The organism is Xanthomonas fragariae, assembly GCF_900183975.1.
Taxonomy (GTDB): Bacteria; Pseudomonadota; Gammaproteobacteria; order Xanthomonadales; family Xanthomonadaceae; genus Xanthomonas; species Xanthomonas fragariae.
On record NZ_LT853882.1, the window covers coordinates 2,406,627 to 2,464,297 of the forward strand.

Annotated in this window: 38 protein-coding genes, 1 tRNA gene, 1 other RNA gene and 9 pseudogenes (2 of these 49 cut by a window edge); 21 read left to right on the forward strand and 28 right to left on the reverse strand. The window is 61.7% G+C overall.

The features are described 5' to 3' along the window. The 8 genes and pseudogenes from PD885_RS11155 to PD885_RS20750 form a co-directional block, all read right to left on the reverse strand. A protein-coding gene (locus PD885_RS11155) for a murein L,D-transpeptidase catalytic domain family protein (protein ID WP_040762982.1) crosses the window boundary here: on the reverse strand, nt 1–396 show its 5' portion. Its footprint begins 351 nt before the window's first position; the window shows 396 of its 747 coding nt (coding positions 1–396); its start codon is at nt 394–396; the stop codon falls past the left edge of the window. 101 nt (nt 397–497) lie between these two features. Further along, nucleotides 498–1,805, reverse strand: a complete 1,308-nt coding sequence (gene thrC / locus PD885_RS11160) for a threonine synthase (protein WP_002813576.1) — start codon at nt 1,803–1,805, stop codon at nt 498–500. An 860-nt stretch (nt 1,806–2,665) separates the two neighbouring features. After that, nucleotides 2,666–3,850, reverse strand: a pseudogene (locus PD885_RS11175) (tannase/feruloyl esterase family alpha/beta hydrolase); the annotation flags it as partial. A gap of 28 nt (nt 3,851–3,878) precedes the next feature. Further along, nucleotides 3,879–5,237 carry an IS5 family transposase gene (locus tag PD885_RS11180; RefSeq protein ID WP_088056873.1) on the reverse strand — a complete coding sequence of 453 codons (1,359 nt, stop codon included), beginning with the start codon at nt 5,235–5,237 and terminating at the stop codon, nt 3,879–3,881. A gap of 156 nt (nt 5,238–5,393) precedes the next feature. Then, nucleotides 5,394–6,353: a homoserine kinase gene (locus PD885_RS11185; protein ID WP_002813582.1), complete on the reverse strand. Its 960-nt coding sequence runs from the start codon at nt 6,351–6,353 to the stop codon at nt 5,394–5,396. Beyond that, nucleotides 6,350–8,857 carry a bifunctional aspartate kinase/homoserine dehydrogenase I gene (gene thrA, locus PD885_RS11190; RefSeq protein WP_002813584.1) on the reverse strand — a complete coding sequence of 836 codons (2,508 nt, stop codon included), beginning with the start codon at nt 8,855–8,857 and terminating at the stop codon, nt 6,350–6,352. Before thrA ends, PD885_RS11185 begins: the two co-directional genes overlap by 4 nt. 574 nt (nt 8,858–9,431) lie before the next feature. Further along, nucleotides 9,432–9,768 (reverse strand): annotated as a pseudogene (locus tag PD885_RS11195) (TspO/MBR family protein). Nucleotides 9,769–9,812: 44 nt separating this feature from the next. Beyond that, nucleotides 9,813–9,962, reverse strand: a pseudogene (locus tag PD885_RS20750) (IS3 family transposase); the annotation flags it as partial. A 66-nt stretch (nt 9,963–10,028) separates the two neighbouring features. Between PD885_RS20750 and PD885_RS11200 the strand changes: the two are divergent. From PD885_RS11200 to PD885_RS11205, 3 genes and pseudogenes are all read left to right on the forward strand, one after another. Then, nucleotides 10,029–11,154 (forward strand): annotated as a pseudogene (locus tag PD885_RS11200) (IS3 family transposase). 31 nt (nt 11,155–11,185) lie between these two features. Beyond that, nucleotides 11,186–11,290: pseudogene (locus tag PD885_RS20755) on the forward strand (IS5/IS1182 family transposase); the annotation flags it as partial. Nucleotides 11,291–11,436: 146 nt separating this feature from the next. Continuing rightward, nucleotides 11,437–12,435 (forward strand): IS5 family transposase, encoded by a 999-nt coding sequence (locus PD885_RS11205; RefSeq protein WP_088056874.1) that lies wholly within the window; start codon nt 11,437–11,439, stop codon nt 12,433–12,435. A 125-nt stretch (nt 12,436–12,560) separates the two neighbouring features. Here the strand turns inward: PD885_RS11205 and PD885_RS22055 are convergent, their stop codons facing one another. Beyond that, nucleotides 12,561–12,908: a terminase gpA endonuclease subunit gene (locus PD885_RS22055; protein ID WP_231892658.1), complete on the reverse strand. Its 348-nt coding sequence runs from the start codon at nt 12,906–12,908 to the stop codon at nt 12,561–12,563. 584 nt (nt 12,909–13,492) lie between these two features. Continuing rightward, a tRNA-Arg gene (locus PD885_RS11215) sits at nt 13,493–13,569 on the reverse strand. A gap of 29 nt (nt 13,570–13,598) precedes the next feature. Here PD885_RS11215 and PD885_RS11220 point away from each other — a divergent pair. Continuing rightward, nucleotides 13,599–15,009: pseudogene (locus PD885_RS11220) on the forward strand (site-specific integrase). Between the two features lie 387 nt (nt 15,010–15,396). Here the strand turns inward: PD885_RS11220 and PD885_RS11225 are convergent. Together PD885_RS11225 and PD885_RS11235 are read right to left on the reverse strand one after the other, a co-directional pair. After that, nucleotides 15,397–20,997, reverse strand: a complete 5,601-nt coding sequence (locus PD885_RS11225; RefSeq protein ID WP_088056875.1) for a DUF3320 domain-containing protein — start codon at nt 20,995–20,997, stop codon at nt 15,397–15,399. 387 nt (nt 20,998–21,384) lie between these two features. Next, nucleotides 21,385–22,554, reverse strand: a pseudogene (locus PD885_RS11235) (IS3 family transposase). Between the two features lie 435 nt (nt 22,555–22,989). Between PD885_RS11235 and amaB the strand changes: the two are divergent. The 7 genes and pseudogenes from amaB to PD885_RS11270 form a co-directional block, all read left to right on the forward strand. Continuing rightward, on the forward strand, nt 22,990–24,522 hold the full coding sequence (gene amaB, locus PD885_RS11240; RefSeq protein ID WP_002813670.1) for an L-piperidine-6-carboxylate dehydrogenase: 1,533 nt from the start codon (nt 22,990–22,992) through the stop codon (nt 24,520–24,522). Between the two features lie 333 nt (nt 24,523–24,855). After that, complete coding sequence (locus tag PD885_RS11245; RefSeq protein ID WP_002813672.1) at nt 24,856–25,140, forward strand: DUF4190 domain-containing protein; 285 nt, start codon at nt 24,856–24,858, stop codon at nt 25,138–25,140. A gap of 2 nt (nt 25,141–25,142) precedes the next feature. Then, complete coding sequence (locus tag PD885_RS11250; RefSeq protein ID WP_040762990.1) at nt 25,143–25,910, forward strand: class I SAM-dependent methyltransferase; 768 nt, start codon at nt 25,143–25,145, stop codon at nt 25,908–25,910. 5 nt (nt 25,911–25,915) lie between these two features. After that, the gene (locus tag PD885_RS11255) at nt 25,916–26,971 is read left to right on the forward strand and encodes a quinone-dependent dihydroorotate dehydrogenase (protein ID WP_002813676.1); all 1,056 of its coding nucleotides are present in this window, start codon (nt 25,916–25,918) and stop codon (nt 26,969–26,971) included. Continuing rightward, nucleotides 26,968–28,020, forward strand: coding sequence for a UDP-N-acetylmuramate dehydrogenase (gene murB, locus PD885_RS11260; protein ID WP_002813679.1), 1,053 nt, complete (start codon nt 26,968–26,970; stop codon nt 28,018–28,020). The genes PD885_RS11255 and murB overlap by 4 nt, the downstream gene beginning before the upstream one ends. Continuing rightward, nucleotides 28,014–28,925, forward strand: a complete 912-nt coding sequence (locus PD885_RS11265) for a DMT family transporter (protein ID WP_088056876.1) — start codon at nt 28,014–28,016, stop codon at nt 28,923–28,925. The genes murB and PD885_RS11265 overlap by 7 nt, the downstream gene beginning before the upstream one ends. A gap of 31 nt (nt 28,926–28,956) precedes the next feature. Beyond that, nucleotides 28,957–29,577 (forward strand): annotated as a pseudogene (locus PD885_RS11270) (MFS transporter); the annotation flags it as partial. Between the two features lie 33 nt (nt 29,578–29,610). Here the strand turns inward: PD885_RS11270 and PD885_RS11275 are convergent. Together PD885_RS11275 and ispG are read right to left on the reverse strand one after the other, a co-directional pair. After that, nucleotides 29,611–30,342: a phosphatase PAP2 family protein gene (locus tag PD885_RS11275; RefSeq protein ID WP_088056878.1), complete on the reverse strand. Its 732-nt coding sequence runs from the start codon at nt 30,340–30,342 to the stop codon at nt 29,611–29,613. Continuing rightward, on the reverse strand, nt 30,323–31,588 hold the full coding sequence (ispG, locus tag PD885_RS11280) for a flavodoxin-dependent (E)-4-hydroxy-3-methylbut-2-enyl-diphosphate synthase (protein ID WP_088056879.1): 1,266 nt from the start codon (nt 31,586–31,588) through the stop codon (nt 30,323–30,325). The genes PD885_RS11275 and ispG overlap by 20 nt, the downstream gene beginning before the upstream one ends. Nucleotides 31,589–31,708: 120 nt before the next feature. Here ispG and PD885_RS11285 point away from each other — a divergent pair, with 120 nt between their 5' ends. From PD885_RS11285 to PD885_RS11300, 4 genes are all read left to right on the forward strand, one after another. Further along, entirely contained in the window at nt 31,709–32,935 is a 1,227-nt protein-coding gene (locus PD885_RS11285; RefSeq protein ID WP_002813695.1) for an ATP-binding protein, read from the forward strand. Further along, nucleotides 32,932–33,510 (forward strand): response regulator transcription factor, encoded by a 579-nt coding sequence (locus tag PD885_RS11290; protein WP_088056880.1) that lies wholly within the window; start codon nt 32,932–32,934, stop codon nt 33,508–33,510. Before PD885_RS11285 ends, PD885_RS11290 begins: the two co-directional genes overlap by 4 nt. Before the next feature lie 72 nt (nt 33,511–33,582). Further along, nucleotides 33,583–33,658: non-coding RNA, sX9 sRNA (locus PD885_RS11295), on the forward strand. Between the two features lie 316 nt (nt 33,659–33,974). Continuing rightward, nucleotides 33,975–35,831, forward strand: a complete 1,857-nt coding sequence (locus PD885_RS11300) for a putative bifunctional diguanylate cyclase/phosphodiesterase (protein WP_040762992.1) — start codon at nt 33,975–33,977, stop codon at nt 35,829–35,831. A 103-nt stretch (nt 35,832–35,934) separates the two neighbouring features. Here the strand turns inward: PD885_RS11300 and PD885_RS11305 are convergent, their stop codons facing one another. The 9 genes and pseudogenes from PD885_RS11305 to PD885_RS11345 form a co-directional block, all read right to left on the reverse strand. Then, nucleotides 35,935–36,441 (reverse strand): hypothetical protein, encoded by a 507-nt coding sequence (locus PD885_RS11305; RefSeq protein ID WP_231895743.1) that lies wholly within the window; start codon nt 36,439–36,441, stop codon nt 35,935–35,937. 20 nt (nt 36,442–36,461) lie between these two features. After that, the gene (locus PD885_RS22525; RefSeq protein ID WP_324995250.1) at nt 36,462–36,920 is read right to left on the reverse strand and encodes an XVIPCD domain-containing protein; all 459 of its coding nucleotides are present in this window, start codon (nt 36,918–36,920) and stop codon (nt 36,462–36,464) included. A 78-nt stretch (nt 36,921–36,998) separates the two neighbouring features. Continuing rightward, a pseudogene (locus PD885_RS22530) lies at nt 36,999–37,992 on the reverse strand (XVIPCD domain-containing protein); the annotation flags it as partial. Nucleotides 37,993–38,124: 132 nt separating this feature from the next. Continuing rightward, complete coding sequence (locus tag PD885_RS11320) at nt 38,125–39,093, reverse strand: IS5 family transposase (protein ID WP_088056883.1); 969 nt, start codon at nt 39,091–39,093, stop codon at nt 38,125–38,127. Nucleotides 39,094–39,155: 62 nt separating this feature from the next. Further along, nucleotides 39,156–39,599 (reverse strand): hypothetical protein, encoded by a 444-nt coding sequence (locus PD885_RS11325; protein WP_002813701.1) that lies wholly within the window; start codon nt 39,597–39,599, stop codon nt 39,156–39,158. Between the two features lie 27 nt (nt 39,600–39,626). Further along, a complete protein-coding gene (locus tag PD885_RS22060) occupies nt 39,627–39,836 on the reverse strand; it encodes a hypothetical protein (protein WP_002813703.1) in 210 nt (69 codons plus the stop codon). A 342-nt stretch (nt 39,837–40,178) separates the two neighbouring features. Continuing rightward, complete coding sequence (locus tag PD885_RS11335; RefSeq protein WP_002813707.1) at nt 40,179–40,457, reverse strand: hypothetical protein; 279 nt, start codon at nt 40,455–40,457, stop codon at nt 40,179–40,181. A 205-nt stretch (nt 40,458–40,662) separates the two neighbouring features. Continuing rightward, a complete protein-coding gene (locus PD885_RS11340; protein WP_002813709.1) occupies nt 40,663–42,225 on the reverse strand; it encodes a sodium/sugar symporter in 1,563 nt (520 codons plus the stop codon). 257 nt (nt 42,226–42,482) lie between these two features. Further along, nucleotides 42,483–45,095: a glycoside hydrolase family 3 protein gene (locus tag PD885_RS11345; protein WP_088056884.1), complete on the reverse strand. Its 2,613-nt coding sequence runs from the start codon at nt 45,093–45,095 to the stop codon at nt 42,483–42,485. 434 nt (nt 45,096–45,529) lie between these two features. Between PD885_RS11345 and PD885_RS11350 the strand changes: the two genes are divergently transcribed. The 6 genes from PD885_RS11350 to PD885_RS11365 all read left to right on the forward strand — a co-directional run bounded on the left by PD885_RS11350 (nt 45,530) and on the right by PD885_RS11365 (nt 53,645). Further along, on the forward strand, nt 45,530–47,485 hold the full coding sequence (locus tag PD885_RS11350; protein ID WP_002813714.1) for a PhoX family protein: 1,956 nt from the start codon (nt 45,530–45,532) through the stop codon (nt 47,483–47,485). Between the two features lie 422 nt (nt 47,486–47,907). Continuing rightward, the gene (locus PD885_RS11355) at nt 47,908–49,626 is read left to right on the forward strand and encodes a type IV secretory system conjugative DNA transfer family protein (RefSeq protein ID WP_231892660.1); all 1,719 of its coding nucleotides are present in this window, start codon (nt 47,908–47,910) and stop codon (nt 49,624–49,626) included. 61 nt (nt 49,627–49,687) lie between these two features. Continuing rightward, nucleotides 49,688–49,978, forward strand: a complete 291-nt coding sequence (locus PD885_RS20765) for a hypothetical protein (protein WP_145954102.1) — start codon at nt 49,688–49,690, stop codon at nt 49,976–49,978. Next, entirely contained in the window at nt 49,975–50,544 is a 570-nt protein-coding gene (locus PD885_RS20770) for a hypothetical protein (protein WP_145954103.1), read from the forward strand. The genes PD885_RS20765 and PD885_RS20770 overlap by 4 nt, the downstream gene beginning before the upstream one ends. Before the next feature lie 3 nt (nt 50,545–50,547). After that, a complete protein-coding gene (locus PD885_RS11360; RefSeq protein WP_088056885.1) occupies nt 50,548–52,740 on the forward strand; it encodes a peptidoglycan-binding domain-containing protein in 2,193 nt (730 codons plus the stop codon). Between the two features lie 50 nt (nt 52,741–52,790). Then, on the forward strand, nt 52,791–53,645 hold the full coding sequence (locus tag PD885_RS11365) for a hypothetical protein (protein ID WP_002813720.1): 855 nt from the start codon (nt 52,791–52,793) through the stop codon (nt 53,643–53,645). Nucleotides 53,646–53,762: 117 nt separating this feature from the next. On the opposite strand, the gene pgi is transcribed toward PD885_RS11365, so the two are convergent. From pgi to folK, 5 genes are all read right to left on the reverse strand, one after another. Then, nucleotides 53,763–55,277, reverse strand: a complete 1,515-nt coding sequence (gene pgi / locus PD885_RS11370) for a glucose-6-phosphate isomerase (protein ID WP_088056886.1) — start codon at nt 55,275–55,277, stop codon at nt 53,763–53,765. After that, nucleotides 55,274–55,654, reverse strand: a complete 381-nt coding sequence (gene panD / locus PD885_RS11375; protein ID WP_002813724.1) for an aspartate 1-decarboxylase — start codon at nt 55,652–55,654, stop codon at nt 55,274–55,276. Before panD ends, pgi begins: the two co-directional genes overlap by 4 nt. 86 nt (nt 55,655–55,740) lie before the next feature. Continuing rightward, nucleotides 55,741–56,607, reverse strand: coding sequence for a pantoate--beta-alanine ligase (panC, locus tag PD885_RS11380; RefSeq protein ID WP_002813726.1), 867 nt, complete (start codon nt 56,605–56,607; stop codon nt 55,741–55,743). After that, nucleotides 56,604–57,419 carry a 3-methyl-2-oxobutanoate hydroxymethyltransferase gene (panB, locus tag PD885_RS11385; protein ID WP_002813728.1) on the reverse strand — a complete coding sequence of 272 codons (816 nt, stop codon included), beginning with the start codon at nt 57,417–57,419 and terminating at the stop codon, nt 56,604–56,606. The genes panC and panB overlap by 4 nt, the downstream gene beginning before the upstream one ends. Before the next feature lie 34 nt (nt 57,420–57,453). After that, nucleotides 57,454–57,671: the 3' end of a 2-amino-4-hydroxy-6-hydroxymethyldihydropteridine diphosphokinase gene (folK, locus tag PD885_RS11390; protein ID WP_002813729.1), read on the reverse strand. Its footprint extends 268 nt past the window's final position; 218 of the gene's 486 nt are visible here — the last part of the coding sequence; its start codon lies beyond the right edge, outside the window; it ends in the stop codon at nt 57,454–57,456.

Consider the following 57,671-nt stretch of genomic DNA (forward strand, 5'->3'; position numbering starts at 1 on the left):
TTGAAAACTGCCGTCGTCGTTGGAGAACTTCGCCGCAAGGTTGTTGCCGGTGTTGCGCCCGTGCGCCACCCATTCCTGGAACAACAATCGCTGCCGCGCCAGATCGAACACCCACAAGCGGCGCTCGGTCGACGGCCGACTGTAGTCGATCACGCTGAGCACGCGCTCTTGGCCCACCTGTTGGTGCTGACGGGCGCATTGCAGCGCCTCGGCGGCCAGCGCCAGCACCTGGCGGTCCAGCGAAGGCGCCTGGCGCGCCAACGCATCGACCAAACCCACGCGCGGCGCGCTTCGCGGCGACACGGTGGAGGCGGAAATGGCATCAGCCGCACCGGCCGGCGCTGCCGCTGCCATCCCGCAGAGCGCGGCGGCAACGGCGATCACTCGATAAGACATGCAACAACCCACATCGAACGCGGCGCCACAGCGGGGCCGCACGGCCTAGAAATAACCGCATGCGCCGCACTTTCCAACCCCTGACGACTGAACATGTTCGGTCAGGCCGCATCCGCAAGCAGACGCTGCCGGAAAATGGCGTAGTCCGGCGCAAGCGTTTCGGCATGTGCGGGACGCTGCAGCAGTGCGGCCAGCGCGGGCGGCACTTGCACCTCACGCCCGATCAACGGCTCCACTACGCCCTCGAACTTGGCTGGATGGGCGGTAGCTGCCACCGCCCAGTCGCCCGTCCCGCCCTCGCCCCCTTCTGCGCGCAGTTGTTCGAGCACATGCACGGCGGTGGCGGTGTGTGGGCAATGCACTTCGCCATAGCGCGCACAGCGTTGACGCACGGTATGGCGGATCGCCGCATCGTCCACCGACAAGACACGGAATGCTTCGCGTAGCGCGGCATCGTCGCCTTCGTATAGCCAGCGCAGCCGTTCGAAGTTGCTGGGTGCGCCCACGTCCATCGCATTGGCCAGCGTGGCTACGCTGGGCTGCGGCGTGTATTCGTTGCCGGCGAAGTAATCCGGCAACACATGATTGGCGTTGGAGGCCAGCGCGATACGACCCAACGGCACGCCTAGCGCGCGCGCCAGGATCGCCGCTAGCCCGTTGCCCAGGTTGCCGGTGGGCACCACCAGATTGAGCACGTCACCGGACGCAGCATGGTGCTGCAGGGCCGCATGCGCGTAGTAGCTCATCTGCGGCAGCAAGCGCCCCAGGCTGATGCTGTTGGCCGAACTCAGCGGCACTTGCGTCTGCAACGCGGCATCGTTCAAGGCCTGCTTGACCATTGCTTGGCAATCGTCGAACGAGCCGGCCACACGCAAGGCCTGGATGTTGTCGCCGAAGCAGCCCAACTGATGCGCCTGTCGCGGTGACACGCGGCCATCGGGATAGAGCACAACCACACGCAAGCCGGGTTGACGGTGAAACGCAGCTGCCACGGCAGCGCCGGTATCGCCTGAGGTGGCAACCAGAATGGTCAGCGGCCGGTCCTCGGCACGGCGCAAGCGGGTCAGGCAGGCGACCAAAAAGCGGGCGCCGAAATCTTTAAACGCAGCCGTCGGCCCATGAAATAGCTCCAGCGCATAGTCCCCGGGTGTGGACAGCGATACCAATGGCGCGGGAAAGTCGAAGGCCTCGGCGCAGATCGCCGGCAACTCCGCCGACAGCGCGTCGCCGTCGAAGAACGGCTGCAGTAACGTGGCGGCGGTCTTGGCCAGACAGGCGCCGGCCTCCAGCGTGCGTGCTGGCGGCAGCATCTGCGGCACATACAGGCCGCCGTCCGGCGCCAAGCCGGTGGCGATGGCCTGGCTCAGGCTGGCGGCGGGCGCACGGCCACGGGTGGAGATAAAAATCATGCAGACTCCAGACAGATCGAAAACAGGCAAATGCCCAACAAGTATGAGAACACGGCGTTCAGCGGCCCGCCATCCCCCCCCCTCGCTGAGCACTCGACCACCGGCTGTGGTGCCACGCGCACTTTCCAGTGGAGTCGGCCATTGATCAAGGTCGGCGTAATGCAGCTGAGCCTAGATAGCGCCCGATTCGATCACACCCAGTATCGCGGCGACACGCATGTGCCACTTCCCGCGATGTGCAATATTTTCTGAGACTCGCAGGAAGCATTCAATATCCCTGCCTACCGCGTGTACCGTAACTTCAGGCCGTCATTGCCAATTGCACTGCTCTGACGCCGGTGGTGTAGATCACCGGAGTTGCGGCCGGCTGAGCGCCGGATGCCGCGCGGCACGGCATGCACGCAACCAGACAACAGATGGTATGACACCGCCGGCATACGCTCGCGCACGAGAGCAAGCTGGTGCCCGCGCGGGCAATCAGGGCCAGCCGCTGCGGCTGATCCAAATCGCAATGAAAAAAGAAGGCCGGCCACGTGCGATTGGCCGCACGGTCAATGGCGCCTGGACCACTGTCAAGTCGGCAACACAACACAACGCACACATCAGCAAACAGGATGGCAAGGAGATCGCGACCAAGATCGCCGATGGCGGAGATCGCTGCGCCACGCGGCGGCAAGCTACGGCGTAGGAGCATGTATCGGAAACACGCCAGCATCGCCCGCCCGTACGCGCCGGATCCAGAACACTCCAGGCGAACGTTCGCCTGGAGTGCTAGGTAGAGAGCCAGCGGACGCACGCCCAATCAGACGCACGACCGCTGACATCAAACCGCTGACATCAATAGATCTGCACGTGCATGCTCAGCGCAACCGTGCAGGCTCCACACCGCCGGGATAAGCACCACGCGGACCATCAATACACTCGAAGTTCTGTGCATCGTCCGAATTGCCCTTGCCCGTCCATTTCGCCGATTGCGGATACGAGCAAAGCGGTCGCGTGCGGACGACACCTTGAGCCGGGTCGTCTTTGACATATTTTGCTGCGACGATGCGGTCTGGCGCGATGCTTTGCTCAACCCATGCCTCCATAGCAGACAGCACATCGTGCGGGCGATCGTTAGCCAAGCCGGGCGCGCCGTAGAGCGCGCCGAAGGCCGAGGTGCCGGGCCCGCCGGTAAAATGGCCCATACCGGGAATCACAAACAGGCGAAAAAAGTCTTGCGTCTTCCGCAGCGCGTCCGCATCGGTAGTGCTTTGCGCACTGCCCGCCTGCTGCTTGGCAACAACTGATTCGTAGTAGTGGATCGCGCCGCGCGGCGGAACGACGGGGTCTTCCCAGCCGACGTACACAATCACCTTGCCGTGCCTTGCCTGGAAACGTTGCATATCCGGACCACTGGCGTCGATCACGTCGGCCGGGGGACGGCCGGCAACCGGCGTGTTTTCCGTACGGGCGACATCGCTGTTGAAGTTGATCTTCGTAATGTCGAACGAGGCGCTGTCGGTGTTGAATACCATATTGGCGAAGAACTGCTTGGTGAGCAGCGAATGGGCACCACGCGGTACCGCGGCGTTGCCGGTAACCCATTGATCCCAAAAAGTCGGTGTGGCCGCCGCAAAAGGCTCGAAACCATAATGAATGCGACCCCCGGTTTGAAGGTTGACCGGGCCGTTCACAATCTCTGCGAGCGTAAAGATCTGCTTCTGGGTGAGACAGCTGTCGGTTTCGGCAGCGCTGCACAACAGGACGGTAGGATCGAAGTGGCACAACCGCGGATCGTTGATGACGCCGTCCGCATTAAAATTTGTCGCACTGCATTGGGCTAATGCGGCTGCCTGAATGGCCGGCAGCTTGGCTGCGGAGATGGTCGCAGCCGGGTTGCTGAACTGGAAATGCGCAGTCCACAGCCAGGAAAACGCATTGTGAACCCAGTCGCTGGCTGGCGCGTCGGCGATCACACTATCAAAGGCTTCCGGATAGCGCTGCGCAGCCATCAGCGCATAGCGGCCTCCGTTGGAAGCGCCAAAGAAATACGAACGGAGTGGCTCCTTAGTCGCCCCTGAAAAATCCCCTTCAAGCGCCAAGTGCCGTCGGTGACAGCGGCACGGCGCTCAAGGATGACCATCCCATCGCCCGCATCCAGGCACGCAAAAACGCGATCCAGCGCAGCAGCCAGCGCAGGTTGTAGCCGGCCGCGCAGCCGAGCACGTGCAGCGCATCGCCTTGGGCACCTTTCAGCCTACAGCGACGCAACCGGCAGTGGTCTTTCAGATGTCCGATCACCGGCTCCACCGCCTGCCGTCGCTTGATCCAGCGCCATTGCCGTCGCGTCAGCGTCTTGGCCTTGCCGCGATGCAGGACCTGCACGCCATCGACCTCGCGCCCGCGATCGCCCAGGTCCACGATCGCCACCGTCGGTTCTACGCTCACATCCTGCAGCAACCCGCGTGTCTGCTCCAGCTGCTCGGCCAAGGTATCGCCGTCGTACGGGTTGCCCGGGAAGCTGCGCGCACCCACGACCAATCCCTTGCAGGCGGTGACCGCAATGCCGACCTTGACGCCGAATTCGTACGCTTGACGCGCCTTGCCCTTGCCGATGCATTCCACCTCCGGGGCATGCAATGCGTACAGTTTTTGTTTGTCCTTCGGACGCTGCGTGTACAGCCGTTGCGCACGTTCCAGCCAGACAGCGATGCGCTCGCGCACGCCGGTGTTTACCTGATCGAGTTTGCGTTGGATGTCGCGCAACACCCGCCCCAATACCGTGCGTTGACGTCGCAGGACGCGCTGCATGCGCTTGAACTGGCGCGCATGCGCATACCGACCTGCCTTGCGGCTCAGGGCCGGGCCTTGCCGCGCGTAGCTCTGCCGCAATCCGATGCCGTGCCGCTTGGCCAGTAACACCAGCTTCTTGCGTGCCACCTCCAGCAAACGGCTGTCGGTCGGATAGGCGATCGCCTTTTCCTGCACCGTGGTGCCCACGATCACCCGCGACAACTCGCGTGCGTCCACCGCCTGCATCGCATGCGCGGCGTTGATGGTGTGCGCCAGCAGCTCTTCCATCCCGGCCTCACCCAGGCGCTGCCGCCAGCGCGTCAGCGAGCTGGCATCGCACGGCAAACGCGTCTGGAACACGACCTCGCCAGTGAAGAACTGCCAGTACGGATTCTCCAGCCAACGCTCGCACACCGTTTCATCGGACAGGTCGTAGGCGTGTTTGAGGTAGAGCAAACCGGCAATCAGCCGCACCGGCAATGCCGGCCGACCGCCACCGGCCTGGGTGGCCGGCAAGCGCGATGAAAGTGCTTGCTCCAACGCCGTCCACGGCATCTGTTGGCTCAGCCGCGCCAGCGGATGACGCAGGTTCTCCAGCCGCGAACGAAACAACTCGTCGGCAGGCATGTGCTCGGCAGCAGGACGGCGTGTACGCATGACTGAAAATTGCAAGAAACCAGCCTTCAGCGTAGCGAACACCGGTAGTTTTGGCACGCCGGTGCAGACATCAAGGCCTTGCGGTCGTTGGGTGGTTGGGGTTTTTCAGGGGCGACTCCTTAAAATCGGAGAACCCAGAGCAGGACTCTGCGGAATTCATTGCAGCAGTCTGGCACCCGGGCAGTTCAATGCCGACACCCAACTCTGGCTGTCGAAGCCGGCATCGGCGAATGCCGCCTGCAGCGCCGGAGCGGCTGACTCCGCCGCTGCACGCGTGGCGAACCACGCGAACACGCTGGGGCCGGCGCCGGAAATACTTGCCCCCATCGCTCCTGCTGCCAGTGCCGCAGCTTTGACTGCAGCGAAGCCGACGATCAGCGGCGCACGCCGCGGCTCGATCAGCACATCGCGCAAGCCCGAGCGCACCAGCGCCTCGTCCCCGGCGTGGCATCCTGCCAGAACCAGGCCAAGGTTGGCGCTTTGCGCGACAAAGTCGGCGAGCCTGTAGTCGCCAGCCAGCGCGGCGCGCGCGCGGCGCGTCTCCAACACCGCATCCGGATGCACCAGCAAGCTGTGCCAGGTCTCCGGCACCGGTACCGGCACCATCCGCTCCAGCGTGGACAGCACCAACCCGCCCAGCAACATCGGACCGAGGTTGTCGCCGTGACGGCTGCCACTGGCGACTGCCTCGCCTTCTAACGCATACAGATATAGCTGATCGCGCGACAACGGGGTGTCCAGCAGCGCATTGGCTGCCACCAACGCCGCGACGCATGAAGCCGCCGAACCGCCCATGCCGGAACTGAGCGGGATGCCTTTGTCGATCTCCAACTCGAAGCCGAACGGCAACCCCAATGCTGTGCGCAATGCGATCAGCGCCGTGCCAGCGGTATTGCGCTCGGCCTCCAGCGGCAACTCCACGGTCGTACCGCGGATCGCAGCGATACGCACCAGCGGCGCATCGAGACGGCGCACGGTCACGGTGTCGCCAACGCCTTCCAACGCATAACCGAGCAAATCGAAGCCCACCGCCACATTGGCCACCGACGCCGGTGCGAACGCGCGCGCTTGGCGCACCGCACCGCTTGGCGCTAGCACTACCTGCGCCTGGCTCACAGCCGAGCTCCCTCGCCCGCCGCCACCCGCAGCAGATCGGCAAACACACCCGCCGCAGTGACCTCGGGCCCTGCACCTGGGCCTTGCACAACCAGTGGGTTTTCGCAGTAACGGCGCGTAGTGAACTGCACTACGTTGTCGGTCAAGCGCAAATTAGCGAACGCATGATCGGCAGGCAGTTCGACAAGACCGACACTGGGCGCGCAATCAGGCGGCAACTGCGCGACATAACGCAACACGTTGCCGCGCGCATGTGCATCTGCCAGGCGCTGCGCCAATGCCGGATCCACTTCGTGCAGGCGCGCCATAAAATCGTCCACGCTGGCCTGACGCAGCGTTTCGGGCACCAAGCTTTCCACCCGCACATCTTCCAGACTGATCGCTCGCCCGGCTTCGCGTGCCAGGATCACCAACTTGCGCGCAACGTCCACACCGGACAGATCATCGCGCGGATCTGGCTCGGTATAGCCCATGCCACGTGCCTGCGTGACCAGTTGGGCGAACGGCACGCTGCCGTCGTACTTATTGAACAGCCAGGCTAGGGTGCCGGAGAAAATGCCTTCGATCGAAGTCACCGTGTCACCAGTGTCGACCAGATCGCGCAGCGTAGTGATCACCGGCAGCCCCGCGCCTACCGTGGCCTCATAGCGAAAGCGTGCGCCGCTGGCATCGGCTGCAGCACGGATCGCCTGGTAGCGTTCCAACGGGCCGGAGCCGGCCTGCTTGTTCGGCGTTACCACATGAATGCCAGCCGCCAGCCAACCCGCATAACGGTCGGCCACCTCGGCGCTGCCGCTGCAATCGATGATCACCGTATGCGGCAGATGCGCGGACAGAAGATGGGCGGTGAAGCGCTCCAGATCGGTGGCAGTGGCTGAGGAGGCGAACGCATCGCGCCAGTTGCCGACCAAGCCACGCTCATCGAGCAACATGCGGCTGCGCGACACCATCGCACGCAAGCGCAGATCCAGGTTGGCTTTGCTCAACAATTGCGGTTGCGCAATGCGCAGCTGATCCAATAACGCAGCGCCCACGTTGCCCGGCCCGATCACGCCCACCGAAAACGTCTGCGGCGACAACCAGAAGCCCGCATGCGCCGCGCGCAACGCCTTGGTCGCATGTGCCGTATCGATCGCCACCGAGATATTGCGCTCCGACGAGCCCTGCGCGATCGCCAGAATATTAACCTGCGCGCGCCCCAACGACTCGAACAAGCGCGCCGCCACGCCGGGCTGCCCGGCCATGCCATCGCCGACCGCGGCCAGCACGCTGACGCCGCTGGTCAGCTGCACACGCTGCACCTGACCGACCGCGAGTTCATGCGCAAACGTTTGCAACAACGCATTGCGCGCACGCTCGGATTCGTGCTGTTTGACCACGCAGCAGATTGAATGCTCGGACGACCCCTGCGAGATCATCACCACCGATACCTGCGCCGTGCGCAAGGCGGCAAACACGCGCTCGGCCGTGCCCGGCACACCGATCAGACCGGTACCTTCCAGATTCAGTACCGCCAGATCCGGGCTCAAGGTCAGCCCCTTGATCGGCCCGCTCACCGCGCTGCGCGCGGTGATGCGCGTGCCCGGATGTTCTGGCTGAAACGTGTTGCGGATGATGATCGGCAAACCGCGTTCGATCGCCGGCGACATGGTTTGCGGGTGCACCACCTTTGCGCCGAAATACGCCAGCTCGCAGGCCTCGTCGTAGCTCAGTGTTTCCAGCTGCACCGCTTCGGGCACCACGCGCGGATCGGCCGACAGCACACCATCCACATCGGTCCAGATATGCAGTTCATCGGCATCGAACAAGGCCGCGAAGATTGCACCGGAATAATCGCTGCCGTTTCGCCCCAACGTGGTCATGCGGTCGGCGCGATCGCGCGCCACAAAGCCGGTGACCACCACGCGCGTCTGCGGATGCGCCTGGCGCCAGGTTGCCAGACGCTGCGCACTCACTTCCCAATCCACATCCACGCCCAACTCGCCGCGATTGACCACCAGCACATCGCGCGCGTCCAGCACCGCGCAATCCTCGCCAATCGCGCGAAAGTGATCGCCGAGCAATTGCGCCGAATACACCTCGCCCAGGCCCTGCACGCGATCAAGCACCTCGCGCGGCAGCTCGCTGATTACTGCCAGCGCGCCGAGGATCTGCGATAGATGCTCGAAGTGCTCGTCCAACCATTCCACCGTCGGCCCGGACTGCTCGCCCAGCAAGGCCACCGCTGCACCCCGATGGCGTGCACGCGTTTCGTGCCAGCGCTCGCGCCACTCGGGGCGGTTTTGCGCCGCCAGTTCGGCCAGTTCGATCAACGCATCGGTCACGCCCTTCATCGCCGACACCACGGTGACCTGCACCGTTTCGTCGCGGGCCAGCAACAATTGCGCTACGTGCCGATAGCACTCGGCATCGGCCACCGAGGTGCCGCCAAACTTGTGTACGACAGCGCGCGTAGAGGACGCCAAAACAGCAGCGGGTTCGAACGAAACAGCAGGCGATGACATCGACAGACCTCATTGGGGAGGCCCCGTCCGCTTCAGGTGAGAGAGGGAGACCTCCGCATCCTGATCCGGGTGCGGGGCCGTTGTTTTCGGAAGTTACGCGAAGACGACGGACCGCACCGGGCGAATGGTGGCGGTGGTAATGGTGGTGCTAATGCCGGCAACGTGCGCACCCTGCCGCAGATGCGGCAGGTAAAGAAGCGAAGCGATGGCGAAGGCGTTACGCATATGTGCAAAAGACATCACAGGGCCGAAGGCTGTCAAGCACCGCGTGAATGGGCGGGTTTTCGCGCTTAACACACGGAACAGAAAACCTTGCCGCTCAGGGATTTAAGCGACGCGCTCGCAAGCAATTGATTGCCATGGAAACTTTTAACCCGACACCGACAGACCGACGTGCGCAGGTTTCCAACATTGGTCGTAGCCTTCGTGCGACTCAACTGATGCGACTAATGCGACGCAGCTGACGGATCGTTGGTGCGCGATGCATCGCACGCTGCTGGCGTCGCTTCGCATCAGGCCACAGATCGTCGCCATTGCCGGGGCGGTCGATGCGAGTCACAAGGTCAGCAGCAGATCAGCCGAGCACCTGAGGATTGAGTTGCCACACCGAAAAGTTGAGCGCGGCAGCAAAGCTCACCCATGCCAGATACGGCACCAATAACCACGCCGCCAGAGCCTGCCGCACCAGCCCATCCCCCGCGGCGCCACACCAACCACACCGACACCGCCATCATCCCGTACAACACCGTCCACACCGGCCCGAACAACCACCCCGGCGGCGCCCACGCTGGCCTAGCGAGCTCGGCGTAGAAGCTGGCCGCCTGGATGGATGCCATTGCGCCCAAAGCCGCCACTAGATAGCACAGCACCAGCCAACCCGGCAGTCCAAACCATTGCGGTTTCTTTGCCATCGACATGAACCGCCCCGGGAAGTTGGGAGGCTGTTTGGTTTGAGTCACGCCGCTTTGGCGTAACCGGCCTGTTGTCGATCGTAAGCCTCTTCGGCTTCTGCTGGCGGCATGTTCCCGATCGACCCCAGCAAGCGTTTGTGGTTGTACCAGTCCACCCAATCCAGCGTGGCCAGTTCCACATCCTGGCGGTTGCGACGTCCCCCCAATTTTGAGTAGCGCCTCAGTTTGGAGTCCAATTCCCTACCCCGAGGAGATTGGACGTGAAGAAGCGCTTTACCGAAGAGCAGATCATTGGCTTCCTGCGTGAGGCCGAAGCAGGCGTGGCGATCAAAGACCTGTGCCGGCGCCATGGCTTCAGTGAGGCCTCGTACTCCCTGTGGCGCAGCAAGTTCGGCGGGATGAGCGTGCCCGATGCCAAGCGACTCAAGGACCTTGAGTCCGAAAACGCGCGGCTGAAGAAGTTGCTGGCCGAGCAGCTGTTCGAAAACGACCTGATCAAGGATGCGCTGCGAAAAAAGTGGTGAGCGCACCGGCGCGTCGTGCGCTGGTGCGCGAGTGGATCGGGTGCGGTGCCAGCGAGCGTCGCGCCTTGGCGGCGATCGGCATGAGCGCCAGTGCGCTGCGCTACTGCCCGCGCGAAGACCGCAACGTTGAGCTACGCGAGCGCATTCTTGCGCTGGCGCATCGCCATCGCCGCTATGGCGTGGGGATGATCTATCTCAAACTGCGACAGGAAGGGCGCATCGTGAACTACAAGCGCGTGGAGCGGTTGTATCGCGAGCAGCAGCTGCAGGTCCGGCGCCGCAGGCGCAAGAAGGTGCCGGTGGGCGAGCGTCAACCGCTGCTGCGGCCATCGCAGGCCAACCAGGTGTGGTCGATGGACTTCGTGTTCGACCGCACTGCCGAAGGCCGGGTGATCAAGTGTCTGGTGATCGTGGACGACGCAACCCACGAAGCGGTCGCCATCGAGGTGGAACGCGCGATCTCCGGCCACGGCGTGACGCGGGTGCTGGATCGGCTGGCGGACAGTCGCGGTTTGCCGCAAGTCATCCGTACCGAGCGCGAAGCCTGCCCTCGGGGCACAACGGCAAGGAGTTTTGCGGCAGGGCGATGGTCGCCTGGGCGCATGCCCGTGGCGTGCAGTTGCGGCTGATCCAACCCGGCAAGCCAAATCAAAACGCCTACGTTGAATCCTTCAACGGCCGGCTGCGCGACGAATGCCTCAACGAACACTGGTTCCCGACGTTGCTGCATGCACGCACCGAGATCGAACGTTGGCGACGCGAATACAACGAGGACCGACCCAAGAAAGCAATCGGCGGCATGACGCCGGCCGCTTATGCCCAACATCTGGCAAACACCGATATCATCAGGCCCGGACTCTAAACCCGGCCGCTACTCAGGGCGGGGGGCGTCGGGCAAACTGCGCATCCGCTTTGAACGCCGCATCGATCTCCACTTGGCGTTGCTCTGGCTTGCTTGCTCCATCATCTGCTTACGGCTTCTTCCTGGGTTTTGTTAGCCGCTCTTATGCCGATGTCTCGCTGCATTGCAGATATGATGCGCTCGCGAAGCTGATCCGCTGGTTTCTTTTTTTTTGCACTAGGGAACCTCTGAACAACGCACTTCAAATGCGCGACACTACACACCTACGTTGAGGAGTCATCCATGCAACTGACGTTCGGTGACGCTGAAGGTTTGGGCAAGCGCAAGCAGACTCGCTGCGAGATCTTCCTGGCCGAGATGGAGCAGGTGGTTCCGTGGAGGCATTTGCTCGGACTGATCGCGCCGCACTATCCGGTGTCGGGGCGGCCTGGTCGACAGCCGTACGCACTGGCGACGATGTTGCGGATTCATTTGCTGCAGCAGTGGTATGCGTTGAGCGATCCGGCGATGGAAGAAGCGTTGCACCAGATCCCGACCTTGCGCCGTTTTGCCCGGCTCGGTGGTTTGGACAATGTTCCCGACGAGACCACGATTCTCAACTTTCGCCGCTTGCTGGAAACCCATGGCCTTGCAGCGCGGATGCTGGAGGCCGTCAACGCGGATCTGGTGCGCAAGGGTCAGAGCCTGCGGTCCGGCACGATCGTCGATGCAACCCTGATCGCTGCGCCCAGTTCGACCAAGAACACCGACCGCGCGCGCGACCCTGAAATGCATCAGACCAAGAAAGGCAATCAGTGGTATTTCGGGATGAAGGCACCCATCGGCGTGGATGAGTTTTCCGGGCTGGTGCACCACGTCCGTTGTACGGCTGCCAATGTGGCCGATGTCACGGTGACCCACGCATTGCTGCACGGCAAAGAAGACAGTGTGTTCGGCGACAGCGGCTACACCGGTGCGGACAAACGCGAAGAACTGCAGACCTGCAAGGCTGGTTTTTTCAAGGCTGGTTTTTTCAAGGCTGGTTTTTTCATTGCCGCCAAGCGTTCGACGATTCAAGCCATTGGCAACAAACGCGAGCGCCGCCAGGAAGAACGTTGGGAATACTTCAAAGCAAGTGTGCGTGCGAAGGTGGAGCATCCATTCCGCGTGATCAAACGCCAGTTTGGCTACACCAAGGTCCGCTATCGCGGCCTGGCCAAGAACACCGCGCATGTGCTGACCCTGTTCGCACTATCCAATCTGTGGATGGTGCGCCGGCAGTTGCTGCCGGCCAGGGGATAATGCTGTCTGGCGCCAGCCAACGCCGCAAGAAACCGTGGAAATCGTATCGTACGCATCAACTCTGTGCGCTATTGGCACGCAGCAGGCTCGAATTTTAGAGGTCTGGTGCGTTGTTCAGACCTTCCCTAGAGCGACCACCCATCCAGTGCAAATCCAGTCACATCGGCCTTTACCGCATGAGCGAGCGACGCCCGTATCGCATACACAACGGTGTCCAACGGCTCGTTCCGCGCCCCTTTAGGCTTGATCCAATAACCCGATTCCTTGTCGTAAAACTCCACTGTCAGTCCCTTGTAGTACGCCGGTAGCAACGTCCCCGGGTCCGGGTTGATCAGGTCTGGCACCTCATCGCTGCGGCAACCAGAGAACCGCAGCATGCGCGCCGTCAGATCCTCCGCCTGCCCTTCCACCTCGCCCTTGTCCTTCGCTGTCAACGCGGCGGTGAGCCAGCCATGGACCATCGTCTTGAGCACGACGTGCTCACGCCCCACACGCCCACGCTGCGCGCCACGGTCTTGTCTCGGTTGTTGAGCGCGGCCTTAGCAGGGCGATACACCGCGCGCTCTGACTTGCTTGCGCTCGTTGCGACCGCGGATCAGGTAAACCGTCTGCTTGATATAGCCGTTCGGCGTCTCGACGACGCGCGCCCGGCCGCTCTGGTTGACGAGCTGCTTAACAATAAGCGCGCAGTCGCCTGCTGTGTGCCAGATTCTTTACCGGCGACACCGCGATCAGCGAGTCTGGGCCGTGATCGACGATGTCATCAGCCCAGGTAAGGCTGGTCTCGGTGACGCGGATCTGTGGACCTTATGAGATCCATTAGGCGGCAAATGATCGCTCAGGCAATCGATGACCTCGCTCAGCCATGCATCAAGAGCAAGCGTCAATCCAATCGATCCTGGTGACCCCGGCCCGATTCGAACGGGCGACCTTCCCCTTAGGAGGGACAACGTCGCTAGACTAAGACCCAAGCGGGACAAGGCTTTGCGTGGAAGTCCAGCCTGACTGTGGCAAGTCTGTAGTAACGACCAGCCTACTCATGCCGATTGTCAAAAAGTGGTGACCCCGGCTGGGTTCGAACCAGCAACCTCGTCCTTAGGAGGGACGCGCGCTATCCAATTGTGCCACGGGGCCATCTGTCTAAGGATACAGGGAGACGCTAAGTGAGCAAAGCCAAAACAGCCGCCAAGCCTGGACGCACCAAGACCTTCAGCGGCATGCTCCCACGCGGCATCAAGGCCTCCCAGGCCGTTAGCTCGGTGGCGGGCGTGACGCTCAGGACGGACGGGCAGCTGAGGTGGGAGGCGCGTATCCGGAGGTCCCTCGACGGGCAGGCGTTGAAGTTCCCGCTGGTGCGCTACCCCGTCGACCCCAAGGCGCCCCCGAACACTGAGCATCACATCGACACTGCACGGCTCATGGCCGAGGCCTATGTCCGCCGAGAACACGCCTCCTTGGAGCTTCGGCAAACCCCGTATGCCCACACCGCCGAGGCTTGGACCTTCGGGGATCTGCTGCGCCGGTTTGTCCAAGAAATCGATGATGGGCTGATCAAGCACGCTTCGGTCAGAACCGACCACTCTAATGCCTATCTCTTCTTGGGAGGCGGCAACGGTCTTGGGTTGAGCCAGACCGGCATGCCCCACCTCACCCGCAAGCTGGCCAAGGATTTGACTCAGGATGACTTCCTGGGGCGCCATGCCAGCTCGTTCGTGAACTCATACATCAAGGTCAAGCGAGACGGCACCACGCTCCCGATGGCCAAGGGGAGCAAAAAGCGAGCCCTGACCACGATCCGGAACCTTTTTCGGATTGCGCACGAGACCTGGCAGATCGATCTGCGCTCGCCGATCAAGAGCTTGAAATCCCTCAACTCGGACGACTCGCGCGACCGGACGCTCACCGAGGAGGAATGGAACGCCATCGTTGCGCAGCTGGATGCTGGGCGGACCGACCCGGCAACGGCCGATGTCATTCGCTTTGCGCGCATGACCGCAGCCCGCCGCTCCGAATGCGTGAAGCTCGATTGGGCGGACATCCAACTTCAAGAAAAAGACCGCCCGACTTCGCGAGACCAAGGCCAAGAATGGCAAATACAATGAGCGCGTGATCCCATTGACGTCAGAGCCGATGGCCTTGATCGCGGCGCGCTTTGAAGCCAGCGAAACAAAGAAAGGAGCGGTCTTTGTGAGCTCGCGCGGGAGGCGCATTCGGGCCGATACCGTCACTCAGGCATGAGATCGGGTGCGTGGGCAGGTAGCCGAGAAGCTCGGTGACCCCGAGATCCTGACCGCGCGCATGCATGACCTCCGCCATACCCGCATCACTGAAATGGGACACCACCTCAATCCAGCGGAAGCGGCCAGGATCTCAGGCCACAAGGATCTGAAAACCTTCATGCGCTACTTCAACCCAGACCCGGTCGCATTGGGCAAAAAGCTCGAACAGCTTGAACGCCAAGGCGGCGCTGGCGCCAACGTAGACGCAGTGGTCGCGCAGCTTCTGGGACTAAGCCCCAAGGATATGGCCTCAGCGGTTGCGCTTGCCTTCCAAGCGCGGGCACAAGCGCAGTGATAAAGAGTTGTCGAATTTATTTCAACGCAAGCACTTGACAAATCTCTTTGACGCACTAGCTTGAATGCATCGGCAACAAAACATCGATTGCCGCTGTGAGCAGGGATGCCACTTGCCCCATTCATGGGGCTTGAAATGTAATATTTCGACGACGTTTACTCGTTTAAAAAGTAAATAAAGCACTCACCAGAATGAGTTGCATCGTTCAACGCCGTTTAGGCGGTTCAAAAAAATGCTCCGGGAGACCGGAGCATTTTTTTACTGCCTCATTACTTGCTCGTTTCGGCTACTGCTCAGCCGACTTCCGTGGCGCAGCCTAGTCTCTCTCATGCAAGCCAACTCCCTTGTTTTCAAGCACATCACTGGACCCTATATAGACCACGAGCGCTAGGCCAAGACCACCAACTCGCCTTTGTCAGCCAACCTGCCCGCAAGCCGCAGCGCCTCGATCTGATCCAAAATCAACTGTCTAAGCTGTGTGCTGGTGCTTCGATAGCCGAGCTGACGAGACACGATCAACACCAACTCATCTGGCCTTGCGCCAAGGTTGTCAGAAATAACCCTTGAGATCGCAACTTTGATCTCTGCTGGCGGCAAAAACTCGGGGCGTCGCAGTGTCAACGACTCGACCATGGAGCGATCCCGCACACGGACCTCTTTCCCCGGAATGGCCAAGAAGTCCTGGTCAATGATCTGAATCCCGCCCGTCGACATTACCGACCCAATCGCATCCTCAACAGCTTGCTGGATGCGCGAGCCTGCACGCTGCAAGCCCCAAAGCGTCCGGGCGCGTGTCACGACCTCGCTGCGATGAATGGGGCTTTCCACCTCAACGATCTGCCGCACGATGGTCGCCAATTGCCCTGTCGGCACTAAGTGCAGCTCGAACTGGTTGCTTGGCACGGCGAAGGATGACTCGATGTAGGGCTCAGTGTTCGGCGGACTTTGTGCCTCAATGAGTCCCACCTCAGTGACCTCACCGCGATCGACGGTGAGGATCTCCACCGGCACTGCACGGTGCGAAGACTTGGGGCTGGGCTCTGAGGTGCCTGACTCCGACTTTGCTCGTTCAATGGCTACAACAAGCTTTTCAAGCTCTGCCTCAGGCCGATGGAACCAGTCTGAACTCCAAATGCGGTAGAGCTGCCAACCCTTGTCGCGCAGCACACTCTCACGCAATCGGTCTCGATCACGCGCACTTCTCGCGTCTCGATAAGACTGCCCGTCGCACTCAATGCCTAAAATGTAGCGCCCAGGTTCTTCAGGATTAGATACCGCAATGTCGACGAAGAAGCCAGCCAAACCGACATCGGTGTGCAGATCGTAGCCTCGCGTGCGAAGTGCTTGGGCCACCTCTTGTTCGAATACGCTGTGCTTAGCGTCTCGCGCCTGGGTGGCAAGGGTAAGGCGACCCGTCCTTGCGTAGTTCAAGAAGAGCTTTAAAGCAAAGGTGCCCTTACCCTTGGCACGGTCGGTGTCGATGTCTTCATCGGTGATCGAGGTAAAGACCTCGCAACGTGATTTGGCGCGGCTGATGAGCACATTCAAGCGTCGCTCGCCGCCATCATTGCTCACAGGACCGAAATTCATCGTCATGTGGCGCTGCGCATCACGCCCATAGCCCACAGAGATATAGATGACATCCCTCTCATCTCCTTGGATGTTCTCCAAACTCTTCACAAAGAAGGGCTCTGCTGGATGATCGGCAAAGAACCCTTCTGTTTCCGGGTGCTGCCGGCGCAAGAGTTCCAACTCGTCGAGAATGGCGCGGCGCTGGGCAGTCGAAAAGGTCGCCACACCCAGCGTGAGCTTGGGCGTGTTCTGCGCATGCGCGAGCACTGCGAGTGCCACAGCCTTGGCTTCTTTGGGGTTGGTGCGCGTGTTGCCCCGGTCGTAGATGGCTTCGGGCAAATGATGCAGCCGCAAGCCCACACCTGCTTCACTGGTGTAGGGACTGGGGACAATGAAGAGCTTGCCTTCGTAGAATTGTTGATTAGACACGGCAATGAGCGACTGATGGCGGCTTCGGTAGTGCCAACGGAGCATGCGCTCAGGTAATCCTCTTGCGCGGCAAAGCCCCAGAATGCTTTCGACATCTGACGCCTGTGCCCCACCCTCGTCGTCATCCCGATCACCGCCATCGCCGAGTGCTTTGGAGAAAAAGCGTGTGGGCGGGAGCTGTCGCTCGTCACCCACGATCACCAACTGCTTGACGCGTGCGATCGCACCGAGCGCATCGATCGGCTGCACCTGACTTGCTTCGTCGATGACCAGCATGTCGAAGTCCAGCGCGCCTGCCGGTAGAAATTGCGCAACAGACAATGGGCTCATCATGAAGACGGGTTTGAGCGCCTGGATCGCAGGGGCACACCGTTGCATCAATTGACGAATCGGCAGATGACCCTTTTTCCTGGCCATCTCGCCGATAAGAATAGCTGTCGGGCCGGTTGCACCGCCTTGGCGCGGGATCTTGCTGTGATGCGCCTTGACCACTTCATACCGAGCCAGCTGCATACGCTCCTGGTCAAGACTTGCAAAGCTTGCTACCACCTGAGACTGCCGTTGCCCGTCAAAACTCGCCAACGCACGATCGCGCTGCACCAGCGCTTGAAGCAACGCTTCGTAGTAAGACAGATCGAACACTCCCGAGGCATCTGCTCTCGCCAGCTTGCCACTGGCAAGACCACCGACTATCGCACCTAAGCCCTTACGCTCGGCTTCCTTGGCAATGGCAAGGTAAGACACCCAACTCCGAAGCCCCTCCGGGTCTGCTTGCCAGCTGGCCAAATGGGTTTTGAGGGTTGTCAAAGGTGCATGGCTCGGATCACGCGTGATCTCTGCGTTGCCCTCGAACTGTAAGCCGACCAGAAGATCCATCACTTCGCCGGCCAACACTCCTGCCGCAGAAGAACCTCCCTCAGCCCGATCAAGCAATGACTGGGGATCAACGATGCGCGCGGCCAACAAGCGAAGCTCTGGATTGTGTTCAATCCAAGATGCGACTTGGCGAAGCTCATGCGCCTTGCTATCTAGTGCTCCCCAGAACGGACCAAATGCTGAGGTCCCATCAGCGGCCAGAGCGTTGTAAGCGGTAGTAGCAGTTTGAGCCAGCTGGATTTCTTCAATGACCGCAAGCGCCTGCTCGACCGTGAGTTCCTGCGCATTAGCCAATAGGGATGATTGCTGGGACGCGGCTTGCCAAAGGGCGGACTTCTCTTCCAGTTCCGATAGAGCAACGCGCTTGAGGACGGTCTCCTCGCCCCATGGATTGCGCTCAGTAGACAACAACGCTTCATGGACAGGCGCCAAATCGCGAACGAGTTCTTCTAGAACTGGTTTTACGCGTTTGGCGATTTCGGTTGCCAATATGCGATCGCTGATGTCGGCCAAACGTTCACGAACTCCGCTCCCCAAGGGTCGGAGCGTGCGCATCCAGGCCACGACGCCTCTGAGGAAGGATGGGTTGGAGCGCTCGCGCTGCCAGTTTGAGCCAAACGCTTCTTGTCCTTGGGCGTCGTGCTCAACGATCTTCTTCTGAGCGCTCTTGGCATCCAGGAGCACATCGAGCGACCCAAGCATGTCCAACGCCGGAAGCTTAGGGTTAGAAAGGAGCGTGCGGATGGTCTGATTCGCGCGACGCCAATCTCCACTTAGGAAGCGGAACAAGCTCGTGCCGCGCATCGCCAACTGCCCACGCGCCGCTTCAAGCTCCGTGCTGTCTTTGCTCCATGCAGCGTCGCGGAACACAGATGCCAGGTTGCTCTTTGCCTGCTGGACCGTTTCAACGGCCACAACGACCTCTTCGATCGCATCGACGCCCCGATCCCAGACGTGCGCGACCAATGCATCACGGTCAAGTTCCGGGATGGTCGTGGCGCGCTCCGCGATGGCAACCAGCCGAAGCGCCAGATCAAGCGTAAGTGGTGCCTTCTCGGCTAAGAGCTGCGTCAATCGTTTCAGATCAGGCCCGAGCCGAACCAGAGCACTGTGTGCCCCACCCAACGTCGCCAGCTCTTTCCCCAAAACGAAGCTGCTTGGCAAAGCGCTCAAAGTAGCCTTGGTAGCGCCCCAGTCTTGCGCGAACGCCTCCACCTGGATCTTGGCCTCGACCGCACCTCTTGCCTTCTGAGCGCTTTCAAGCCCATCAATGACTGTCGAAGCGCGACCAGGCTCATCCCAGACCTTGCTTTGAAGCGCATCGGAGCCAAGTTTTGGTGCTTCGAGCAGCGCCTTAACGCGTTGAACGGCAAGACCGGCATCATCAAATCGGACCGGAGGAGCAAGATCCAGCGCGCTGTGAAGCTCGGTGGTCGAGGCCTCCCAATCGTTCAATCGTTCGGTCAATCCAGCGACCAAGATGAGCAATCGGTCGCGTTCACTTGGCAGGAGGCCATCGTTTTGAACGCCGCTCCAAGCGTGCTCACCTGGAACGCCAATTTCTTCAATTCGCTCAATCAGTTCGCGTAGGAGCGATTCCCGCTCCTCTTTTTGATGGGACGCCCAGGAGGTGGGTGCTTCGAGAGGCAGGCTTTGAGTCGTGTAGCCCAAACGACGCAGACGCACCATGTGTCCGAAGACTTGGTATGGCGTCAGTCCAGAGGGCTGGTGAGCTTCGTGGAGACGCGCAACATGGGCGTTGAGTGTGTCGCGCTTTTCCGTTAGTTGCTCGATGATCGGCGAAGTGCTGTTTCGCTTGGGCTCGCCTAAGTGCAGCGTTTGCCGAAGCTCTTCCAGTAGAGAACGCTTGTTGGCCTTGTTGCTGTGGAGTTCCAAACAGGCCACGCCCACACCGACATGATCCAGTCGGCGCTTCACGACTTCGAGCGCGGCCATCTTCTCGGCCACAAACAACACCCGCTTTCCTTCGGCCACGGCGCCTGAAATGATATTGGCAATGGTTTGGGACTTGCCCGTTCCAGGCGGGCCCTGGACCAAGATGTTGTTGCCTTGAAGCACGTCGTGCACGACCAGAGCTTGCGATGAGTCGCAATCGACGACATGGCGCATCCTCTCTGGTGGGATGATATGGTCGAGTTCGCTATTTTCGTCGGTCAGGCTTGCACCTGGGAAACCATCTTGAACCACCCCGCGCAGCATAGGGATGGCGTCCAGTCCGCCCAGTGCATCCCAGTTTTGGGGGTCAAGATCCCGATACATCATGAACTTGGCGAACGAGAACAAGCCCAGGATGGCGTCATCGCGGAGCACGCCCCAGGTTTCTTTCCCTTCCAGCATGGCTTCCACGGATGCCAGGTAGGCATCGATATCGAGCGTTTCGAACTCCTCAATGCTCGGCAAGCGAAGCCCAAACTCGCGCTGCAAAAACAGCTGCAACGACAAGTTCGCTTGGATATCGTCGCCGGTCCATTTGAGGTGGAACTTCTCGCCAGCCGTGCTTCGCTCCAACTGAACCGGGATGAGCACCAACGGCGCGAAGCGGTCAGTTTGTGGAGTGGAAGTAGCACGCCAACGCAAGTAGCCGACGGTCAAGTAAAGAACATTGATGCCATGTTCTTCTTGGAGCGTCCGCGCGTCCATGTAGAGATCCAATAAGCGCTTCTGCAGACCTGTCGGCGTTAGGCGTGTTGTGAGATGCGCATCCCAATGCGCCTTGACACGCCCATCCTCATCCAGCTCAAAGTCTGGTTGCGCGATCAGCTCGGAATCTTCCGGCACTTCATCCAAGAAAACTTCCGCATCATCTTCATTCAAGTCAGGCATCGCGATGTCCTGCTTGGGGTCTTCCTTGCCAGCTACGAAGGTGAAGCGCTTGCCATCCATGACCAATGTCTGATACATCGCCTTGGCAAGCTCATGGACAACCTCGATGGTCTTTGCACGCCCGCCTCTGGGTGTGTGGAGCAGGCGATTGCGTGTCGACAGATCCAACAGCTCCAAACGGGCTTTTTCAACCTTGTCTTTGAGGCTACCTGCTCCCCGCAGCGAAGAGGCCTCTTCACCCACCTGCCCAACTGCCGTCTGGTCCATCGACTCTCCCCCTGTAACGGTGTTTGGCGGGTGTCAAGTGCCCCTCCGCCGCCACACCGCGCATTGACTATAATGCTTTCAATATAGCGCGTATTCCAGCCATTTAGGGGGCACTGTGGGTGAGTTGCGAAGCAGTGAGATTCACTGGGTGGTTCACAGCTACATCGGGGTTTAAGGCGGCTACCTGGGTGATTTCTCCTACAAGACACATCGAGAGTTCTACCCAGGCTTTTGCGACCTGAACCTGGATCCGGATACCTTCACCGACGACACGACCAGGGAACGATTTATTGCAATCCTGACGGGGGTCGAAGGACATCAACAATCAGCAATCCTTCGGGGCATCGCTCGTAAGTATCCCTGATACGCCCAGGGTTCCGTAGACACTCAAGACCCTCGTTGCGCGTAGCGCCGTTCAAACTCTACAGGGGACAGGTCGCCAGTTGAACCGTGGCGGTGGTTGGGGTTGTAGAACATCTCGATGTAGTCGAATACCTCGGCGCGAGCGGCGTCCTTGGTGGAATAGGTCCGCCGCCTGATCCGCTCGCGAGGTCCGCCGCCTGATCCGCTCGCGTTTGAGCAGTCCGAAGAAGCTCTCCACGGGTGCGTTGTCGTGGCAGTTGCCACGCCGACTCATGCTGCACACCACGCCATGGGACGCCAGGAAACTGCGCCAGTCATCGCTGGTGTAGACAGACCCTTGGTCCGAATGAACCAAGCAACCAGCGTTGGGTTTGCGCCGCCACACCGCAGACAACAAGGCCTGCACGACCAACTCGGTGTCGGCCCGATCGCGCATCGCCCAGCCGACGACCTGCCGGGAAAACAGATCGATCACAACAGCCAGGTACATCCAGCCTTCATGCGTGCGGATGAAGGTGAAATCGCTCGCCCAGGCTGTGTCCGGCTCAGTCACGTCGAACTGTCGGTCAAGCAGGTTGGCCGCCGCCTTGCACTGCATTCCTCCATGGAAGCGCGGTTTGCGACCATAGCCCACCTGGGCACGCAGTCCCTCGGTGCGCATCAGCCGATACACCCGATGGCGACTGCAACGCTCACCCAGATCGCGCAGATCCCTGGTGATCTTGCGATGCCCATAGACACTGCCGTTGGCCAGTCAGTGGTGCTTGATCAGTCCAAGCAAGCGCTCATCTTCCTTGGCGCGCTCACTGTTGGGCGAGCACAACCAGGCGTAATAGCCCGACCGGTTGACCCGCAATACCCGGCACATCGCACACACCCTGAATTCCCCACAGTGGGCTTGCATGAAGGCGTACTTTGCCCTTACCCCTTGGCAAAGTACGCGGCGGCCTTTTTTAGGATGTCGCGCTCCTCGGTCACTCGACGCAACTCTGCCTTCAGCCGCCGAACCTCGGCGCTCTGGTCCACCTCGGCGCGCTGCACCACGCCAGGCTTGCCGAACTTGCGCAGCCAGGCGTAGAGGCTGTGCGTGGTGACACCTAGTCGCTCCGCGACTTCTGCCACCTTGAAACCACGATCGGTCACTTGCCGGACCGCCTCGATCTTGAATTCATCCGTATACCGCTTGCTGCTCATAGACACCTCCGAATTGACCATTTTCCATGGCCTTGAGATGTCTAGGAAACCCTGGGCGTATCACATTACAAATGTCTTGTAGCGCAGCTTAGGAGACCTTGGAAGCCGTGGCAATGCTGTGGCGAACAAGCCCTGCCGGAAGCTGCTTTGGGATGTCTAGACCTGCATCGCACCCGCCGAACGGCGACCCCGAGGCCTTATTAAACAAAGGGTTAGACAAGAGAGCGGCAACCCCACAATTTCCCCTCTTCCTTTTTTAGGAGGGGGACGCTCTATCCAGCTGAGCTACGGGGCCAAGGGCTGCATTGTCGCACGATCGTTGCGGTTGCAAAGCCGGTGGGTGGTCGGCGGACCCTGCTAAAATCGCCGGCTAGCTGTTGTCGTGGATTGCCCTTGGCTGCCACGCAACCTTCCCGACTTTGTTTTGGAGATCCCATGTCCGCTGACCTGCTCAAGGCGCTCAACCTCGCCGCGTCTAATTCCGGCACCTATCTTGGCGAGGCGACCTGGTCGCAGGCCACCGGCGCGGGGGTGCTGCAGCCGCTCAATCCGACCACCAACGAGGTAATTGCCGATGTGCAGGCGACCACACCGGACGACTACGAGCGGATCGTGCAGCGTGCACAGACGGCCTTCAAGGTGTGGCGGACCACGCCTGCACCGCGGCGTGGCGAGGCGGTGCGCCTGTGTGGCCAGGCGCTGCGTGCGCACAAGGATGCGCTCGGGTCGCTGGTGGCGCTGGAAATGGGCAAAAGCAAGCCCGAGGGCGATGGCGAGGTGCAGGAGATGATCGACATCGCCGACTTTGCGGTCGGCCAAAGCCGCATGCTCTACGGCTACACCATGCACTCCGAACGGCCGGGTCACCGCATGTACGAGCAGTACCAGCCGCTGGGCCTGGTCGGCATCATCAGCGCATTCAACTTCCCGGTGGCAGTGTGGGCGTGGAATGCGTTTTTGGCGGCGATTTGCGGCGATATCTGCATCTGGAAGCCGTCCAACAAGACGCCGCTGACCGCCGTCGCGACGATGAAGATCTGCAATGCGGCGCTCAAGGACGCCGGCTTCCCGGACATCTTCTTCCTGATCAACGATGCCGGCACATCACTGTCGGAAAAGCTGGTCGAAGACGGCCGCGTGCCGCTGATCAGCTTCACCGGTTCGACCCAGATCGGCCGCGTGGTCGCCGAAAAGGTCGCGCATCGCCTGGGCCGTTGCCTGCTGGAACTGGGCGGCAACAACGCCATCATCCTGGACGAAACCGCCGACCTGAAGCTGGCAATCCCGGGCATCGTGTTCGGTGCGGTGGGCACTGCCGGGCAGCGCTGCACCACCACGCGCCGCCTGATCGTGCATGAGTCCATCTACGACAATGTGTTGGCCACGCTGGTCAAGGCGTACAAGCAGCTCGACAGCAAGATCGGCGACCCCACCGACGCGGCAAACCTGATGGGCCCGCTCAACAGCCGCGGCGCGGTGGAGCAGTTCCTGGCCTCGATCGCCAAGGCCAAGGCGGCCGGCGGCACGGTCGAAGTGGGCGGCACTGCGATCGATCGCCCGGGCAACTTCGTGCTGCCGGCCATCGTCACCGGGCTGCAGAACAGCGATGCCGTTGTGCAGCACGAGACCTTCGCGCCCATCCTGTATGTGATGAAGTACAGCACGCTGGACGAGGCGATCGAGTTGCAAAACGGCGTGCCGCAGGGCCTGTCGTCGTCGATCTTCACCCAGAACTTGAAGGCGGCCGAGAAGTTCCTGTCGGCGGCTGGCAGCGACTGCGGTATCGCCAACGTCAACATCGGCACCTCGGGGGCGGAGATCGGCGGTGCGTTCGGCGGCGAAAAGGAAACCGGCGGCGGCCGCGAATCCGGTTCGGATGCGTGGAAGGTCTACATGCGTCGCCAGACCAACACGATCAACTACTCCGACTCGCTGCCGCTGGCGCAGGGCATCAAGTTCGATCTTTGATCGATGGCCATAGGGCGCGCCGGGCAGCAGCCGGCGCGCCTGCTTGAGCCGTAGCGAAGCTGCAGCAGCGGCCTGCATGGCACGTGTCGCACTCAACCCAGCAATTTTTATAGGCATGGCATCGCAAGCCCAGCGACGACGCCCGGCAACACGAACTGCCGCGTCGCTGCGCTGATTGAAGCACGAACGATCGGTTATTTCAGCCGCTCCGACCCAACCAAACCCGATCACGCAACTGCGCTTGGCCGCAAACGGCACGCCTTTTGGCCGCCCGCTCTGGGATAATCCTGCGACGCCAGCCGTCGGCTGCCGGCTCAATCTCCGGAGTTCATAATGAACGTTGTCGTTCGACAGACCAGCGCCATGGCGATCATCAGCCTGGTCGCGGGCATCCTCGGCTGGACCCTGATCCCGTTCCTGGGCAGCATCTGCGCCATCATCACCGGCCATCTGGCGCGCGCCGAAATCCGCCGCAATCCGCAGGGACTCGAAGGCGATGGCCTGGCGATCGGCGGGCTGGTGCTGGGCTGGCTGGCAGTGGCGGCCTGGGTGGCGGGAGTGGTGATCTTCATCCTGTTCTTCGGCGGCTTGGCCTGGCTCGCGGCGGCAAACAGTTGAGCATGGCCGCGCCCTCCTCTGCCCAGCGTTTCAACGACCGCGTGGCCGCTTATGTACGCTACCGGCCGAGTTATCCGCCGCAGTTGTTGCGCTGGTTGCATGAAGAACTGGGCATCACGCCGGCAACGACGGTGGCCGACATCGGCGCCGGCACCGGCATCTCCAGCCGCTTGTTTCTGGAAGCAGGCTATCCGGTCACGGCGGTGGAACCCAACCCGGCCATGCGCCAAGCCGCGCAGCAGTGGCTAGCAGGGTTTCCGAAATTCCAGGCGATCGACGGCACTGCCGAAGCCACCGGGCTGGCCGATGCCAGCGTCGGCCTGGTGTCTGCCGCGCAAGCTTTCCACTGGTTCGATATGCAGGCGGTACGCGCCGAATGGGTGCGTATTTTGCAGCCAGACGGGCTGGCGATGGTCTACTGGAACTCGCGCGAACTGGACAGCACCGCATTCCTGCGCGGTTATGAGCAGTTGTTGCTGGACTACGGCACCGACTACTCGGCCGTGGCCGAGCGCTACCAGGACGATGCAACCATGCAGGCGTGGTTTGGCCAAGGCTTCCGCGCGATGGCGCGTTTCCCGAATGTGCAGCGGCTGGATTTCGATGCCTTGCGCGGTCGATTACTGTCGTCTTCGTATGCCCCGCTCGCCCATGACCTGCGCCATGCTCCGATGCTCGCCGCGCTACGCGCCTTATTCGATGCGCACGCGCACGACGGGCTGATCGACTTCCAATACCAGACCCGCGTTTTCGCCGGGAGATTGAACTGACCTGCATGTATTCGCTTGCCCGCCCTTTTCTGTTTTCTCTCGATGCCGAGCGCGCCCACGCGCTGGCGTTGCGCTCCATCGACACCGCCTACCGCACCGGCACCAGGCCGCTGCTGGCCAGGCGCCCGGTGCCACTGCCGACCCCGGCCTTCGGTTTGATGTTCCCCAATCCGGTCGGGCTTGGTGCCGGGCTGGACAAGAACGGCGAGCACATCGACGCGCTGCTTGCGCTGGGTTTTGGCTTCGTCGAGATCGGCACGGTGACGCCGCGCGCGCAGGACGGCAATCCGAAGCCGCGCATGTTCCGCCTGCCCGAATACCAGGCAGTGATCAACCGCATGGGCTTCAACAATCTTGGTGTGGATGCGCTGGTGGCCAACGTGCAGCGTGCGCGCCGCCGTGGTGGCTTGCTCGGCATCAATATCGGCAAGAACAAGCACACGCCCAACGAAGAAGCAACCGGCGACTATCGCTATTGCATGGAGCGCGTGTATCCGCTGGCCGACTACATCACGGTCAACATTTCCTCGCCCAATACCGCAGGTTTGCGTGAGTTGCAGGAAGAACAGGCACTGCGCCGGCTGATCGCCGATCTGCGCGATACCCAGGAAGCGCTGGCTGCGCAACACGGCAAACGCGTGCCGATGCTGGTGAAGGTGGCGCCGGATCTCAACGACCGCGACATCGATGCGGCCGCACGTGTGCTGGCCGACCTGACAGTGGATGGCGTGATTGCCACCAACACCACGGTGATGCGCACCTTGATCACCCACCATCCGCTAGCTGTGGAGGCTGGCGGCTTGTCGGGCGCCCCGCTGCTGGGGCAATCCACCTTGGTGCTGCGACGCTTGCGTGCGCGCCTGCCCGAGTCGATCCCATTGATCGGCGTGGGCGGCATCAACTCCGGTGCCGATGCGGTAGCCAAGATGGCCGCTGGCGCGACCTTGGTGCAGTGCTATAGCGGGCTGGTGTATCGCGGGCCACCGCTGATCTGCGAGTGCGTGGATGCGATCCGTCGCCGCCGCGAAGCGCCCAGCAGCGGTGCGGTGTCGCCGCTATGAGCGATGCAGTGCAGGCCGGCTGGAGCATGAGAGAGCATGTGCCACTGCGTGGGCTCAACACCTTCCATGTGGATGCCACGGCGCGCTGGTTGCTCAGCATCCACACGCCAGAGGCATTGCCGCAGGCACTGGCCGCTCCCGAAATCGCCGGGCAACCGCTGCTGGTGCTGGGCAGCGGCAGCAATGTGTTGTTGGCTGGCGACCCGCCGGGCTGCGTGCTGTGTTTCGACAACCGCCAGATCGCCATCATCGCCTACCATGCCGACCACGCCATCGTGCGTGCAGACGCAGGCGTGAACTGGCATGCGTTGGTGTTGTATTCGCTGCAGCAGGGTCTGTCGGGGTTGGAAAATCTGGCATTGATTCCTGGCACAGTGGGCGCTTGCCCAATCCAGAATATCGGCGCGTACGGGGCGCAGGTGGGCGACTTCATCCACGTGGTGGAAGCCTTCGAACGGCAGAGCCAGCAGTTCGTAAGGCTGACTGCAGACGAGTGCGCGTTCGGCTATCGCGACAGCGTGTTCAAGCAGCAGCCCGACCGCTATCTGATCGTCGCGGTGGAATTCAATCTGCCGCTGCTGCACGAGCTACTGTTGGACTACGCCGGCATCCGCGAAGAACTTACGAGCATGGGCGCCGAGCTGGCCGGTGCTGCCGATGTGGCGCAGGCGGTGATCAATCTCCGCCGGCGCAAGTTGCCAGATCCGGATGTGCTCGGCAATGCGGGCAGCTTTTTCAAGAATCCATTGTTGCCAAGCGAGCAGATCGCCGCGTTGCAGACCACGTTTTCCGACCTACCGGTGCATCCCGGCGAGCACCCGCGCCAGGGCAAATTGTCGGCGGCCTGGTTGATCGAGCAATGCGGCTGGAAAGGCGCGCGCGAGGGCGATGCGGGTGTTTCGCCGGAGCATGCGCTGGTACTGGTCAATTACGGCACCGCCAGCGGTGCGCAGTTGTTGGACTTTGCGCGGCGCATCGCTGAATCGGTGCGCGAGCGTTACTCGGTCGTCCTGGAACCAGAACCGCGCGTCATCGGGGCGCATTGGTGACTGCAGCGCAGGCATCGCGACGTGCAGCGCTGTGGATGCTGATCAGTATTTTCGCATTCGGCCTGATGGCGATCACAATTCGGCTGGCATCGAGCAACCTCGCGACCACAGAAATCGCATTTTTTCGTAATGCGTTTGGATTGTTGGCGTTGTTGTTATTGATCGTACGGCCGGGCAAACCGCTGCCGCGCACGCGACAATTGCCGCAATATCTGGCACGCACCTCGATCGGCCTGGCCTCGATGCTGTGCGGATTCTGGGCAATCGGCCACCTGCCGTTGTCGCAGGCGATCTCGCTGTCGTATTCCACGCCGTTGTTCGTCACCGTGCTGGCGGTGGTCTGGCTGCACGAGCAGGTGCGCATGCGCCGCTGGCTGGCGGTGGCAGCGGGTTTTATCGGTGTGTTGGTGATCCTGCGGCCAGGTTCGTCCACGTTCACGCCGGGCTTGCTGATCGCGCTGCTGGCGGCGGTGATCAGCGCCGTGGTTGCGATCCAGATCAAGCAACTCTCGCGCAGCGACGACTCGGACACGGTGGTGTTCTACACCTATGCGTTCTGGGTGCCGATGTCGCTGATTCCGGCGCTGTTCCAGTGGACTTGGCCGCACGGCATCCACTGGCTATGGCTGGTGGCGACCGGCGTCTTCGGCACCGCCGGGCAGTTGTTCTGGACGCGCGCACTCAAGCTGGGCGAAGTCTCGGCATTGCAGCCGATCAGCTTCATACAGCTGCCGCTGGTGGCGCTATTGGGCTGGTGGCTGTTCGGCGAGCAGATCGCACGTCACACGATGATCGGTGCCGCCATCATCATCGGTGCCAACGTCTATATCGCGCATCGCGAAACCGTGCTGGCGCGCCGCGCCGCCACGCACGCGCCGGTGGAAGGTGCAAAGCCGGGCGAGTGAGCGAAGGCCTGTGCGATGGAGGAATGAATCTCGTCGGTACTGCCGACGTACACTTCGACACTGCGCACTGCCCGCTCTACGCGGTGAGCAGCGCGGTATTCCATTGGCTGTACCGACATGGATGGTGACCGCCAGCGCGCTGGTGGTGGCGCTGATGACACCGGCCTTGCTGCAGAGCGCGTACGGTTATGCGGCGTCGGTCGCACTACAGGCCAATAGCGTGGCGATCGTGCTGCATGCCCTTGGCTGCGTGGTGTCGGGCGCGCTATCTGATCGCTTGGGAAGCGGCCAAGCGGCCGCGTGTTGCTCATCGGCAGCGTATTTTCTGGGTATCAGTGCATGGCTGTTCTACCGGCTGGCTGGGGAGCTGCAGTTGCTGTTTCCGTTGTACGCGTTGCAGGGCGCTTCACTTGGCATTCTCGGCGCCGTTCCGCGCATTCTGGTCGAAGCGTTTCCAACGGTGATGCGCCTGTCGGGCGTGTCGTTTGCCTAAAACCTGGCTTACGCCGTCTTCGGTGGTCTGCCCCCGTTGGTGGTGGTGATGTTGCTCAAGCACCACCCGATGGAACCGAGTTACTGCGTGGTTTTGTTGGCGTTGATCGGCCCATTGATCGGTGCGGGACGATGGCGTCGCGAACGGGTAAAAGTGCGGCGATCCAAAGCGCCCCCAGTGACTGCGCCGCGCTCAGTAGCCCCACGGTGCGCGCTTCGGCTGTTGCACAACTGCCGCACCGGGCTTGCGCCAATGCGGGCGCCGTGTACCGTGGAACATCACCAGGTACAGTCCGACCACCCACACCAGCGCGGCCGACCACCCTCCCAGAATGTCGGTGGGGTAATGCACACCCATATAAATGCGCGAGACGCCGACCAGCAGCGCAAATAGGCTGGCCACAATCGTCACCGGCCAGCGCCAGCGCGTGTTCCATGCCAGCGCGACGACCACCGCGGCAAGCGTCATCGAGCCCATCGCGTGGCCACTGGGGAAACTGAACGTGCTTTCCGGGGCGATTGATTCCCACAAACTGGGGCGCTCGCGTTGAAAGAACTGTTTGGCGCCCATGTTCAACAACGCTGAACCACCGAAACCCAACGCGGCGAAGCTGCCCTCGTGCCAGCGTCGCAACACCAACAACACCAGCACGATGCCGATATCCGCAGGAATCACGCCGTACTGGTAGCCGGCCTTGGAGACCACGCCGAAAAACGCGTCTAGCCCCGGCGTGGCGATACTGCGCATGCTCCACAGCAAGGGCTCGTCGAAGTAGAAATTCTCAAGCGCGTGCACTTCATCGGCCAGGTCCACAAACAGACCCAGCGGCAAAAACACGCCGGCGAACAACAGCGCCATGCGCCACGCATTGTTGCGCAACCACATCCTAAAACCAGCCGGCGACTCAGCCGGCGCGGCGGACATAGGTACGTTCGACGTATTGATCGATCAAATCGATGAATTCGTAGGCGATGTTTTCGCCACGCAAGGTGACGCTTTTTTCGCCATCGATGAACACCGGGGCCGACGGCGCCTCCCCCGTGCCCGGCAACGAGATACCGATATTGGCGTGGCGCGATTCGCCGGGGCCGTTGACCACGCAGCCCATCACCGCCAGGGTCATGTTCTCGGCGCCAGGGTTGCTGATCTTCCACTCCGGCATCTTGGCGCGCACATGGTTCTGCACCACGCCGGCCAGCTCCTGGAAAAACTCGGAAGTGGTGCGGCCGCAGCCGGGGCATGCGGTCACCATGGGCGTAAACGCACGCTGGCCGGTGGTCTGCAGCAGTTCCTGCGCAACGATGACTTCCTGCGTGCGCGACTGGCCCGGTTCCGGTGTCAGCGAGATGCGGATGGTGTCGCCGATACCTTCCTGCAGCAACACGCTCAGCGCAGCGGCCGACGCCACGATGCCCTTGCTGCCGATGCCGGCTTCGGTCAGGCCCAGATGCAGCGCGAAGTCGCAACGGCTCGCCATGTCGCGATACACCGTGATCAGCTCCTGCACCCCGGAGACCTTGGCCGACAGGATGATGCGCTCGCGCGCCAGGCCCAATTCCACCGCACGTTCGGCCGAATCCACTGCCGAGCGGATCAGCGCCTCGCGCAGCACGCGACCGGCGTCCCACGGGGTGTCGCGCCTGGAGTTTTCGTCCATTAACTGCGCCGCCAGCGACTGGTCCAGCGAACCCCAATTGGCACCGATGCGCACCGGCTTGTCGTACTTGATTGCGAACTCGATCAGTTGCGCGAACTGCAGATCCTTCTTCTTGCCGAAACCGACGTTGCCCGGATTGATCCGGTACTTTGCCAACGTTTCGGCACAGGCCGGCTCGGCAGCGAGCAGTTGGTGACCGTTGTAATGGAAGTCGCCGATCAACGGCACTTCGATGCCCATCATGCGCAGCTTGTCGACGATGCGCGGGATGGCGGCAGCGGACTCGGCGTTGTTGACGGTCAGGCGCACCATTTCCGAGCCGGCACGCCACAGGTCGGCCACCTGCTTGACGCTGCCAGCGATATCGGCGGTGTCGGTGTTGGTCATCGACTGGACGACCACCGGGTGGCCGCCGCCCACGATCACGCTGCCGATCTTGACGGCCTGGGTGATGCGGCGCGGCCAGGCGGTGGCGTCGGCGGGAGGGGTTGGGCGAGTCACGGCGTCATGCATCGCGGTATTTTAGCCTGTCCGCTGTCCGCGCACAGCTGAAGCGCCGTGCGGGCCGTCCTCCATACCGATGCGACGGTTTGTCGCAGGCCACCACTTCCATGAGCGCATAGCATTGCCGTGATGAACAGCTCCGACGCTTCCTTCCTGCGGACCCTGTGCAGCCTGCGTTGGCTGGCCACCGCCGGCCAGGCCGCCACCATCCTGGTCGCCACCGGGCTGATGGGTCTGAACCTGCCGCAGCGACCGTTGTGGGCCGGCGTCGCTGCCCTGGCGGTGTTCAATCTATACGCGCAGCTGCGCGTGGCCCACCGCGGCGCGGTTGTCCCGGCCACCGAGTTCGGCCACATCCTGGTCGATGTGACCGTACTGACCTGGATGGTTGGCTGGAGCGGCGGCATCGCCAACCCGTTCGGCTCGCTGTTCCTGGTGTTGATCGCACTGGCCGCGCTTGCCCTGCCGTTGAGCTGGGCGATGGCGGTGGCGGCATCGTGCGTGGCCGGTTACGTGGTCAGCGCGGCGTTCGGATTGCCATTGCCATATGGCAGCTTCGACCCGCTAAGCCTGCACATGTGGGGCATGGCCGCCAACTTCCTGCTTTCCACCGTGGTTGTGCTGGCGTTCGCCACGCGGCTGGCCTTGTCGATCCGCGAGCGCGAGCGCGAAATCTCAACGCTGCGCGAGCGCTTTGCACGCAACGAAGGCATCGTCGCGCTGGCCACGCACGCGGCGTCGGTTGCACACGAGCTCAACACCCCGCTGGCGACGATGACGCTGCTGGTGGACGACATCGCCGACCAATGCGACCAGACCGAATTGCGTGAAGACCTGGACACCTTGCGCGAGCTGCTGGTGCAATGCCACGAGCGGGTGCTGGCATTGGCCGCACCCGCCGACAACGGCCACCTCAGTCGCGAAGTGGCGGTCAAGGAGGTGCTGGAACAATGGCGGCTGGTACGCCCGACCATCGAGCTGCGCCGCAACGAGGATGCACCGATGCGCCTGATGCTGCAGCCCGGCGTCAGTCACTTGCTGATGGTGCTGCTCAACAACGCCGCAGACGCCGGCGAACGTGCCGGGCGGCCGCAGATCGATCTGACCTTGCGGGTGGAACACGACCATCTCAGCGGCGAAGTGCGCGACTACGGCCCCGGCTTCGACACCTCGCAAGCCATGCTGCCGGGCACCTTGTTCAACAGCGGCAAGCACGACGGCATGGGTGTCGGACTGGCGCTGTCGCATGCCACCGTCGAGCGGCTGCAGGGCGAGTTGTGGATGCTGCCCGCCGAGGGCAGCGGCGCCCGCGTCGGTTTCCGCCTGCCGCTCTCAGAACACGAAGTACTTGCATGACAAGCCCACCCATCTGCACCGGCCTGCTGGTCGACGATGACACCTTGTACCTGCGCACGCTGCAACGCAGCCTTGCCCGCCGCGGCGTCGAAACGTTCACCGCCACCGATGCGGCTACTGCGTTGTCGATCGCGCGTAGCGCGTTGCCGGATTTTGCGTTGATCGATCTCAAGCTCGGCCACGATTCCGGACTGAGCCTGATCCAGCCGCTGCGTGAAATCCGCGCCAACATGCGCATCCTGCTGGTCACCGGTTACGCGAGCATCGCCACCGCGGTGGAGGCGATCAAACTTGGCGCCGATGACTATCTGCCCAAGCCGGCAAATATTCCCACCATCATGCGTGCGCTGGGCGAAGACGACGACGAGGTGCCCGAGCCGGACGAAGAACAAACTGCGCAGGAAATGATGACCCCGCTCAGCCGTCTACAGTGGGAGCATATCCAGCAAGCGCTGCACGAAACCGGCGGCAATGTGTCCGCCGCCGCGCGTTTGCTTGGCATGCATCGACGCTCGCTGCAGCGCAAGCTGACCAAGCGGCCCAGCCCGGGGCCGTTGCGTGAGCCCGGGCGCTGAGGAGCGCTAAGAATGGCTAACAGAACTACTGCGCTCACCGCCAGGCGGGCGCGGCCGGTGCTCGGAATCGGCATGTACCACGCGTACATTGCGGTTCCCCCGCGCTGTCCGCACCCACCTGGCGACTGCTCGCTACGTTTTGTTAGCCACTCCAAGCCGTCTTGACGGCTGAGCATCGGTTTGTCGCTGTGCCAACAGCGAGTCAACCTCAGTCCCTCATGGCTGCTCATCGATCACTCGAGGCTGACCAAAGACGCGCGCCGTGCGCGTTATGCGCTCCGTAGCGATCAGACATTCCCGTAGAGACCGATCGAGCACTGCGGCGATATGCGCTTGAACCACGTCACTCGCGTCGACCCCGAAGCGCGCGTGGCGCCTCGCTTGGCTGCGTCACAGCTCCCCGTCAACTGAACATAGACAGATGCCTCACATCAAGGGATGAGGCTTTAGGCCGATACTGACGCATGTCACCACTGCCCGCGTCTGTCGAATCCCCCGTTCCGCCTGTGGTCGATGAGTCCACCCGGCTGGCCGTCCTGCGCAGCTTGTGCTTGCTGGATTCGCCGGTGGACCCTGTGTTTGAGACTATCGCTGCACTGGCGGCGCGCAGCCTCGGCGCGGAAATCGCGCTGGTCTCACTGGTGGACGAACACCGCCAATGGTTCAAAGCGCACACCGGTCTGGAAGCGCAAGAAACCCCACGCGACCAGGCGTTTTGCGCGCATGCGATCCGCTCGGACGAGGTAATGGTGGTGCTGGATGCGCAGCTGGACCCGCGCTTCTCCGATAACCCTCTGGTGCTGGGGCCGCAATTTATCCGCTTCTACGCCGGCGCGCCGCTGAAGCTGCGCGATGGCCACAGCATCGGCACCTTATGCGTGATTGGCACCAGCCCGCGCGCGGAACTGGATCCCGAAGCGATCACACAGTTGGAAGGCCTGCGCGACCTAGCCGTGTTGCGCGTGGAAAACCTGCGCAGCATCACCTATCGCGATGGCGCGACCGGCCTGCCCAACCGCTCGCGTTTCGGCGAAGATCTGGAGGCTTGGCTGTCGCAACCCGACAATGCAGCGGCGAGCACGGCAATAGCGGTTGACATCTGCGGCAGCGATTACTTCCGCGACATGGTCAAGGCACTGGGTTGGGATTACGCCGACGGCTATGTGGCGCTTGCCCAGCGTCGTCTGGCCGCGTATCTGCCTGGCGGCACTGCGCTGTATCGGCTGGATCCGACCACCTTCGGCTTTCTGGCGCAGGCCGAAACCCAGCGCCTGGCCACGCTGTGCACCAAAATCTCGGAGGCCTTCGCCGAGCCGCTGGAGCATCAAGGCATCCCGCATACCGCGGTTGCCTCGATCGGCGCGGTCTCGCTACAGACCAGCTACGGCGCCGCCGACACCATCCGCTCGCTCACCACTGCGGTGGATGTGTCGCGCGAGCATTGCCTGCCGTGGAGCATGTACGAGCGCAAGCACGACGTCGCGCAGCGCAACACCTTCCGCCTGCTCGCGGCTTTGCCCGCTGCGTTGGACAGCGCCAATCAGCTGAGCCTGCATTACCAGCCACGTGTGGATCTGCACGACCACCGCTGCGTGGGAGTGGAAGCGCTGCTGCGTTGGCAGCATCCAATGATCGGCCCGGTGATGCCGTCGGACTTCATACCGATGGCCGAGAAGACCGCACTGATCAATCGCATCACTGCCTGGGTGATCGACAAGGGGATCGCCCAGGCAGCGCGCTGGCAGCAGCAAGGTCTGGACTTCAATCTGGCCTTGAACGTGTCGGCCGCCGATCTGGATCGCCCCGGTTTTGCAGGTCTGCTGCGGCGTAGTCTGGAGCGCTACAAACTGGATCCGCGCCGGCTGGAAATTGAATTCACCGAGAGCGCGATGATCCGCCACCCCGAACATCTGGCCGAGCAACTAGCCGCGATCGCTGCATTGGGCGTGCATATCGCCATCGACGATTTCGGCACCGGCTACAGCAATTTCAGTTACCTCAAGCAGCTGCCGGCCAGCGCGTTGAAGATCGATCAATCCTTCATTCGCTCACTGCCCGACAGTCGTACCGACCGCACGTTGGTGCCGGCAATGATCCATCTTGGCCACGACCTGGGCCAACGCGTGGTTGCTGAAGGTATCGAATCGCCAGAAGCGTATGCGCAGCTGCGCGCCTGGGGCTGCGACGAAGGCCAGGGCTACTGGATCGCCAAACCGATGCCGGCGGCCGCATTGGAAATCTGGCTACAGACGCCGTGGCACACGCAATCCGCGGCGCCGGTCAACCTGCTTGCTGCGAGCCTGGCGGCAACGCGCGTCTAACTCCACGCGGCGGCGGCAGGCAACTGTTCGCAAGCAAGCGTTAGAGGCTGGGGACGACCGCGCTGCACGCTGTTCGGCGGAATCGCCGATGCAAGGATTCGGCTTACTGCCGGGTTCGCGTTCGTTTCCCGGATGGCGCATCCACCAGGATGTACTCGCCAGCGTTGCTCTTCCAGGTCGGCGTCTGTTTGTCGAGCTTGATGCACGGCCGGCCACCGCACGAGGTGATCTCGACATGCGGGGACGCCTGCTGCACTTCCGCGCGTACCTCCGCCGCATCGGCGCGGACGTATGCGGCCTGCAACCGGTCGTTGGCGTGTTTGAGCAACAGCAAAAATCCCCCAAGCAGCAGCGCAAAGAACACCACCAGCGTGACGATAATCTTCCAGGCCCAGGCGATCCTAGGCTGTAGCGCATCTTCCATTCGCTGCTGCTGTTCCCGGAACAGCGCCACCATCGCCTGTCTAAACTTCGCCTCCTCCTGCTCCCTGGCGGTCTGCATCGCCGCCTGCACCGTCCCGGCCTGTTGCTCCATAGTGGAAATCAAGCCGTCCAGACGCCCGACGGCGAGTGCCATCTGCGCCAGGATCTGGCCTGCTTGCTCATTCATCTCATGCCCCGGCGACTGCATCAAAGTGAAAACCCTTGCTGCTGCGGCTGTAGCTGCTGCTGGGTCTGGAACAACGCCCGATCCTGCTGTCGCTGCGTTTCGGCAGTCAGCTGCTGCAGGCTTTGCTCCAGCGGCTGGGCGGTGGCTTGCGCCTTCTCGTTGACTGCGCGCTCGACGAGCGAGGGCATGTGCGGGTTGGTCGCGGTTGCCAGCAGCGCCCGGCCGTCCTGGCTCGGTGTCAACGCATCGATGCGGGGCAGCTGGTGCAGCCTGGCCTGATAAGCCACGGCCCCGGCAACCTGCTCCATGTGCACCCGATCCAGATAGCCGCCGGCCTGCGGTCCCAGCCGCTCCAGCTGGGTGAATGCCTGCTCGAAGAGCGGATTGTCCCTGCCAGGCAATTGCTGGTGTTTCGCCAGCACCCGTTCCTCTGCGGCGGCAAGTGTCTGCTGCCAGCGCTCGGGGGTTGCATAGGCCATCGACGCCGCCCGCGCGCCTTGGTCGTCGCCGGCTTGCAAGGCAGCGTAGAAGCGTTCGACCAGCGGGTCCTGGTGGCGCAGAACCGCCTGCTCCGGGACTGCCGAAACCGAGTGCGAGGCTGGCGGCGGGAATGCCGGAGCGACCGGCACATGCTGATGGTCGTGCCCCCGGCTGCCGTCCTGGGTGTGGTGGAAGTGGCCCAGCGCCGCCGGTGTCTGGCTGGTATCCAGATAGGGGCGCGGCGCCTTGTTCGCGCCAAGGTCCAGGCCTTCCATTTCGATCAGGTCCTCCTTCAGGCCCAGCGCCGTCATATCGATGGCGATCTGCGGCTTGGCGCCCTGGTAGTGCACAGTGGCCTGGTCCTCGGCGGCGACAATCTGCTCCAGCGCCCAGGTGCCGTAGAAATTGGCGTAGTCGGCGGTGGGGTTGGGTTTGTGCTCGCCCAGATGCACCGGGCGTTGATTGAGCTGGGCATGTAACACAGAGGGGCGGTCGAAGTAATGCTGCCCCATGGCGGCAATATTGGCCGGAGTCTGCGATAGGCTGGCGTCTTGGTTGAAGGTGAGGCCGGGTTTGGCGACTGCCAGCGGAATAGCAGCATTGGGGTCTGGCACTACGAAATCTCGAACTCTGTCGTTCTTGGTAGTAAACAACATATGACCCAAGTTAGCGTTTGGGGTACTTTGTTGCTCGCGGCTCAGCAACGCATTCCAGCCCGCAATCTCCGCTTTCGCCTCATCTTCGCGTCCCGCCTGGATGTAAGCCCGCAATTCGTCCGTGTAGTCGTGCCCGGGCCCCCGCGCCCGGGCCTGCGCTCCGATGCTCTACATGAACGGCCTGCGTTGCCCGGTCCTTGGCGGCATCGTTGAAGCCATGCTGGATCTCGTGGCCCAGCACGAAGGTCATGTCCTTGGCATCGAAGACTCCCAGCGGGTTGGCAGGCGAATTGGCCTGCAATCCCAGCGGCGGCAGATTGATGCCCTTGGGCGTACCGTCCTGCTGTACGGTGCTGCCGTCATAGGTGGCGCCGGCCGCCATGCTGTTGCCCAGCAGGCTGAAATGCTGCACATGCCCCTAGGGAAGGTCTGAACAACGCACCAGACCTCTAAAATTCGAGCCTGCTGCGTGCCAATAGCGCACAGAGTTGATGCGTACGATACGATTTCTACGGTTTCTTGCGGCGTTGGCTGGCGCCAGACAGCATTATCCCCTGGCCGGCAGCAACTGCCGGCGCACCATCCACAGATTGGATAGTGCGAACAGGGTCAGCACATGCGCGGTGTTCTTGGCCAAGCCGCGATAGCGGACCTTGGTGTAGCCAAACTGGCGTTTGATCACGCGGAATGGATGCTCCACCTTCGCACGCACACTTGCTTTGAAGTATTCCCAACGTTCTTCCTGGCGGCGCTCGCGTTTGTTGCCAATGGCTTGAATCGTCGAACGCTTGGCGGCAATGAAAAAACCAGCCTTGCAGGTCTGCAGTTCTTCGCGTTTGTCCGCACCGGTGTAGCCGCTGTCGTCGAACACACTGTCTTCTTTGCCGTGCAGCAATGCGTGGGTCACCGTGACATCGGCCACATTGGCAGCCGTACAACGGACGTGGCGCACCAGCCCGGAAAACTCATCCACGCCGATGGGTGCCTTCATCCCGAAATACCACTGATTGCCTTTCTTGGTCTGATGCATTTCAGGGTCGCGCGCGCGGTCGGTGTTCTTGGTCGAACTGGGCGCAGCGATCAGGGTTGCATCGACGATCGTGCCGGACCGCAGGCTCTGACCCTTGCGCACCAGATCCGCGTTGACGGCCTCCAGCATCCGCGCTGCAAGGCCATGGGTTTCCAGCACGCGGCGAAAGTTGAGAATCGTGGTCTCGTCGGGAACATTGTCCAAACCGCCGAGCCGGGCAAAACGGCGCAAGGTCGGGATCTGGTGCAACGCTTCTTCCATCGCCGGATCGCTCAACGCATACCACTGCTGCTGCAAATGAATCCGCAACATCGTCGCCAGTGCGTACGGCTGTCGACCAGGCCGCCCCGACACCGGATAGTGCGGCGCGATCAGTCCGAGCAAATGCCTCCACGGAACCACCTGCTCCATCTCGGCCAGGAAGATCTCGCGGCGAGTCTGCTTGCGCTTGCCCAAACCTTCAGCGTCACCGAACGTCAGTTGCATGGATGACTCCTCAACGTAGGTGTGTAGTGTCGCGCATTTGAAGTGCGTTGTTCAGAGGTTCCCTAGGCCACCGCCTGCTTGATCTGCGCGGCCAGGACCGGCGAACCGTTGAGGGTGGCCTGCAGATTGCTCACCATGTCCTGGTCGACGGTGCGCGTCTGCCCGGCCGGGTCCTGCCAGGTTTTGTGGGCAAAGTCGACGCTCATGCCCTGCAGCCCGACCACCGCCTTCAGATCGGCATTCGCTGCGCTGCCGGCGGACTGAAAACTCGCGGCCGGAATCGTCACCACTCCCGTTGCCTTGTCGTAACTGCCGGTCAGGTTGGGCGAGCCGCCCGGCGCCTCCAACGCAAAGCCCTTGAGTTGGCCGGACGTGGCCTGCCGGTTGAACCGGTCGGCATCGGCAATCACCGCGGCACGCAGCTGCGCTTCCTGCGCTGGCGTGGTGCCAGGCTGCCCGGCGAACTGGGCCAAGGCAGCTTCGAGTTGCGGATTTGGATTAGCCATGCAACTGCCCTCCTTAGACGATCATTTTCAATTCAATGTGCCGATGGATTTTACGCAAACCCTGCCCGCTTCCAGGGCCACCACATTCTGTGGAATGATTGAGAGAGTAATGTCGTTCTTGTAATAGCGCCAACTTCGCAACTCACCGATCTCGCCATAGACCGGTACGTCACGATACCCCATCGCCTTAAGGACGTTATGGTAGTAATCAAAATCAAGCCCGCACACCGAAGACATGTCGGAAAAGCCATCTGTGCGATGCTCGAAGTCCAGCCCAACGCCTTTCTTGACAGCATGTGTCTCTGGAATATAAGTGAAAATATAGAACCAACCTCGTTCCAGATCCTGGACATGCCCTAAAAATGAATCATTTCCTGCAGGCTCAAGGGTAAGCCCTATTACCGACTGAACCTGTTCAAGACTTTAAGTCTTGGCGCGATTCCAATCCCTCGATCAGCTTCAGGAACCGCTTGCCGATCTCTTCGGCGCTGAGGGTCGGATTCTGGGTGGTGGCAACCGGATGCATCGTGGTGGTCTCCTTGGCGGGTGGGTGCCGTTCGGCAGCGGTCGCGCAGGCTGTCATAGCCAGAACGCACGATGCGCAAGCCATCGCGCAGCTGAGGTTTTCACCGGCCACATCGGCTTGACATGGCGATCGATCAGGTCGAGCGAGCCGCCCAACGCTTCCGACACGGAGCCCTTAAGATGGCCGAACGTGGCCTGCTGGTTGAGCATGGCCAGCGGACTGGCATCGGCAATCACCGCAGCACGCAGCTGCGCTTCCTGCGCTGGCGTGGTGCCCGGCTGCGCGGCGAACTGCGCCAAGGCAGCTTCGCGTTGCGGATTTGGATTCGCCATGCAACTGCCTCCTTTATACGATCATTTTTAATTCAAGGTGCCGATGGATTTCATGCAAACCCTGCCCGCTTCCAGGGCCACCACATTCTGTGGAACGATTGAGATCGTAATGTCGTTCTTGTAATAGCGCCAACGTCGCAACTCACCGATCCGGCTATTGCGCGACGCGCGTATCGGCGCGACCGCGCAGTCGTGTTGCGTGTGCTCACCAGAACACCGCGTACAGCGCGATCAAAATCACCACCACACCGGCCGCACCGATCTTGAAGCCCAACGTCGTGCCATAGGACACATCGTCGGTGCGGATAAGATCGCGCGCCTGCGTAGGCGGCGCCATCAACGACACAACCACCGCCAGCACCAGCGCCGCCACGAACACCACGCCAATGCGGTCCATGAACGGCAGTTCAGGCCAAGCGAACTTGAGCGCGAACGACAGCACCACCGAGCCGATCGCCGCAGTTAGTGCGCCGGCTTCGTTAGCCCGTTTCCAGAACAGGCCCAGCATGAAGATCACCACCACGCCGGGAGTAAAGAAGCCGGTGAATTCCTGGATGAACTGGAAGCCCTGATCAAAGTTGCCCAGCAGCGGCCGCGCGGTGAGGATGCCGATCACCACCGCCACGATGGCGACGAGACGGCCCACGCGCACCAGTTGCTTTTGCTCGGTCTGCGGGCGGAACTTGGCGTAGAAATCCAGAGTGAAGATGGTTGCCACCGAATTGATCTTCGATGCCAGCGACGCCACGATTGCCGCCACCAGTGCGGCAAACACCAGACCCAGAATGACGGTCGGCAGCAGCTGCATCATGGTGGGATACGCTTGGTCGGGCTTTGCCAGATCCGGCGCCAGCACGACGGCAGCAATGCCCGGCACCACGATCACCAGCGGCATCAGCAACTTCAGGAACGCAGCGAACACCATGCCCTTTTGCGCTTGGCCAATGTTCTTGGCCGCCAGCGCGCGCTGAATGATGTATTGGTTGAAACCCCAGTAACTGATGTTCATCACCCACAGACCGCCGAGCAGCACGCTCAGGCCCGGTAGATCTTTATAGAACGGGTTGTCCTTGCTCAGGATCATGTGGAAGTGCTCGGGGTGCGCGCTCCACAGGTGCTTGAAGCCGGCCAGCACGCCGGCGCCGTCGCCGATGCGCGCCAGGGTCAAGCCCGCGACCAGCAGGCCGCCCAAGACCAGCAGCGTGACCTGCACGATGTCGGTCAGCGCCACTGCCTTGAGGCCGCCGTACAGCTGATAGACCAGAGCAAACACGCCGATCAATGCCAGCGCCAAGGTCTGGTCCATGCCGGTGACCTGGCTGACCGCGATCGACCCCAGCCACAGGATCGAGGTGAGATTCACGAACACGTACAGCAGCAGCCAGAACACGGCCATCAGCGTGCGGATCCACTTGCCGTAACGCTGTTCCAGGAACTGCGGCATGGTGTAGATGCCGTTGCGCAGGAAGATCGGCAGGAAGAACTTGCCGACAATCAACAACGTCAGCGCCGCCATCCACTCGTAGGACGCAATCGCAAGACCGATCGCATAGCCGGAGCCAGCCATGCCGATGATCTGCTCGGCCGAAATGTTAGCGGCAATCAGCGAGGCGCCGATCGCCCACCACGGCAACGACTTGCTCGCCAGGAAGTAATCCTCGGCGCTCTTGCTGTGGCCAGCCTTCTCGCGCGAGACCCACTGCGCAAGGACGAAGATGCCGGTCAGATAGACCAGCACGATCACGATATCCAATGTTGCCAAACCCACTGCACTCTCCTGTCCGGCTCTGGGGTGTGCGCCGTGCACCAGGCAAGCCTGCAGACTACCGCCGTCCCGCACAGCGTACGTGGCGGCAGTGCGGCGAACCGCAGCTGCAGGCCATCCTGGCCGATCGACGCGCGCTCCCTCGGCGGCTGATGACACCACCCGCTGAGGGTGGCCGCTATGAACGTCGCCACGATCTGCGACGCGCTTGTTTCGTTTGATCTACCGCAAGCTCGGAAGCACGCTTCCGCGCTTGCTGCCTACTTAACCGGGCAGTCCAGCGTAACTTCGGCTTCGTTAAGCGCGCCCAGCGCGATCTTCGACACCGACAGATCCAGCGGCGCACCACTTTCGATGCTGGCCAACTGGGTCAGCTTGGTCACGTCGGCGCCGGCCACTGCGAAGCACTTTAACGGCACGCCGACCACCTTCCACCGACCTTGCGGCAGCGCGGCCAGGGTCTTCTGTGCATCGACACGCCCGCTGCACCCCTCGCCACAACCCACGCCCAACCACACCGGCGCAGTCACCGCGCTGTCGCGGCGCACGGTCAGCTGCAACTGCACATCGCCGTTGCTCTCACGCGATACATCCACCGGCTTGCCGGACACCAGCAACATGCCGGAGGCCTTGGCACCGGACCACACCAGGCGACGCGCATCTTCCTGCGCCTTGTGATCGACCGCGGTCATCTTCAGGCTGCCATCGGACAAGCCCACCGGCAGCGTGGTCGCCGGCATATTGGCCTGGCCGGCATTGGACAGCTGCATCGCAATGCCCAACGCCGGCTTGCCGCGCACGAAGTACACCCCGCCCACCGACTGCTCGCCGGACACGCCCGATTGCTCCGGCAGCGCAGCCGCATCGCCCTTGTCGGCATAGGTCAGACCGAAGCCGAACTTGAACTGCGGGTCGTAATCCTTCTGCCCGACGTTATTGGCGAACTGCGCTGCGGTCTTCGGCCAGGAGAAGCTCAGCTTGCCCTTGAACTCGTTTTGCACCGTGCCATCGGCCTTGCGCAGCAGCACATCGGCAATGCCTTCGCCTTCCGAACCCGGCAACCAGGCAGCGACGAATGCATCGGACGCATTGATGTACTGATTCATCCACAGCGGACGCCCGCTCAGGAACACCGCCACCACCGGAATGCCGTCGGCCTTGAGCTTGCGGATCAGTGCCAGCTCGCTTTCGTCGCCTGGCTTGTACAGCAAGGTGGCGATGTCGCCCTGGAACTCGGCGTAGGGGTTTTCGCCGAACACCACCACTGCCGCATCCGGCTTGGTCTTGTAGCTGCCGTCCACTGCCAGCTCGGCCTTGCCGCCGGCGGCCTTGATCTGCTTGTCCAAGCCTTCCCAGATGGTGTTGCCATTCGGGTAGTCGCTGCGCTTGGTGCCGGTACCCTGCCAGTTCAAGGTCCAACCACCGGACTGCTTGCCCATGTCGTCGGCGCCATCGCCCAGCACCAGCACGCGCTTTTTCGGATCCAGCGGCAAGATGCCGGCCTGGTTCTTCAGCAGTACCAGCGACTCGCGCACCGCCTGACGGGCGATCGCACGGTGTTCCGGCGCACCCAGCAATGCGTACTTGCCGCCGAGCGGACGCTTGGACGGCTTGCCGGCTTCGAACAGGCCAAGGCGCAGCTTGACGCGCAGGATGCGGCGCACCGCATCGTCAAGACGCTGCGCTGCAATCTGGCCGGACTTCACTGCCGCCAATTCGGTTTCGTAGATGCCCTTCCAGCTGTCGGAGGCCATCGCCATGTCGACCCCGGCAATGAACGAGGCCGGGCAGTTTTCGTTGGTGCAGCCCTTGACCTGGCCGTGGCCATTCCAGTCGCCGACCACGAAACCGCCGAAGTTCATGCGGCCCTTGAGCACATCGGTCAGCATGACCTTGTTGCCATGCATCTTTTCGCCGTTGAAGCTATTGAACGAGGCCATCACCGTCTGCGCACCGGCCGCGATCGCCGCCGGATAACCCGCAGCGTGGACGTCGCGCATGGTGGCTTCAGACACCTTGGTGTCGCCTTGATCCTTGCCATCGTTGGTGCCGCCGTCGCCGACGAAATGCTTCACCGACGAAATCACGTGGCTGCCGTCGAGGAACTGCGGGGTGCCTGGCACCCCCTGCACACCTTCGACCATCTTGCCGGCGAAGCTGGCCACCACATCCGGCGACTCGGAATAGCCTTCGTAGCTGCGGCCCCAACGGTCGTCCTGCGACACCGCGACGGTAGGGGCGAAGGTCCACTCCATACCGGTGACGCGGGTTTCGGCCGCGGTGACTTCGCCGATCTTTTCGATCAGTTCGGGGTTGCGCGTGGCACCCAGGCCGATGTTGTGCGGAAACAGCGTGGCACCGACGATGTTGCTCTGGCCGTGCACCGCATCGATACCGAAGATGATGGGAATCGCGTTGCCGCCTTTGGAAGTGTCCATCGACGCTTCATAGAACGCGTCGGCCAGCTTCAGCCATTCGGCCGGGCTGGCGTTGTATTTGCCGCCGGGATCGGAATTGCCGCCGGCCAGCACCGAGCCGATGCGGTACTTGCGCACGTCGTCAGGGGTCATGCTGGCGATGTCGCCCTGGATGGTCTGGGCGACCTTTTCCTCGACGCTCATTTTGGCCATCACATCGGTGATGCGCTGCTCCAGGGCCTGGTCCTGGGCGAACGGCCACTTCGGCGACGGCCACTGGTCCGGGTGGATGGTGGTCGACGAGACGGCGGGCGTGGCAGCCGGCACAGTCTTGCTCGCCTCGATGGTGGTGTCCTTACCTTGGCAGGCGCCCAGCATCAGCACTGCAGCAGCGGCAGCCGGCAAGAGAGAGCGACGCGCGACAGGCGCGGCGGTAAGACGAAACAGCTTGTCCAAGATCCAGATCTCCAGGTCATTCTCCCGCGGCGATGCGTCGCGCCGCAGTCCATTAAGCGGCGTACGCTTGCGTGATTCCCCTACCCTGTCAACAATGGCTGTCCATATGCCAGATGACCGCCAACTTATTGGCCGCGGCTATAGCCTTGGAATACCGGCAACACCTGTCAAGCCATGGAAAAACCGTTGAATCCGGCGTGACGCCTGGTAGCTGGCAATCGCGCACTTTACTGCATCGCACCATCCACCGACGCAGCCCGTGCGCAGCCCGCACGCACCGCCCCCCTATGTAGCGATCACGTGCGAGGGGGTCCCCAAACGTTCGCCAACGGGCGAGATCGCCGTCAACCAACTGTCATAAGGCCGGCTTAAGGTGATCGGCTTGCCGATGCGCAACCGGCCATCGTCGATCGTTGCTTTTGCCTGGAGTTTCGATGTCTGCCTCCCCCGATCCCTCTCGCCGCCGCCTGATGCAGTTGCTGGCGTCCGTCCCCCTGTTGCCGCTTGGCAGCGCCAGCGCCGCAGCATTGCAGCGACTCGGTGGCGCAGCCTTGGCCGCGCGGCCATCGCGGCCATCGGAAAACCCTGCCCGACTGGTGTCGGCCACCTTCCACGGCATGCCGGCGCCCAGCCTGGCTAACCCGGCTGCAATGGCCACCACCACGGTCGGCTCGTCGCTGACGGTGACGCGCAGCGACGGCAGCACGCAGCGCTATGCCCTGGCCTATCACCCGTTCTTCGTCACCGGCGACCAGGTGCCCGACGGCAATGGCGGTACCGTGCTGGCCGGCGGCTATTACGACATCCAGCATCGCCCGATCATCGACCATTCCAAACCCGGTGCCGAGCGCCAGTTCTTTTCCGACTGCCCGGACGGCTCCTCGCTGCTGACCCTGCCCGACGCCAAGGTGCCTGGGGTCAAGGGCAACCACGTGTTTGCGGTGGTGCAATTCGAATACACCACCCGCGACCAGGCCGGCAACGACACCAACCGGCATCTGCCCGCGCCGATCGCAGTGCTCACGCTGGATCAGGACCTGGCCACCGGCAAGTTGTCGTTGGTGAAATACCACAACGTCGATACCGCGCCGGTGCATGGGCTGTGGACCACCTGCGGCGCCAGCCTGTCGCCGTGGAATACCCACCTGTCCAGCGAAGAGTACGAGCCTGACGCCACCGCGCTGGCCGGCAACACCCAGTTCCGCAGTTACAGCACGCATCTGTACGGCGATCCGGAACGGGCCAATCCCTACCACTACGGCCACCTGCCCGAGATCACCGTGCACCCGGACGGCACGGGGAGCGTGCGCAAGCACTATTGCCTGGGCCGCATCTCGCACGAGCTGGTGCAGGTGATGCCGGACCAACGCACCGTGCTGATGGGCGACGACGCCACCAACGGTGGGCTATTCATGTTCATCGCCGACCGCAAGGCGGATCTGTCGGCCGGCACCTTGTACGTCGGCAAGTGGCACCAGACCTCCGGCGTGGGACCTGGCGCGGCCACGTTGAGCTGGATCAAGCTGGGCCACGCCACCAGTGCCGAAATCAAAGCCATGGCCGACCGCCTCACCGCCGCCGACATCCTCGACGTGCATTTGAGCGATCCGGGCGATGCCTCTTTCACCAAGATCCCGTTCAACGGCACCTTCAACTGGATTCGCATCAAGCCCGGCATGGAGAAGGCCGCCACGTATCTGGAAACCCACCGCTACGCCGCATTGGCCGGCGGCAGCCTGGGCTTCACCAAGCTCGAAGGCACGACCGTCAATGCCCGCGACAAGGTCGCCTACATGGCGATGTCCTACATCGTCACCAGCATGCTCAATGGCTCGGGCGACGTGAAAGTGCAAGGCTCGGCATCGGGCGCGGTGTACGCCTTGAATCTGCGCGGCGGCCGCCACGACAGCAGCGGCGCACCGATCCACAGCGACTGGGTGCCGATTGACATGGCCGCCCCGGACGCGCTTACCGGCCACGACCTGGCCAAAGCCGATGCACTGGGCAACTTGGCCGACCCGCAGCGCTTGGCCAACCCGGACAACCTCAAGTTCTCCGAATCGCTGCGCACCTTGTTCATCGGCGAAGACAGCAGCCTGCACGTCAACAACTTCCTGTGGGCCTACAACGTGGACAGCGGCGCGCTGACGCGTGTGTTGTCGGTGCCGGCCGGAGCCGAATCGACCGGCCTGCACGCAGTCGACGAGATCCACGGCTGGACTTACGTGATGAGCAACTGCCAGCATCCGGGCGATTGGGAAAGCCCGCTGCACGACACCGTCAAGGCGACGCTGGATCCGCTGATCCGCGCCAATTACAAGAACCGCTTCGGCGGCGCAGTGGGCTATCTCACCGGCGATCCGGTGGCGGTGAAGTTGGGCAAGGCGTAAGCGCTGGTCGTGGGCCACCGTCAGGGCCGCCTGGCGCGCGCCTGACGGGCGGACTTTAAGCCACTCAAAACAGGCCACGCGTTTCCGGCCCCGTCATGGCGATGGCTTGGCTCCATCGCCTCTCTGCATCTGCACGTGCGATGCGTCCACAATAATCGAACGTTCAAAAGCACACAGGGCCCGAAGGCCCTGGCGTCTCAGGTCATGCCTTGAAAAGTTAAACGCCGCCCCGCTACCATGAACCGAGGCAAGATAATTGCCTGGGTGGATTGAGTGCGCCACACTCCAACACGTAGGGTGCGACCGCTAAAAAGGATTTACAAAGGATCATTAACATGGGGATGAAGGCCCGTTTAGGAACCGCACTGGCTTTGCTTCTACTCGCCGCATTCGCTGGCCTGTACCTGTCCGGTTACATCACCTTGCAACTGCTCAAGCTCAACATTCCGCTTGAGTGGAGCACCTACACCCAGTACGTCCGCGCCCTGGGCCTGCCGCAAGTCCGCCCGTATGCGATGAAGATCAGGATCGGCGGCATGCTGGGCTTCGGCCTGATGTTCATGCTTTGGCTGCCGTTGGCCCTGATGCTCTTGCGACTGAGTAAACGCGATGCGTCTCTGCATGGCGATGCCGGTTTTGCCCGCCTGCACGACATGAAGCGGGCTGACTTGTTGGAGAAAAAACCGGAGAGCATCGTCGTCGGCAAGTACCGGGGGCGTTACCTCTACATCAACGATGCGCGCCACGTGATGGTGGTGGCGCCCACCCGCAGCGGCAAGACCACCTGCATCGCCATTCCGGTGCTGCTGACCTACGAGCACTCGATGTGCGTGCTCGACATCAAGGGCGAGTTGTTCAAGGAAACCAGCGGCTGGCGGGCCTCGCAAGGACAGCGTATCTACAAGTTCGCCCCTTATGCCACCGATGGCAAAACCCACAGATTCAATCCGCTGTCCTTTGTCAGGCCGGGCCAGTACATCGCCGACCTGCAAACGATCGCCGCCATCCTCTACCCGGACGACTCCGCAAAGGACCCGTTCTGGGCGACTCAGGCCCGTGCCATCTTTGTCGCCTTCGCTTCGTTCATGTTCGAAAACTGGAACGACATGGAACGTACGGGTTTCCCAGGAACCAACGCACAAGCAAAGCCCGACTCCCCAACACCTCTCGATCCCAACGTGCATCCTGCGTTTCCGAGCTTCGAACGCATTCTGCGGCTCTCGTCCGGTGCAGGGAGCAAGGGCGTCAAACGTATGGTCGAACGCTGGCTGTCGGCCTCGGGCCAACAGCAGTTTCCCTTCGTCAGCGAGCAGACCCGCACCACCCTGCGCAACCTGGCAGGGATGGCCGAGCAGACCTTCTCCAGCGTCATCGCCACCATGCAGGCGCCGTTGCAGCAGTTCCTGAATCCGATCCTGGCAGCGGCCACCAATGCCACCGACTTCGATGTGACCGCCATCCGCAAGCGCAAGACCACCATCTACACGGTCATTCCCGCCCAGAAACTCGACGAAAGCGGCAAGTTGCTGAACATTTTCTTCAGCACCGTGATCGGTAACAATCTGGACAGGCAACTGGGCGATGACCCATCGCTCAAGTACCAGATGTTGATGCTGATGGACGAATTCACCGCCATGGGGCGGATGGACGTTTGGGCCAAGCGGATTTCGATCTCGGCCAGCTACGGGGTGCGCGACCTATGCATCATCCAGAGCAACGCCCAACTGCGCTCGGTCTACGGCGAGCACGACGCCCAGAACTTCACGACCAACCACGCCGGCAGCGCGGTCTACACTCCGCGCGAACAGACAGACGCCAACTCCTATAGCGAGCAGCTGGGGTTCAAGACCATCCGCCGCAAGCACCGCTCTCACGGTAGCGGCGCGCAAGGGAGCAGTTACAACATCAACTACACAGAAGAAAAACGGGCACTGATGCTGCCCCAGGAACTCAAGGAACTGCCCAACGACGACGCGTTGCTCTTCCTCGAAGGATGCAAGCCGATCCGCTGCAAGAAGAACTGGTTTTTCAAGGATACCTTCTTCAAGAAGCGCATCCTGCCGCCGGTGGAGATTACGCCGATGGTCGTGATACGTGATCAGCGGACTGGGGCAGGCAAGGACGTCCCTTTCGTGGACTGAGGGAATTCATTTGATTCAATTACAGAGGCGGGTCCAACTTGGAATCGCGAGGACAGCACACATGAAAAACCACATTAATCGCCATTTTATCCGCAGAAAAATCGGCTTCGCAATCGTTGGATCGGCACTGGGGTTGGCACTTGCAAACGCCAGCGCCGTCCAACCAACAGCCGGCCATGCTGTGCCTAAGCCAGCATGGCCTGATAATGGGATTGCACAACGTATTCTTCCAAACGCCATGACGATGTTTGTTGAAAACGACCATGGCAAGCTCCGCGCATGGGTCGTGTCGGAGCCTCCTGGGGGGGGGGGGATGTTGAGGCATTGGATTTTTTCAGTGGCCAGAAAATGAAAGTCAAAGCTGACAGAGAAGACGATGGCCACCTGGAACAGTCCTTTACCGACGCCAAGGGAAATTTTCATTCCAGCATAGGGCAGGATTACGCATTTTCCGGAACTTCTCCTCCAATTGATTTGCCAGGCATAAGCTTTGATGGAAGTAATATTTTCCTAGAACCATCTAAAAATTATTGTTCGTCAAACTTAATTGCGGCCAGTTCAGAGCGCAACTATGTCACAGGGGAAAAACCTGCATCTACCTGGAACAAATTTGCCATTTATCATGAAATGGGAAATCCTAAAGCATGCTCTGGCGGCAGTTTTAATTCAAAGATCACCTCTGCACTTGATTTGAATGATGGAACATTTCTAGCTATCGAGGGATGTTTTGTATTCCGTCTACGCAAATCGGATCTATCGCCTGTGGGTTCAGCGCCTGCATTGAGGGTAATAGATGAAAGCGCAATGCGGTTGTCCATCAACCAAGCGAAGAAAAATAATATCCAGGATGTCACAGCTTATATAATTAAGGCACTGGTTCCGCCAACCGCTATTGAACTGTCTTGCAAGGAGGATTGAATCATGGCGAGCTTGACCGACAACGAACTTCGTGCCGTCGCCTACTACAGCATCGGTGTCAGCTCAGAGGGTGGCGATGTAGCCTACAAACTCAGTTATGCTGGCCGTATTATCCATGAAAATGATGGCTCTGTAATGTTGGAGCCTGCTGGCGGCTCGAACAGTGGTTACTCGATAGGCACGCTCCAAACAGACTTTGGTGCGCATCCGAAGGATGCGAGGGCCCTTGTGGATTCTTTTCAGGATTGGGCTAAGACTCACCATCCAGATTGGATTTTAAACGCCCAGCAACAGGCTAAGTTCGCCTTAGATCTTGGCAGAGATGGAAATCATATTCGCGACCCAAATTTCGATGCAGATAAAAAAATATATCACGGTAAAAAAAATATCCCATCCGATCACATGCCAAAGGCTGGCCAAGATATTGATCAAACCTTCAAAGCAAAACTTAACGATTACCTGACAACGAATGCAGGAATATCATTTATCCATCAAAGAGATACTTCCCAAGTCGATAAATTAATGGAATCCGTTGTACCCATCTTAAAAAGCACTGACCTTTATAAAAACTCCGACCCACAAGATCAAGCCAAAATATTCGCCATCGTCGGAAAAGCATACAATCAAAGTGATTCTCTTGGTCAGGACATCCTAAAAGACGTAAGTCATCAAAAAATAGATAGTCTTGAAGGAATAAATCATAAGATCGACAGCTTTGTAAAACGAGACCCAAAGCACCCCGATCGGCCCACCTACATGGAGTCTGGCCGCGATGCCGCACTGAGAGGCGCCGAGACCTTCAATGCCTTGCGCAACGCAAGCGAAGCCAACCCCCTGCACGCCCCCTGGCAGGCCGTCATGGCCAATCCCCTGGTCGACCCCACTCAACTACACGCCGACCCCAAACATCCCCACCTCACCGAGCAATACACCACGGTCAAAGCCCTCTTTGTCGATCCGGTTCAAGGGCGCGCCTTTGTGCAAGCGCTCGAACACGGCAGTTCGCACAATTACGGCGATCCCGCCAAATCCAACTCCCGTGGTTTCTACGCCGAAGGCAAAGACTTCGTGCAATGGGATCGGGATGGACACGGGCGCGCCTTCGTCGGTGGCCAGTGGTCAGAGGTCTCCCGCAGCGAACTTGCCCTTGCTCAAAATCAAGACGGTACCCTCGACGTCAATCTCAACCGCAACGGCCAAACCCACAGCCTGCTTCACGTCACGCATCCGTCGCTTCACCACCACAGTCCTGCATCAGCGCACGCGCACCACGGCCATGACGCTGGCACCTTGCACCAGAGCATGCCTGCACATGCGACCACCCTCGATCAGCACATGCCCGGCATGCCATCAGCGGCGCACTCGCAGAGCGCCGCACGGCATGACAATCCCGTTGTGGGCGGGCCAACAACGGGGCATGTGCCGCTCACCCTGCCGGCGGCGAAACCACCACACCTCCCGTTGACGACAACACAGCCCCTGGAGCCCGGCGACCGCGGCGCCGCCGTACAAGCCTTGCAACAACACTTGCAGACCATCGGCGCCACCGACCGCGATGGCAACGCCATCAAGGACGACAGGCACTACGGCCCACGCACTCAGCAGGCGGTGGAGAACTTCCAACTCTGGACCGGCCGCAACACCACCGGCATCGCTGATCCAGGCACACTCGAAGCACTGCAAACGCATGCCCAATTCGCCACCCGCCAGAAGGCGCAGGACCTCGCCCCAGGTCGCCATCTTGCCGATCACGCCCAGCCTGCCTCTTCCCATTTGGCCGATGCCGTCGCCGAGCGACCGGCCCAGTCGCGCCCCGACCTCGCAACTGCTCAGCAGCAGGCCGCGCCCAGGGCGCTGGAACCCTACAGCAACCCCAATTCCCCACTGCACGCGCTCTACGCCCAGACCAAGACCACCCTGGAAGGCAAGGACGTGCCGATGTCCGAGGAACGCCTGCATCAGGTCGTCGGCAAGATGGCGCTCTATGACATGAGTCCAGGGGGGAATAATCAGTTCGCGGTCAAGGGCGATACGCTCTATGTCATCGATCTCGATGCCTGCTACAACCGCTTCAGCCTAGACCTGCGCGAACCGGCGCCGTCGATGCAGGCCACCCTCCAGCACGTGCAGACCCAGCAGCAGACACTGGAAGCAGAGTTGTCCAGCATGCGGGAGCCGCCGTCCTATAGCCGGTAGTGATAGGCATCGCATGATCGCAACGGAACCCCACACACGGAGACTGCGCCTTGTTCAATAAACAACCGACTGACCAATTGCACGTGCATGCCGCAGCTCTGACGGCGCTGCGCCAGCGTCAACTCCCGGTGATGCACACCTGCCAAGCCGAACTTGCACACGGCGTAGGGCAGTTACAGACTAAAGGGAAGATGACGGCCACCATGATCTATGCCTGGTATGGCCTCGAAACATTGGCCGATGCACATGCGGCAACGCTGCGCGCGCTGACTGACGAACACGATTCTGGTGCCCAGATGCTGGCACAGGGCACCATTGAGATGGCGGTCGACGTTATCTATCTGTTTGGCGACCTGGAGGGAGATCGCATCGCGGCCGCATTACGGCACCATATCGACGCCCAGATCGCCCGCTTCAAGGCATGGCAGGTGGCGCAACCGGAAGAGACCGTCGCCAGCCAATGGGCAGATAAATTGGCATCTGACAGCCGTAAGACCTCCTGGTACGCCGATGCCGCCCACTGGCCGGGCCTGGGCGCCCGGGCCGATGCCGCAGGGGTCGGGCGCTGGGTTCATCCGGTCATGGCATCGGCGGCAAATGTCACGCAGCTACTGGCTGCCGGCACACAGAATTACCTGCTCTGCGAACAGGGATCGCCGGCCCTGCGCAGTGCCACGCACGCCTATCGCTCGGCGAAGATAGGCTCAGATGCGGCATACATGGAAGCCGTCGCTTTGTCGCTGTTCGCCCGGGCGTTGCATGCCATCGCCACGATCCTTGGAGATAAAGTGGCTCTCACTATCGCGCAATCGACTGCCGAGAAGATGGACACCCTATTGGCCGAACACCAGACATCTGCCGCGGCACAGCAGAACGACGACAACCTGTATATCAAGCTCTTCTAAAGTCGGTTGAAACCACAACCGAGGCGGCCAGGCATCGCCCGCTCTCGACGTCGGCCGCAGGTGCGGTAGCATGAGGCCCAACCCCGGGCCGATGCCCACGCCCAAAAAACCAACGGCTCAGCCGCGCAGCTTGGTTAGCAATTCGCGCGTTACCGGGTCGGCCACATCGACAGACTCGCCCTTCAGCGCCGGCAGCAACTGGCTGGCCAACTGCTTGCCCAACTCCACGCCGAACTGATCGAACGCATTGATGCCCCACATCACCGACTGCACGTACACGCTGTGTTCGTACATCGAGATCAGCGCACCCAGCGCTTGCGGGGTGAGCGCATCGAGCAGGATCACCGTACTCGGGCGGCCACCCGGATAGCTGCGGTGCGGGTCGCTGCTGTCCTGGCCGTTGGCCAGTGCTTCGGTCTGCGCCAGCACGTTGGCCATCAGCGCAACATGGTTTTGCGCATACGGGTCGTCGTTGTGCACGGTGCCGATGAAATCGGCCGGCACCACGCTGGTGCCCTGGTGAAGCGCCTGGAAAAAGCTGTGCTGCACATCGGTGCCTGCACCGCCCCACCACACCGACACGGTATCGCTGTCCACTGCCGAGCCGTCGAGCTTGACACGCTTGCCCAGGCTCTCCATTACCAGCTGCTGCAGATAGGCCGGCAGCAATGCCAGACGCTGGTCGTAGGTCATCACTGCGTACGTCGCGCTGCCGAGCAAATTGCGGTTCCACACCGCAGTCAGTCCGTGCAGCACGGCGACGTTTTCTTCCAGCGGCGTATTGAGCGCATGCGCATCGAACTGCGCCGCGCCTTCGAGCAAGTGTTCGAAGCGCTCGAAGCCGATTGCCAAAGCGATCGGGAAACCGACCGCCGACCACAACGAATAACGCCCCCCCACCCAATCCCACATCGGCAGCACGCGGTCCGGCGCGATATCGAAGGCCTTGCCGGCGCGCTCGGGGTTAGCGCTCACGGCATACAGGCGCTCGCTGCCGCCCAACCAGGCGTGCAGGATGTTGCCGTTAAGCAGCGTTTCCTGGGTGCCGAAGGTCTTGGAAATCAGGATGCCGGCGGTGCGCGCCGGGTCCAGCGTGGCCAACGTGCGCTGCATTGCCGCGCCATCGACGTTGGAGACGAAATGCACACGGAAACGCGCGCCGGACGGCGCACGCAATGCGTCGGCGACCAGGCGCGGCCCCAGATCAGAACCGCCGATGCCTACACTGACGATGTCGGTGACATCGGTGGCTTGCAGCTGCTGGATCAACGCGCCCATGCGTTGGCGCACTTCCGCAGCAGTGGCATACGCTTCCGAGGCTACTGGCTCATCGGTCAGATCACCGCGCAACGCGGTATGCAGTGCAGCGCGTTGTTCGGTGACATTGACCTGCTCGCCACGGAATAAGCGCTGGAATGCGCCGGCCAGGTCACGCGCGCGTGCGATGGCGAACAAGGCATCGAGCGCGGCGCGGTCGTACTTCTGGCGTGCGAAGTTGAAATACAGCGGACCGACTTGCCTGGCGTATTGCGTAGGCCGTTCCGGCTCGGCGGCAAGCAATGCGGGGATGGCAGCGCCGCGCAAGCGCTGAGCGTGGGCGTGAAGCGCGTCGAATCCGTTGGTGTGTGTCATGCGGCCTGCGTGGGGATGCTGTGGTTGGTGTGGGAGATCGCATTGTGCGCGTCCACATATACCAGATTGGGTTGAAAGGTCTCGGCTTCGTCTTCGCTCATGCTCGCGAATGCGGCAACGATGATCAGATCGCCAACCTGCACGTGACGCGCAGCGCCACCGTTGAGCGACATGATGCCGCTGCCTTCCTCGGCACGGATGGCGTAAGTGTTGAAACGCGCGCCGTTGGTGACGTCCCAGATATGGACCTGTTCGAATTCGCGGATGCCGGTCGCTTCCAGCAGCAGGCCGTCGATAGCGATCGAGCCCTCGTAGTTAAGCTCGGAGTGGGTGACGGTGGCGCGGTGGATCTTGGCTTTCAGCAGGGACAGGTGCATGGACGGGCAACGACAAATAGAGAGCCGCCATTTTAGCGGAAAGCGCCTGCGCCCAACGGCCCGCAATGCAGTCGGTGATGAGGGCTTCAGCCCGGCCGCAGCGGTGACCTGCAGAATTCCAGGTTGTCGATCAACCGCGTATTGCCCAGTCGGGCCGCGATCAGGGCCACGCGCGCGCCAGCGTGGCTGTCGCCAGGCTCGCTCAGATCAGGCAGGCGCACCACCGCATAATCGACACGGAAACCGGCCTGTTCCAGCGCCTGGGTGGCTATCCCTTCAACCTGCGTACGCGGTGCGCCGGCGGCGTAACTGTCGCGCATCTGCAGCAGCACCTTGCAGATCTGCGTCGACTGCCGGCGCTCTTCGGCCGACAGATACTGGTTGCGCGAACTCATCGCCAAGCCGTCGGCCTCGCGCATGATGCTGCCGCCCAGGATCTCGATTGGAAACGCCAGGTCCGCCGCCATCTGCCGGATCACCGCCAGCTGTTGGTAATCCTTCTTGCCGAAAGCGGCCACGTCCGGCTGTACCTGATTGAACAGACGCGCCACCACGGTGCACACGCCATCAAAATGCCCAGGACGGCACACGCCTTCCAGCACGTCGCTGACGCCAGGCGCATGGAGCGGCGTGGCCAGTGCGGTGCCGAGCGGATACATGGTGTCCACGTCCGGCAACCACAGCGCATCGCAACCGGCGTCTTCCAGACCGCGCAGATCGGCCTCGGGCGTCCGCGGATAACGCGCGAAATCTTCATTCGGGCCAAACTGGGTCGGGTTGACGAATACGCTCGATACCACGCGGTCGGCGTACTGCCGCGCCAGCATCACCAGCGAATAGTGGCCGGCATGCAGGTTGCCCATGGTCGGCACCAACGCCACGCGCAACCCTTCGCGCTTCCAGCCGGTGACCAGTGCGCGTAGTGCGGAAAGACCGGTAATGGTCTGGATCATGCGGCGTAAGCGTGCTCTGCATCTGGAAAGCTGCCATCGCGCACGGCCTGCGCGTAGGCGCGCACCGCGCCTGCCACAGAGCCGCCTTCTGTCAAGAAATTCTTAACGAACTTGGGGCGGCGATGGCCACTGTCCAAGCCCAGCATGTCGTGCATCACCAGCACCTGGCCGTCGCAACCAGGGCCAGCACCAATACCGATGGTGGGAACGCTGAGCTCGGCGCTGATCTGTGCGGCGATCGGCGTGGGCACGCACTCCAGCACGACCAAGTTGGCACCGGCGTCGACCACCGCCTGCGCGTCGCGGCGCAACTGCTCGCCGGCTTCGCCACGTCCCTGCACCATGTAACCGCCGAAACGCAGCACCGATTGCGGGGTCAACCCCAGGTGCGAGCAGACCGGGATCTCGCGCTCGACCAGATAGCGAATGACCTCGAGCTTGTGGCCGGCGCCTTCGATCTTGACCATCTCCGCACCGGCCTGCAACAGCTGCGTGGCGGCGTCGAGTGCGCGCTCCGGCGTGGCATCGGCTTGGAACGACAGATCGGCCACCAGCAACGCGCGCTCCAGTGCACGCGCCACCGAAGCGGTGTGGTAGACCATGTCGGCGGTGGTCACCGGCAAGGTGGAATCGTGCCCCTGCACTACCATGCCCAACGAGTCGCCGACCAGGATCAGGTCCACGCCGTTGGCATCGAAGGTCCGCGCAAAGCCGGCGTCGTACGCGGTCAACATGACCAGTTTTCGACCGTCGCGCTTGGCCCGCGCCAAGGCGGGCACGGTCCAGGGCTTGCTGTCGGTATGGCTGCTCATAAACTCATTAGGTGGGGTGATAAGCGGCCATTATCTACCCAATCGGCCCCAGCCCGCAGACATCGATGGTTTGCAGGGCGCGCCGCACTGTTCCATGGCCCGGAATGATTGCCTCGGGCGCAAGTTCCGACAGCGGCAACAGCGCAAACCCACGCGCCTGCAGATGTGGATGCGGCACCTGCAGGCGCGGCAGGTCAATCACCTGGTCGGCATACAGCAGCAGATCCAGATCCAACGTGCGGGGGCCCCAGC

What these genes read in the sequence shown, in the direction of transcription:
- PD885_RS11180 (WP_088056873.1), bottom strand. Translation starts at nt 5,237, where the DNA reads ATGCGTACACGCCGTCCTGCTGCCGAGCACATGCCTGCCGACGAGTTG.
- thrA (WP_002813584.1), bottom strand. Translation starts at nt 8,857, where the DNA reads ATGTCATCGCCTGCTGTTTCGTTCGAACCCGCTGCTGTTTTGGCGTCC.
- PD885_RS11350 (WP_002813714.1), top strand. Translation starts at nt 45,530, where the DNA reads ATGTCTGCCTCCCCCGATCCCTCTCGCCGCCGCCTGATGCAGTTGCTG.
- PD885_RS11205 (WP_088056874.1), top strand. Translation starts at nt 11,437, where the DNA reads ATGCAACTGACGTTCGGTGACGCTGAAGGTTTGGGCAAGCGCAAGCAG.
- PD885_RS11360 (WP_088056885.1), top strand. Translation starts at nt 50,548, where the DNA reads ATGGCGAGCTTGACCGACAACGAACTTCGTGCCGTCGCCTACTACAGC.
- PD885_RS20765 (WP_145954102.1), top strand. Translation starts at nt 49,688, where the DNA reads ATGAAAAACCACATTAATCGCCATTTTATCCGCAGAAAAATCGGCTTC.
- PD885_RS11225 (WP_088056875.1), bottom strand. Translation starts at nt 20,997, where the DNA reads ATGGACCAGACGGCAGTTGGGCAGGTGGGTGAAGAGGCCTCTTCGCTG.
- PD885_RS11255 (WP_002813676.1), top strand. Translation starts at nt 25,916, where the DNA reads ATGTATTCGCTTGCCCGCCCTTTTCTGTTTTCTCTCGATGCCGAGCGC.
- amaB (WP_002813670.1), top strand. Translation starts at nt 22,990, where the DNA reads ATGTCCGCTGACCTGCTCAAGGCGCTCAACCTCGCCGCGTCTAATTCC.
- panB (WP_002813728.1), bottom strand. Translation starts at nt 57,419, where the DNA reads ATGAGCAGCCATACCGACAGCAAGCCCTGGACCGTGCCCGCCTTGGCG.
- PD885_RS11285 (WP_002813695.1), top strand. Translation starts at nt 31,709, where the DNA reads ATGAACAGCTCCGACGCTTCCTTCCTGCGGACCCTGTGCAGCCTGCGT.
- PD885_RS11245 (WP_002813672.1), top strand. Translation starts at nt 24,856, where the DNA reads ATGAACGTTGTCGTTCGACAGACCAGCGCCATGGCGATCATCAGCCTG.
- PD885_RS11325 (WP_002813701.1), bottom strand. Translation starts at nt 39,599, where the DNA reads ATGGCTAATCCAAATCCGCAACTCGAAGCTGCCTTGGCCCAGTTCGCC.
- PD885_RS11305 (WP_231895743.1), bottom strand. Translation starts at nt 36,441, where the DNA reads ATGAATGAGCAAGCAGGCCAGATCCTGGCGCAGATGGCACTCGCCGTC.
- PD885_RS11275 (WP_088056878.1), bottom strand. Translation starts at nt 30,342, where the DNA reads ATGTCCGCCGCGCCGGCTGAGTCGCCGGCTGGTTTTAGGATGTGGTTG.
- PD885_RS11290 (WP_088056880.1), top strand. Translation starts at nt 32,932, where the DNA reads ATGACAAGCCCACCCATCTGCACCGGCCTGCTGGTCGACGATGACACC.
- pgi (WP_088056886.1), bottom strand. Translation starts at nt 55,277, where the DNA reads ATGACACACACCAACGGATTCGACGCGCTTCACGCCCACGCTCAGCGC.
- panC (WP_002813726.1), bottom strand. Translation starts at nt 56,607, where the DNA reads ATGATCCAGACCATTACCGGTCTTTCCGCACTACGCGCACTGGTCACC.
- ispG (WP_088056879.1), bottom strand. Translation starts at nt 31,588, where the DNA reads ATGCATGACGCCGTGACTCGCCCAACCCCTCCCGCCGACGCCACCGCC.
- murB (WP_002813679.1), top strand. Translation starts at nt 26,968, where the DNA reads ATGAGCGATGCAGTGCAGGCCGGCTGGAGCATGAGAGAGCATGTGCCA.
- thrC (WP_002813576.1), bottom strand. Translation starts at nt 1,805, where the DNA reads ATGATTTTTATCTCCACCCGTGGCCGTGCGCCCGCCGCCAGCCTGAGC.
- PD885_RS11320 (WP_088056883.1), bottom strand. Translation starts at nt 39,093, where the DNA reads ATGCAACTGACGTTCGGTGACGCTGAAGGTTTGGGCAAGCGCAAGCAG.
- PD885_RS22525 (WP_324995250.1), bottom strand. Translation starts at nt 36,920, where the DNA reads ATGGCCTATGCAACCCCCGAGCGCTGGCAGCAGACACTTGCCGCCGCA.
- PD885_RS11250 (WP_040762990.1), top strand. Translation starts at nt 25,143, where the DNA reads ATGGCCGCGCCCTCCTCTGCCCAGCGTTTCAACGACCGCGTGGCCGCT.
- PD885_RS11300 (WP_040762992.1), top strand. Translation starts at nt 33,975, where the DNA reads ATGTCACCACTGCCCGCGTCTGTCGAATCCCCCGTTCCGCCTGTGGTC.
- PD885_RS22060 (WP_002813703.1), bottom strand. Translation starts at nt 39,836, where the DNA reads ATGTCTTCGGTGTGCGGGCTTGATTTTGATTACTACCATAACGTCCTT.
- PD885_RS20770 (WP_145954103.1), top strand. Translation starts at nt 49,975, where the DNA reads ATGAAAGTCAAAGCTGACAGAGAAGACGATGGCCACCTGGAACAGTCC.
- PD885_RS11335 (WP_002813707.1), bottom strand. Translation starts at nt 40,457, where the DNA reads ATGGCGAATCCAAATCCGCAACGCGAAGCTGCCTTGGCGCAGTTCGCC.
- panD (WP_002813724.1), bottom strand. Translation starts at nt 55,654, where the DNA reads ATGCACCTGTCCCTGCTGAAAGCCAAGATCCACCGCGCCACCGTCACC.